This is a genomic window from Microcoleus sp. S13_B4, assembly GCF_036700885.1.
Taxonomy (GTDB): Bacteria; Cyanobacteriota; Cyanobacteriia; order Cyanobacteriales; family Microcoleaceae; genus Microcoleus.
This window is the reverse complement of the sequence record NZ_JAUBPU010000030.1, coordinates 1-57,671: the sequence shown is the minus strand read 5'-3', so window position 1 is coordinate 57,671 and position 57,671 is coordinate 1. Positions and strand designations below refer to the sequence as shown.

50 protein-coding genes and 2 tRNA genes (1 of these 52 running past the window's edge) are annotated in these 57,671 nt (G+C 46.7%); 32 read left to right on the top strand and 20 right to left on the bottom strand.

Annotated features, from left to right (window positions below; translation table 11 throughout):
- A protein-coding gene (locus QT994_RS16805) for an alpha/beta hydrolase (protein WP_333176299.1) crosses the window boundary here: on the top strand, window positions 1–528 show its 3' portion. The gene continues 180 nt to the left of window position 1, outside the view; 528 of the gene's 708 nt are visible here — the last part of the coding sequence; the start codon falls outside the window, past its left edge; the stop codon is at window positions 526–528.
- Window positions 529–671: 143 nt separating this feature from the next.
- Here the strand turns inward: QT994_RS16805 and QT994_RS16800 are convergent, their stop codons facing one another.
- From QT994_RS16800 to QT994_RS16790, 3 genes are all read right to left on the bottom strand, one after another.
- On the bottom strand, window positions 672–1,568 hold the full coding sequence (locus QT994_RS16800) for a CoA-binding protein (protein ID WP_333050082.1): 897 nt from the start codon (window positions 1,566–1,568) through the stop codon (window positions 672–674).
- 83 nt (window positions 1,569–1,651) lie between these two features.
- Window positions 1,652–2,881: an ATP-grasp domain-containing protein gene (locus QT994_RS16795; protein ID WP_333176297.1), complete on the bottom strand. Its 1,230-nt coding sequence runs from the start codon at window positions 2,879–2,881 to the stop codon at window positions 1,652–1,654.
- Between the two features lie 336 nt (window positions 2,882–3,217).
- On the bottom strand, window positions 3,218–4,735 hold the full coding sequence (locus QT994_RS16790; protein WP_333176295.1) for a glycosyltransferase family 2 protein: 1,518 nt from the start codon (window positions 4,733–4,735) through the stop codon (window positions 3,218–3,220).
- Window positions 4,736–4,981: 246 nt separating this feature from the next.
- On the opposite strand from QT994_RS16790, the gene ebsA reads away from it, so the two are divergent.
- The 5 genes from ebsA (at window position 4,982) to QT994_RS16765 (ending at window position 9,673) form a co-directional block, all read left to right on the top strand.
- A complete protein-coding gene (ebsA, locus tag QT994_RS16785; protein WP_333050085.1) occupies window positions 4,982–5,356 on the top strand; it encodes a type IV pilus biogenesis protein EbsA in 375 nt (124 codons plus the stop codon).
- A gap of 1,379 nt (window positions 5,357–6,735) precedes the next feature.
- Window positions 6,736–7,833 carry a phosphotransacetylase family protein gene (locus tag QT994_RS16780; RefSeq protein ID WP_333050088.1) on the top strand — a complete coding sequence of 366 codons (1,098 nt, stop codon included), beginning with the start codon at window positions 6,736–6,738 and terminating at the stop codon, window positions 7,831–7,833.
- A 278-nt stretch (window positions 7,834–8,111) separates the two neighbouring features.
- The gene (locus QT994_RS16775) at window positions 8,112–8,615 is read left to right on the top strand and encodes a hypothetical protein (protein WP_039887610.1); all 504 of its coding nucleotides are present in this window, start codon (window positions 8,112–8,114) and stop codon (window positions 8,613–8,615) included.
- A 15-nt stretch (window positions 8,616–8,630) separates the two neighbouring features.
- On the top strand, window positions 8,631–9,047 hold the full coding sequence (locus QT994_RS16770; protein WP_333050089.1) for an MAPEG family protein: 417 nt from the start codon (window positions 8,631–8,633) through the stop codon (window positions 9,045–9,047).
- 134 nt (window positions 9,048–9,181) lie between these two features.
- On the top strand, window positions 9,182–9,673 hold the full coding sequence (locus tag QT994_RS16765; protein WP_333050086.1) for a YajQ family cyclic di-GMP-binding protein: 492 nt from the start codon (window positions 9,182–9,184) through the stop codon (window positions 9,671–9,673).
- A gap of 90 nt (window positions 9,674–9,763) precedes the next feature.
- Here QT994_RS16765 and QT994_RS16760 read toward each other — a convergent pair whose 3' ends face one another.
- From QT994_RS16760 to QT994_RS16740, 5 genes are all read right to left on the bottom strand, one after another.
- Window positions 9,764–11,407, bottom strand: a complete 1,644-nt coding sequence (locus QT994_RS16760) for a mucoidy inhibitor MuiA family protein (protein ID WP_333176293.1) — start codon at window positions 11,405–11,407, stop codon at window positions 9,764–9,766.
- Between the two features lie 63 nt (window positions 11,408–11,470).
- Window positions 11,471–12,070 carry a Uma2 family endonuclease gene (locus tag QT994_RS16755; protein ID WP_333176291.1) on the bottom strand — a complete coding sequence of 200 codons (600 nt, stop codon included), beginning with the start codon at window positions 12,068–12,070 and terminating at the stop codon, window positions 11,471–11,473.
- Window positions 12,071–12,183: 113 nt separating this feature from the next.
- Window positions 12,184–13,074 carry a methylenetetrahydrofolate reductase gene (locus tag QT994_RS16750; protein ID WP_333048563.1) on the bottom strand — a complete coding sequence of 297 codons (891 nt, stop codon included), beginning with the start codon at window positions 13,072–13,074 and terminating at the stop codon, window positions 12,184–12,186.
- 145 nt (window positions 13,075–13,219) lie between these two features.
- Window positions 13,220–14,230 carry a tryptophan--tRNA ligase gene (trpS, locus tag QT994_RS16745; RefSeq protein WP_006634695.1) on the bottom strand — a complete coding sequence of 337 codons (1,011 nt, stop codon included), beginning with the start codon at window positions 14,228–14,230 and terminating at the stop codon, window positions 13,220–13,222.
- A gap of 141 nt (window positions 14,231–14,371) precedes the next feature.
- Window positions 14,372–15,487, bottom strand: a complete 1,116-nt coding sequence (locus QT994_RS16740; RefSeq protein WP_333176288.1) for an HlyD family efflux transporter periplasmic adaptor subunit — start codon at window positions 15,485–15,487, stop codon at window positions 14,372–14,374.
- 339 nt (window positions 15,488–15,826) lie between these two features.
- Here QT994_RS16740 and QT994_RS16735 point away from each other — a divergent pair, with 339 nt between their 5' ends.
- The 3 genes from QT994_RS16735 (at window position 15,827) to QT994_RS16725 (ending at window position 18,780) form a co-directional block, all read left to right on the top strand.
- A complete protein-coding gene (locus tag QT994_RS16735) occupies window positions 15,827–16,054 on the top strand; it encodes a secretion protein HlyD (RefSeq protein WP_333048561.1) in 228 nt (75 codons plus the stop codon).
- Between the two features lie 169 nt (window positions 16,055–16,223).
- The gene (locus tag QT994_RS16730) at window positions 16,224–16,412 is read left to right on the top strand and encodes a hypothetical protein (RefSeq protein ID WP_333176286.1); all 189 of its coding nucleotides are present in this window, start codon (window positions 16,224–16,226) and stop codon (window positions 16,410–16,412) included.
- Window positions 16,413–16,569: 157 nt separating this feature from the next.
- Window positions 16,570–18,780: a peptidase domain-containing ABC transporter gene (locus tag QT994_RS16725; protein WP_333176284.1), complete on the top strand. Its 2,211-nt coding sequence runs from the start codon at window positions 16,570–16,572 to the stop codon at window positions 18,778–18,780.
- A 323-nt stretch (window positions 18,781–19,103) separates the two neighbouring features.
- Here QT994_RS16725 and QT994_RS16720 read toward each other — a convergent pair whose 3' ends face one another.
- Window positions 19,104–19,496: a Fur family transcriptional regulator gene (locus tag QT994_RS16720; RefSeq protein ID WP_333048558.1), complete on the bottom strand. Its 393-nt coding sequence runs from the start codon at window positions 19,494–19,496 to the stop codon at window positions 19,104–19,106.
- Between the two features lie 143 nt (window positions 19,497–19,639).
- On the opposite strand from QT994_RS16720, the gene purS reads away from it, so the two are divergent.
- From purS to QT994_RS16700, 4 genes are all read left to right on the top strand, one after another.
- A complete protein-coding gene (gene purS / locus QT994_RS16715) occupies window positions 19,640–19,924 on the top strand; it encodes a phosphoribosylformylglycinamidine synthase subunit PurS (protein ID WP_333162017.1) in 285 nt (94 codons plus the stop codon).
- 288 nt (window positions 19,925–20,212) lie between these two features.
- Window positions 20,213–20,914, top strand: a complete 702-nt coding sequence (purQ, locus tag QT994_RS16710) for a phosphoribosylformylglycinamidine synthase subunit PurQ (protein ID WP_333176282.1) — start codon at window positions 20,213–20,215, stop codon at window positions 20,912–20,914.
- Between the two features lie 228 nt (window positions 20,915–21,142).
- Window positions 21,143–23,182, top strand: a complete 2,040-nt coding sequence (locus tag QT994_RS16705) for an ATP-binding protein (RefSeq protein WP_333176280.1) — start codon at window positions 21,143–21,145, stop codon at window positions 23,180–23,182.
- Window positions 23,179–25,494: a hypothetical protein gene (locus tag QT994_RS16700; protein WP_333176277.1), complete on the top strand. Its 2,316-nt coding sequence runs from the start codon at window positions 23,179–23,181 to the stop codon at window positions 25,492–25,494. The genes QT994_RS16705 and QT994_RS16700 overlap by 4 nt, the downstream gene beginning before the upstream one ends.
- Here QT994_RS16700 and QT994_RS16695 read toward each other — a convergent pair.
- A complete protein-coding gene (locus QT994_RS16695; protein ID WP_333176275.1) occupies window positions 25,478–25,780 on the bottom strand; it encodes a hypothetical protein in 303 nt (100 codons plus the stop codon). The two genes, QT994_RS16700 and QT994_RS16695, sit on opposite strands and share 17 nt — an antisense overlap.
- A gap of 60 nt (window positions 25,781–25,840) precedes the next feature.
- Window positions 25,841–28,399 carry a PhoD-like phosphatase gene (locus QT994_RS16690; RefSeq protein WP_333176273.1) on the bottom strand — a complete coding sequence of 853 codons (2,559 nt, stop codon included), beginning with the start codon at window positions 28,397–28,399 and terminating at the stop codon, window positions 25,841–25,843.
- Between the two features lie 145 nt (window positions 28,400–28,544).
- Here QT994_RS16690 and QT994_RS16685 point away from each other — a divergent pair, with 145 nt between their 5' ends.
- From QT994_RS16685 to QT994_RS16670, 4 genes are all read left to right on the top strand, one after another.
- Window positions 28,545–30,707, top strand: coding sequence for a CBS domain-containing protein (locus QT994_RS16685; protein ID WP_333176271.1), 2,163 nt, complete (start codon window positions 28,545–28,547; stop codon window positions 30,705–30,707).
- 972 nt (window positions 30,708–31,679) lie between these two features.
- Window positions 31,680–32,546, top strand: coding sequence for a ferredoxin:protochlorophyllide reductase (ATP-dependent) iron-sulfur ATP-binding protein (gene bchL, locus QT994_RS16680; RefSeq protein WP_006634709.1), 867 nt, complete (start codon window positions 31,680–31,682; stop codon window positions 32,544–32,546).
- A 34-nt stretch (window positions 32,547–32,580) separates the two neighbouring features.
- Window positions 32,581–33,879: a DUF5331 domain-containing protein gene (locus QT994_RS16675; protein ID WP_333176269.1), complete on the top strand. Its 1,299-nt coding sequence runs from the start codon at window positions 32,581–32,583 to the stop codon at window positions 33,877–33,879.
- A 477-nt stretch (window positions 33,880–34,356) separates the two neighbouring features.
- A complete protein-coding gene (locus QT994_RS16670) occupies window positions 34,357–35,766 on the top strand; it encodes a ferredoxin:protochlorophyllide reductase (ATP-dependent) subunit N (RefSeq protein WP_199292772.1) in 1,410 nt (469 codons plus the stop codon).
- Window positions 35,767–35,988: 222 nt separating this feature from the next.
- Here the strand turns inward: QT994_RS16670 and QT994_RS16665 are convergent, their stop codons facing one another.
- Entirely contained in the window at window positions 35,989–37,059 is a 1,071-nt protein-coding gene (locus QT994_RS16665) for a hypothetical protein (RefSeq protein ID WP_333176267.1), read from the bottom strand.
- Between QT994_RS16665 and QT994_RS16660 the strand changes: the two genes are divergently transcribed.
- The gene (locus tag QT994_RS16660) at window positions 37,051–38,112 is read left to right on the top strand and encodes a hypothetical protein (RefSeq protein WP_333176265.1); all 1,062 of its coding nucleotides are present in this window, start codon (window positions 37,051–37,053) and stop codon (window positions 38,110–38,112) included. The two genes, QT994_RS16665 and QT994_RS16660, sit on opposite strands and share 9 nt — an antisense overlap.
- An 81-nt stretch (window positions 38,113–38,193) precedes the next feature.
- On the opposite strand, the gene QT994_RS16655 is transcribed toward QT994_RS16660, so the two are convergent.
- Window positions 38,194–39,642, bottom strand: coding sequence for a DUF5009 domain-containing protein (locus QT994_RS16655; RefSeq protein ID WP_333176263.1), 1,449 nt, complete (start codon window positions 39,640–39,642; stop codon window positions 38,194–38,196).
- On the opposite strand from QT994_RS16655, the gene QT994_RS16650 reads away from it, so the two are divergent.
- Window positions 39,641–39,787 carry a hypothetical protein gene (locus QT994_RS16650; RefSeq protein ID WP_333176260.1) on the top strand — a complete coding sequence of 49 codons (147 nt, stop codon included), beginning with the start codon at window positions 39,641–39,643 and terminating at the stop codon, window positions 39,785–39,787. The genes QT994_RS16655 and QT994_RS16650 overlap by 2 nt on opposite strands.
- Before the next feature lie 61 nt (window positions 39,788–39,848).
- Here the strand turns inward: QT994_RS16650 and QT994_RS16645 are convergent, their stop codons facing one another.
- Complete coding sequence (locus QT994_RS16645) at window positions 39,849–40,772, bottom strand: polysaccharide deacetylase family protein (RefSeq protein WP_333176258.1); 924 nt, start codon at window positions 40,770–40,772, stop codon at window positions 39,849–39,851.
- Window positions 40,773–41,109: 337 nt separating this feature from the next.
- On the opposite strand from QT994_RS16645, the gene QT994_RS16640 reads away from it, so the two are divergent.
- The 5 genes from QT994_RS16640 (at window position 41,110) to QT994_RS16620 (ending at window position 46,544) form a co-directional block, all read left to right on the top strand.
- Window positions 41,110–41,892, top strand: a complete 783-nt coding sequence (locus QT994_RS16640) for a DUF2079 domain-containing protein (RefSeq protein ID WP_333176255.1) — start codon at window positions 41,110–41,112, stop codon at window positions 41,890–41,892.
- A 173-nt stretch (window positions 41,893–42,065) separates the two neighbouring features.
- Complete coding sequence (locus QT994_RS16635; protein WP_333048544.1) at window positions 42,066–42,734, top strand: DUF3318 domain-containing protein; 669 nt, start codon at window positions 42,066–42,068, stop codon at window positions 42,732–42,734.
- 396 nt (window positions 42,735–43,130) lie between these two features.
- Window positions 43,131–44,129 carry a sugar transferase gene (locus QT994_RS16630; protein WP_333176253.1) on the top strand — a complete coding sequence of 333 codons (999 nt, stop codon included), beginning with the start codon at window positions 43,131–43,133 and terminating at the stop codon, window positions 44,127–44,129.
- 547 nt (window positions 44,130–44,676) lie between these two features.
- Window positions 44,677–45,114, top strand: coding sequence for an ATP-binding protein (locus QT994_RS16625; protein ID WP_333048542.1), 438 nt, complete (start codon window positions 44,677–44,679; stop codon window positions 45,112–45,114).
- Window positions 45,115–45,275: 161 nt separating this feature from the next.
- Window positions 45,276–46,544 carry a WcaI family glycosyltransferase gene (locus QT994_RS16620; protein ID WP_333176251.1) on the top strand — a complete coding sequence of 423 codons (1,269 nt, stop codon included), beginning with the start codon at window positions 45,276–45,278 and terminating at the stop codon, window positions 46,542–46,544.
- On the opposite strand, the gene QT994_RS16615 is transcribed toward QT994_RS16620, so the two are convergent.
- Window positions 46,508–46,780 (bottom strand): hypothetical protein, encoded by a 273-nt coding sequence (locus QT994_RS16615; protein WP_333176249.1) that lies wholly within the window; start codon window positions 46,778–46,780, stop codon window positions 46,508–46,510. The genes QT994_RS16620 and QT994_RS16615 overlap by 37 nt on opposite strands.
- Window positions 46,781–47,117: 337 nt before the next feature.
- Between QT994_RS16615 and yqeK the strand changes: the two genes are divergently transcribed.
- The 6 genes from yqeK to QT994_RS16585 all read left to right on the top strand — a co-directional run bounded on the left by yqeK (window position 47,118) and on the right by QT994_RS16585 (window position 50,307).
- Complete coding sequence (yqeK, locus tag QT994_RS16610; protein ID WP_333176247.1) at window positions 47,118–47,756, top strand: bis(5'-nucleosyl)-tetraphosphatase (symmetrical) YqeK; 639 nt, start codon at window positions 47,118–47,120, stop codon at window positions 47,754–47,756.
- Between the two features lie 138 nt (window positions 47,757–47,894).
- Entirely contained in the window at window positions 47,895–48,314 is a 420-nt protein-coding gene (gene rsfS, locus QT994_RS16605; RefSeq protein WP_333176245.1) for a ribosome silencing factor, read from the top strand.
- A gap of 2 nt (window positions 48,315–48,316) precedes the next feature.
- The gene (locus QT994_RS16600; RefSeq protein WP_333176243.1) at window positions 48,317–48,826 is read left to right on the top strand and encodes a CGLD27 family protein; all 510 of its coding nucleotides are present in this window, start codon (window positions 48,317–48,319) and stop codon (window positions 48,824–48,826) included.
- Between the two features lie 180 nt (window positions 48,827–49,006).
- Window positions 49,007–49,960, top strand: a complete 954-nt coding sequence (locus tag QT994_RS16595; protein ID WP_333176241.1) for an asparaginase — start codon at window positions 49,007–49,009, stop codon at window positions 49,958–49,960.
- Between the two features lie 119 nt (window positions 49,961–50,079).
- Window positions 50,080–50,156, top strand: a tRNA-Met gene (locus QT994_RS16590).
- A 74-nt stretch (window positions 50,157–50,230) separates the two neighbouring features.
- Window positions 50,231–50,307 (top strand) — tRNA-Met (locus QT994_RS16585).
- A gap of 307 nt (window positions 50,308–50,614) precedes the next feature.
- Here the strand turns inward: QT994_RS16585 and QT994_RS16580 are convergent.
- The 3 genes from QT994_RS16580 to QT994_RS16570 all read right to left on the bottom strand — a co-directional run bounded on the left by QT994_RS16580 (window position 50,615) and on the right by QT994_RS16570 (window position 52,055).
- Window positions 50,615–50,803: a DUF2949 domain-containing protein gene (locus QT994_RS16580; RefSeq protein ID WP_333176239.1), complete on the bottom strand. Its 189-nt coding sequence runs from the start codon at window positions 50,801–50,803 to the stop codon at window positions 50,615–50,617.
- A gap of 234 nt (window positions 50,804–51,037) precedes the next feature.
- Window positions 51,038–51,421: a hypothetical protein gene (locus QT994_RS16575; RefSeq protein WP_333176237.1), complete on the bottom strand. Its 384-nt coding sequence runs from the start codon at window positions 51,419–51,421 to the stop codon at window positions 51,038–51,040.
- 439 nt (window positions 51,422–51,860) lie between these two features.
- Window positions 51,861–52,055, bottom strand: coding sequence for a hypothetical protein (locus tag QT994_RS16570; protein WP_333176235.1), 195 nt, complete (start codon window positions 52,053–52,055; stop codon window positions 51,861–51,863).
- Window positions 52,056–52,106: 51 nt separating this feature from the next.
- On the opposite strand from QT994_RS16570, the gene QT994_RS16565 reads away from it, so the two are divergent.
- A complete protein-coding gene (locus QT994_RS16565) occupies window positions 52,107–55,016 on the top strand; it encodes a PAS domain S-box protein (RefSeq protein WP_333176233.1) in 2,910 nt (969 codons plus the stop codon).
- 122 nt (window positions 55,017–55,138) lie between these two features.
- Here QT994_RS16565 and QT994_RS16560 read toward each other — a convergent pair whose 3' ends face one another.
- Window positions 55,139–55,729 (bottom strand): rhomboid family intramembrane serine protease, encoded by a 591-nt coding sequence (locus QT994_RS16560; protein ID WP_333176231.1) that lies wholly within the window; start codon window positions 55,727–55,729, stop codon window positions 55,139–55,141.
- Window positions 55,730–56,198: 469 nt separating this feature from the next.
- Here QT994_RS16560 and QT994_RS16555 point away from each other — a divergent pair, with 469 nt between their 5' ends.
- A complete protein-coding gene (locus QT994_RS16555; protein ID WP_333176229.1) occupies window positions 56,199–56,576 on the top strand; it encodes a Mo-dependent nitrogenase C-terminal domain-containing protein in 378 nt (125 codons plus the stop codon).
- 254 nt (window positions 56,577–56,830) lie between these two features.
- On the opposite strand, the gene QT994_RS16550 is transcribed toward QT994_RS16555, so the two are convergent.
- Complete coding sequence (locus QT994_RS16550) at window positions 56,831–57,289, bottom strand: hypothetical protein (protein ID WP_333048530.1); 459 nt, start codon at window positions 57,287–57,289, stop codon at window positions 56,831–56,833.
- Window positions 57,290–57,671 lie beyond the last annotated feature (382 nt).

The window sequence follows — 57,671 nt, the reverse complement described above, 5'->3', positions numbered from 1 at the left end:
CCAACCCTGCGACAAATTATCCGGTTCTCCAAAATGGACGCGCAAAGATTGCGGGGGTTCATGGGTCTAGAAATCGGTTTAAAGCCTGCTAATCTGGCCAGGGTAGTTTACAGCACCCCGGGAGAAAAAATCACTGACCAAATCGGTCAAGCAATTCGCACTCAGCGGCGCACAGAAAGCGGCAAAGCTCTGCGGGCGGCGCTGATCCTGGCAGCGGGGGACGACGGTAAGGTATCGCTGTTGGAAATCCTGAAAAAGTATCCTCTCAACGAGGTTTACGTAGATGTTGCCAGCCTTCGCACCGCTGTTGGGAAAGTTCAGAGTATAGCCGGAACTCTGCAAAGCCTGCTTCAAGATGTGATGCGATCGACAACTCGCACCACTGAAACAACTGGCACCGAAAGTCCGATCGAACCTCGCCGCAGCGTGCAGCCAACAACTCCGCCTCCCGCGCCCCGCCGCATCGCACCCGCCCCCTTGCCAGCACCCGCACCGCAGCCTGACAGACCGGTCAGAGGACTGTGGTAAAAAAATCCTAAATGTGTATTAGGGGCCGGTTTAACGTGCAGTTGTGGCCTTTTGCAGACAATTTTGAGACAAAACCCGCCCCCGCCCTACCCCTATCCCAACCGCCAAGAGGGTTAGGGCTATTGTGACACATCCCAAACCAATCAATTTTTCTTTAGCAATTTTTTTAGCAACTTAGGAACCTCCGAAGGCCGCGCCGCCACAGGTATGTCCGCCTCTTCAAAGGCAGCCATTTTGTTTGGGGCCGTAACTCCAAAGGCTTTCTGGGCAGCCGCCCGAGAACTGATCAGGATGCCGGCGTGGCCCAAAGACGGCCCCTTGGGAGCGTAGCGGCCGGCCAGATAAGCCACCACGGGTTTGTCGATCGCCGAAGCGATGTAAGAAGCAGCAGCTTGTTCACTCCATCCGCCAACTTCCCCCACCAAAACCATCGCCTCCGTACTGTCGTCTTCGTCCAAAATTTGCAGCCACTGCATAAAAGAAGAACCGACAATCGCGTCGCAGCCAATACAAACCGCCATCGACTGTCCCAACCCAGCCTCCGTTAGTTCTAGGGCAACTTCGTAAGTCAAAGTGCTGCTGCGGCTGATCACTCCCACCGGGCCGGGAGTGTAAAATTCCTTGGGGTGAGTTCCCAGCAGCAGTTTGTCGGGCACAATAATCCCCGGACTGTTGGGCCCGATTACCAAAGTTTCGGTGGCCTCTGCTTTTCTGACTAAGCGCACCATATCCAGAGGAGGCACACCCCCAGTGACGATCGCGATTTGCCGAATTCCTCCCGCGATCGCTTCTAGCGCCGCATCCAGCACCGAGTAAGCGTCTACAAAAATTACCGCAGTGTCAACGTGACCCACTGCCGCCACTGCTTGTTCTACCAAATCAAAAACCGGAATTCCCTCCACTTCCAGCCCCCCCCGACCGGGGCTGACACCGGCGACTACATTCGTGCCGTATGCTTTCATCATCAGGGCTGCGCGGGTTGACGCGGGAGATTCTGTAATGCCCTGTACTAGGACTTTGCTTTCAGGAGTTAAATTCATTTTTTCCCACTTGACACTCGATCTGTAAAAAGCAGAAGGCCTTCATCTGTACAGAAATCTCGTTTTTTGCCGATCGACTGCTGCTACTTGGCGGAGGATACAGAAGCGGCCGCAGCCTCATCCAAAGTGCTAGCTAGCTGCACCGGCAACTGTCCCAAACGCTTTTTAACAGCCTCAGCATCGATCTCTACCAGCCGCAGCACAACTTGGATATGGCGGTTAGCGCGAGCTTTTCGTTCCAAATAGCCGGCTACTGCGGCGATTATTTCCTCGGTCTTGGAGGCGCTGCCCAAAATATTTACAAGTATCACCTTAACGCTTTTATCCTGAGCGACTAACTCCAGACCCAACTCCGTGCGATCACGCAGCGCATTTGCTGCATCGTAGCGGTCTAGGGAACCAATATTCACAAAATTAGCTGGTTTTCCTCCTTGGTGGGTTACAGCATCCAGAGTTGCCATTGTCAGACCCACTCCGTTGCACAAAATCCCTATATTCCCGTCTAGTTCTATTAATTGCAGGGATTCGGAATTCGAGATTGAGGATTGAGATTTGGGGTCAAACTCCGGCGAGTGCGGAACCTTCGAGTGGGAATGGGGGCGATCGCCAGGGGCATGGGGACTTCTCCTTTCCCGTCCCAACCCGATGCTTTGCCTCTTGCCCGAGAGTGCGACCAAATCTGGATGCCGCCCCAAGGCATCGTCGTTGGCGGTTACTTTACCGTCTAAAGCCATTACCTCTCCCGTAGGACTGATGCCGAGAGGATTGATTTCTACTAGGTCTAAATCTTTTTCGACAAACAGCCGGTACATTTTTTCGACAATGGTGCTCACCGACTGAATCAAGTCTCCCTGCAATCCCATTTTCAGCGTGAGACGCCTCGCGTAGAATGGGGAAAATTGTTGATCTACGGCAACTTGCTGCATTTGGTCGATCGACCCTTCGACATCCATACCTCCTTGTCTCGATCCCAGAAGCACCGGGCGACGTGCTACGGGGTCTAGGAGTACCGCTAAGTACAATTCTTGGTCGGCGTTGTACTTTGCTTCTGCCAGCAGGACTTGGGGATATTCATCCTCAATGGGCAAATTAAAAATTGTTTGAGCGGCTGCTACTGCATCGATGGTATTTTCCACAAACTTGATACCGCCCGCCCTGCCCCGTCCCCCAGCCCGCACCTGCGATTTGAGTACAACGGGGTAGGGAATTTTCAGTCCTTTGAGGTCGGCGAGATTGTCAATCCGCTGCGACGGCAAAATCGGAATTGCCATCTGGCGAAATAAAGATTTAGCTTGGTACTCTAACAAATCCATTATCAATTACGGGTGACGGGTAGTTGGCAACAAGCAATTCGTCCTAATTGGCAATTCATAATTAATAGATAGTAATTGGTTTTTTGTCAAGTTAAAAGTCAAAAATTATTGCTTTTATCTTTTAATTTTAGACTTTTGTATTGCCGATTACTTATTCGCTATTACCGCTCGCTGATTACCTTTACCTAAGCTGTTTCAAAGTGTTTTTTTCTCGGAATTGCCAAATTTTACTCTTAGGCTCTGGCGGATACATATTTGGCGAGCGTTGGTGTTTTTTTGTCTCCGGAAATCTTCGGACTTTGAGCCATACTGTGCCGAGATATTTCTGCTAATTGTTTACTTGATGCTACTATCCGCGCCTTGATGGACGGTTTTGACCCATTTGAGCCGCTTGGGCCGCACCGCAATCCGAGCCGTTACAGTCCCTACCAGCAGCCAGTGGAACATATACACAGTACCCCGTAGAGTTTGCAGCAAGGTGACAAAAACTCGCCTTACGTCAAATTTGGTCTCTTTGCGAGTGCGGCGCAAACCGACAAACATTCCCACTACCGACAATGTAAGGGTCATAAAAGTTATGGGACTGGCGATCGGCATCCGGCGCAGCGCAATTGACATCACAAAATCGGGTAGCGCTACGGTGGGTAAGAAATATTGAGATACCCAAAATCCAAATAAATCCCAAGTTTTCCCAGTTCCCATGCGGTTCCGCAAAATTAGCCGCCAGTAGTCAAGATAACGCTGATAGCCACCTTCTGCCCAGCGATTGCGCTGGTGCCACAGAGCGCGAGGGTTAGTGACTCCTTCTTCTGACACGGCGGGGAAAGCGAGAAATTCAATGTCCCACCGGTTTAAGTGCAGCCTCACCGTCAAATCAAGGTCGTCGGTAATCGTCTCCTCGTTCCAGCCTCCGCAGCTTTCCAAGGCGGTGCGACGCATGAATTGGCCGTTACCGCGCAATTCTCCAATGCCGCCGATCGCAATCCGCTGCTGTTGGAAAAAACTGTCGAGAGCCATTTCTGCTTCTTGGCCACGAGTCCAAAAATTTACCGAAGCATTGGCGATGGCTTTTCTGACTTGCACAGCCCCTACCTTTTCTCCATGGAACACCGGCAGCACCCGGCGCAGCAAATCCGGCGTTACCGTCGCGTCGGCGTCAAATATTCCCACAAATTCCCCGCGAGTCAGCGGCAAAACTTGATTCAGGGCTCCCGACTTCCCGCCGCTGGCATTTGCTCCTCTGCGAAATACTTTGAGCTGGGGGTACTTTTTGGTTAGCTGTTCCAATACTAGCGGCGTGGTGTCGCTGCTGTGATCGTCGATCGCCCAAACTTCGTAGCGGTCGATCGGATAATCTAAATTGCAGATTGATTCTACGAAGCGGGCAATCACCGCTTCCTCATTTTTCGCCGCCACCAGCAGCGACACATAGGGCCAATCCTCTCGACTTTCATCGGCAAGAGGTGGCAGTGCAGGCTTGGGCGAAGCAAACAACACTCGAAATGCTTGCATCCACAGCAGTCCCGTCAACCCCCACACTACCCACGCACCCCAAGAAATCAAGTGCAGGGCTATCGTGCCGGCCCAAATCGCAGTCAGCACTGCTGCGGCTTTTCCACGGCGTCCCCGGTACAGATTTTGAGGAAAAGAGGGAGTTCCCGGCACAGACACCGCAACCGGGAGCTCTGCTTTTGTTTCCGCGTCAAACACCCTGTCGCCAATGTCTGGTATAGCAAATACTTTGCTGAGCTTCGAGTGCGAGGTCAAACTCTTGAGCTCTTCGTGAGCTAAATCAGAGATGTCCAAGTTAAGCTCGCTGCGAGCGTCGTTTTCTGGCCAAGAACTCTCCTGCATAGGTTACTTGATTCAACCACCAATAGTTTTTGATTTTAGAGATAAGCATCTACTGTATCAGTTTCTGGCATTTTGTCGAAAGCCGACAGGAGGACAAGCAGCGGGTTCGGTGCTTGTACTGCCCGGGTAAACAGGCGCTGGATAAAGTATTTAGGTTGACTTTTGCTTGCGATCGACCAGGAATATCTGCTAGTTTTTTCAGGGGATCTAAACTATCTGTTAGTAATAATTGTCTGAGGTGGAAATATGTCTATTCCTCAACTCAAGCCAGCCGATGACAAAGAAGTGAAAGTCTACGCGCCTTTCTGTCAAGAGCCCAGGCGCAAGTTTTTACCGCACGCTATTGGCCTCTACAAGCTCAAAAGCTTGGAGGGGACAAGAAAAATTGAGGGCGGGGAGAGCGTGCCCTTTGTCGCTAGTTGGAATATCTCGTCGCTGCCGATCGATTTAACCCGCTGTCGGGTGTTGTTTGACGGCAATGCTGAACTCAGCTACGAAGTGACTATGCAAAGCTCTGAGTTTGTTAGTTGCTTAATTGAGGTTCTCCTGACTTTTCAGCGAACTCGTACCGTAGATTTTTCTAAAACGTTTTACCGCAAGCTGATGCGAATGGATGAATAACTTTCACCGCAACCGCATTCCCGAAAGCCTGCAATTGACAATCAAGCAATTTAATCCGGGGCCCCCGGATTGATTCGTGGATCGAGAAAAAAGCTCCGAATCCCGATCGCCAGCCCCCGGATTTATCAGTGGGGTCGCTTTCTTCAATCTAAAATCTAAAATCTAAAATCTAAAATCGATTGACAGGCGCTATAACTGGCGCACCAATAGTGTAACTAACGCCTCGATGGCAACATTACATGATTGGTGCGCCAGCCCTATTTGAGAAGCGGAAATAGTAAGTGAGTTGTTGGATCATTCTCAATAATCTCTTTGGGGTCAGCACTTATCCCCACTGCTAAAGTAAATCTACCGCAGTTTTCAGTTGAGCGTGATACAGATTTCGCGTAGGGAATCAGGCTTTGCCTGATTCCCTACCTGTATTTCATACAATTGAAAACTACTGTACTTTGTTGTGGAACAAGCCCAAAAGCCTATTTCGGACATTGGTGCTGTGCGAGTGCGTGAAGCGAAGCTATCGCCGTTAGGCGAATCGCGCCGTCTGATTTCGTTCAAATGTTGCGACTCGGTAGCTGAGAGGAAAGCGCTGTAGATCCCCCCAAGGAAAATCAATCTACAGCGCTTGAACTGCGATCGGGCTAGCATCGCAATCAGCCTTTGGGCTGCCGAAATGCCAGCCCACGCCGCCCGACAATTTATGTGTTTAGAAGGTAGAAGCCCTATCCTAAACAGCTTATTGCTCGCAGTGCCACCGCTCAGTTTGAAGGCGGGCGACCGCACTAATAATTAATAACTAATAATACAACCTATCGATTTTCAATTATCTGCACGAATGATCAGCCAAGCACGGGACTTTATCCCTACAAAATACTTGTATGATAGCAATCATAAATGAGTCGTATTTTTTTTTACCCCACCCCTACCCTCGCCTTACGAAGGGGAGGAGGGAATAAATTCACAAATGATTTATGATTGCTATATACCACACAAAAACTGCACCAAGCCCTCTCAATAGGTGTTTCTAGTGAAATCACCACTTCTACCCTGTTAGTTTTATTTTATAAAAGTCAGTATTAATATCTAACCTCAGTAATAAAACTAGCTAAAAAATTTATAATTAAAATCGGTTTTTAAAGGAAGCAGCGGCGATAAATCATTATCAAAAACGGCTGGTAAAACAAACAATTCAAAAAGTGCTTTCCCAAAATCAAGTAAAAAGAATGGGAAGGAAAGGGTTGCGAACAGGTGAATAAAAGTTTTTGGCAAAAAAACAATCTGACCAAAAGCGACTAAATCGAGTATAATTGTATTGCAAAATTGAGTCGCAGTTCAGAAATACTGTACAAAAAACTAAATTTATTGAAATAGACAGGTGCAAATTGAGGATTGAAGGCGTACCCAAATTGACTAAATATTTGCTGATCGGTTCCACAAAAGCTTACAGCGGCAAGTCTGCCATCGCCCTGGGGATGGCACTCGGACTCCGGGCAAAAGGACTGGCCGTCGCCTACGGCAAACCTCTGGGAACCTGTTTCAGCTCCGACGGAGCGGGGATAGAGGACGAAGACGTGCGGTTCGCGGTAGAGACGCTGAAGCTTTCAGAAAGTCAGATGCCGTCAACACTGCTGTATTTGGACGAAGAAACGGTTCACAAGCGTTTGCGGGGAGAAGACAAGATAGATTACCGCCAGTCTTTAGCGCAATATTTGCAAGCTCCCAGCGGAGAGTTGGTGCTGTTAGAAGGCCCAGCTAATTTGGAGGAAGGCAGTCTGTTTGACTTGTCTTTGGCTCAAGTCGCTGAGGCAGTTGATGCTTCTGTGTTGTTGGTAGCCCGCCCGATCGATCTTTATATAGACGATTTGCTGTCGGCTAAACAGCGTTTGGGTTCGCGGTTGCTGGGCGTGGTACTCAACGACGTTCCCTCGGACAAACTCGAATCCGTAACGGCGACTGTGCGGCCTTTTCTGGAGGCTGCGGGTATTCCTGTTTTGGGAATGCTGCCGAGAAGTGCTTTGCTGCGAAGTGTCAGCGTCAAAGAATTGGTGCACCAATTGAAAGCTGATGTGCTGTGCCGTAGAGACCGTTTGGACTTGATGGTGGAAACCTTGACAATTGGCGCGATGAATGTTAGTTCGGCTCTGAAGTATTTCCGCAAAGCGAGAAATATGGCGGTGGTGACGGGGGGCGATCGCACTGACATTCAGCTAGCGGCTCTGGAAAGCTCGACTCAGTGCTTAATTTTGACAGGCCACTTGCCTCCTTCTCCCTTGGTTATCGGCAGGGCAGAAGAAATGGAAATTCCAGTTTTGTCTGTTGATTTGGATACCTTAACCACGGTGGAAATTATCGACAGCACCTTTGGCAGCGTGCGCCTACACGAACCGATCAAGGTGGAATGCGTTACTCAGCTAATGGCAGAACATTTTGACCTTGAGGGTCTAATGGCATCTTTGGGCCTAAGCGATCGAGTCCATTAATAAGAGAGCCGGATCTGAGGGAAGAAGGTATTCGGCAGAGAGAACTTTTTGTTTAAATAAATAAAAAGCCAAAATTCTTAAATTCTCAATTTTTCTTGAATTCTACCTTGAGCTGGGGCTGCCGAATGTCTTCAGACCTTCTGCCTTCTGGCTTCCTCAAATCTCCAGATCCTCTAGTCTGAGGCCGTCAATCAGCAATTCTTAACTTCTTTTTGGCGGCAATGGCTAGTGAGTCTGCTAAAATCCACAACGTAGTTTTATTTAATTTAATAAATTCTTTGAGTCAATCAATTGAGCTACCCAGAGTAGATGATTTTTTACAAGAACTTGCGGCGATCCAGCAAACCAGCTCCAAGCGGATTGCTCTTTTGGGTTCTCGCCACGTTCCTATTACCCACCAGCAGCTAATCGAGATGCTGAGCTATGCCATAGTTCTGGGAGGCAATCAGCTCATCACTTCTGGCGCTACAGGCACCAATTCAGCCGCAATTCGGGGGGCAATGCGAGCAGATCCTAATCTGCTGACGGTGATTTTGCCGCAAAGCATGAGTCGCCAGCCCCGGGAGTCTCGTGACCAACTCGAACAAGTGATACATTTGGTAGAAAATCCCAAAAATGATAGCTTGTCTCTTCCCGAAGCAAGCGCCATGTGCAATCAGGAGATTATTTCTCGCTGCCAGCAACTGATATGTTTTGCTTTTCACGAAAGCCACACTTTGCTGAAAACTTGCCAGGATGCGGAGGAACAGCGCAAGGTAGTTACTCTGTTCTATTTTGATTGAACTGCGAGGCGGATGATGCTGTTGGGATTACCTGTGTCGGTTATTCTGCTTGATTGTATTGCTGCTGCTGCTGCGCTGGTTTACGCACCGTTTTTGGTGGTTGCGTTCGCCCGCTTGCAGCTAGGCTACGACCAAGCAGCCCCCCGCGCTATGTTTGAGAGGTTGCCTGCTTACGCTCAGCGGGCAACTTGGGCTCACCAAAATTCGTTTGAGACGTTTATGCTGTTTTCAGCGGCGGCTTTGATGGCTTTTGTGACGGGGGTAGATTCGGAGGCGGCGGGTTGGGCTGCGATCGCTTTTACGATCGCCCGGTTGTTGTTTTCGGTTTTCTATATTCTGAATGTGCCGCTGGGGCGATCGCTCATGTTTGCGATTAGTTCTTCTTGCACAGCTACTTTATTCTATTTCAGTTTAATGGCTGTTAATGGCTAATTAATTATTATTAGTCAGTGGTCTGTAGTCATTAGTCATTAGTTAAGAGAAGGTTAATTAATGACTAATTACCAACTACTAACTACCAATTACCCATTAGCAACTACCAATTACCCATTACCAATTACTAATTTATGGCTGCTAGTTATTCCTTTGATATTGTCAGCGAGTTCGATCGGCAAGAATTAGTTAACGCTGTTGACCAAACAACGCGAGAAATTCAAAGCCGTTACGACTTGAAAGATACCAAAACCACTGTAGAATTGGGCGCCGAATCAATTACTGTCAATACGGACAGCGAATTTACTCTCGATGCAATTCACACTGTTTTGCAAACTAAAGCCGCCAAGCGCAATTTGTCTCTAAAAATTTTTGATTATGGGAAAATTGAAGCGGCTAGTGGTACTAGAGTACGCCAAGAAATCAAACTGAAAAAAGGGATTGACCAGGAAATTGCCAAGAAAATCACTAAATTAATTCGAGATGAGTTTAAAAAGATTCAAGGCTCGATTCAAGGTGATGCAGTGCGCGTTTCGGCTAAGGATAAGGATGATTTGCAGTTGGTAATTCAACGGTTGAAGCAAGAAGATTATCCGATGGCTTTGCAGTTTACAAATTACCGCTAGATTTGATAGTTTCTCAGGACTTCAGTCCTCATAGTTCTGGCTAATAAGGACTAAAGTCCTGATTAGAAACCACTTTTTACCTACTTAATATTAAATATCTAAACCCGTGACAGTTAAGTCGGGAGGATGTTCGACAACAAACTGGTAATATAACTCTTGTTTTGCTTGCGGCGGCAGAGACATTATCCATTCTAGCAGTCCCATTTCACCTGCTACTATCTTCGGATTAGTGAGAGTCGATCGCACTTTAATTTGTTCATTACGGCTGACTGGCAATTGCTCTTTTAGTGTCAGGTGTACCTGCACCTGATGCAAGTTTGTCACATTTAAGCGATAAGCGTAACTTGTGCGCCTCTGCTGACCGATCAGTTTTTTATCTACTTGTCTTTCCACTAATTCCCGCTCTATTTTTAGGCTTTCATCTATTCCTAAATTCAGTTTATATTCTTGCCCCGGGGAAACATTTTCTAACTGCACACTGCCGACAAAAGTGTTGTCGCGAAAGATATTTGCTTTACCGGGCAGAAGAGTTGCACCTGTCAGCGGATTCACAACAAGTGCTTGCAAATAGGCAAAACTGACTAATCGCGGGACGGCTATATATTCAGGTTTAAAGGGATAATTTTCGCTAAAAATCGTCACTTTGTGGGGCGTACCGTCGCTGGGAATCTTGGTATTTCCGCCTACTTGAAATGAGACGGTGCCACCTTCTTTAGATACTTGTGCGATCGCGGTTTGAGCTGCTATGGATTCGGGTGCGGCAGCAGCAGGTGCAGCACTTTCATAAAACTCTAAGTTTGTATAATCTAGTGGTATTTCTGGTTCCGCAGGCTGTCGGCTGCGTGGCATCATAAGTTCTCTGGTTTGAGTAGATCTGGGGTAAACAGTATCAATAAACCAGGGTTCGAGTTTTGGTGGCAAAGTTCCCATTCCCGGCTTGGCTGTGGATAAAGTCAGCCCTACTCCCGTCCAATCTTCCCCTGTATTTTGATTGACTTCGGCTAGGTAATTGAGATTAATTTGGTTGTTGGTAGTGTTGGTTCGCAAGTCGTAAAGGGGAGTCCAGTGGGCTCCCATGACTACATAGGAAATTTCTAGTTCAAAATTGCCGCTGCTGCTTGGTTCTATGGCAACAAGGATGTTAAAACTTTGCTGAGAATGGGGAGTGTGTACTTGCCGCAACTGCAGCAGCAAAGCTTCTATTTGCTTGTCTAATTCCCGCTGCTGTTTTTCGTGCTGGGCGATCGCACTTACATATTTTAGGTAGTTAGTTCCTAAAAAGTTGAGCAATTCGCCTGTTTCGTTTAAACCTACCTGCTGTTTGGCGATGCTGCTGGAAAAGAAACCGACGCTTTTTTCGCTCAAACCTTCCACAAATTTGAGCTGAATTTTTCGGGCGGTTATTTTGTCGTTAATCCCCCGTCTTTGGGTTTGTAATTCCTGAATTTGTTGGGTTAATTCGGCAGTGCGATCGCCCACTGGTTCGCTGCTAAACACTGTTTCGGTTCGCACTCCCAGCAATCGCACTGCAACTGTACCCGCACCCGTGGCCCTGACTGACTCTGTTTCGAGGGTTGCGGGTACAGAGGCGATCGCCAATTCTCGCTCGTTTCCCGTCAGAGATACCGTACCGCGGCGCGTCACCAAAGCGCGATCGGTGTAAACTGTAACTGCGGATATGCTAGTATTTAGTGTTTTAATCGTATCAGAATTAAGTATTTCTGAGTCAGTCATTGCCAGTTGCTCCTATTTAATAACCCTTTAGTCGATCAAGCAATTTCAAAAGTAGTTTATTGGTCAATTTTGCCGATCGCCCATTCCTCTAGCAAACTCCTCAAGCGCATCCAAAGGGGAAGCAAACAAAATGCAGCGTTTAAGCAAAGACAAGTCTAACTCAGGCAGCACTTCGCTGCTAGTAATGCGATCGTAACCTTCCTCTCGCAGATGGTAAAGCTCTAGAGTGCCATCTTCCCAAAACCAGACTTCCGGCACTCCCATCAGTCGGTATTTCTGAAGTTTAATCGGACTACCGCTAGTGATAACAATCTCAATACATAAATCTGGAACATCTTTAATAGTTCCGAAACAATAAGACAAATCTGCCTGATACTCGACTTGATTTTCGACAATCTGACTATAAGTACCGCTGGGAAAAAATACAATTTTTCTTTGCAGAAAATACTGGCCCATTAGCAAGCCCATCAAACACCTAATCGCTTCATGCAACCTTCCCGTGCCCACAATTTCTAAAACTCCCTCACAATAAAATAAGCGTACATTCGCCACCTCTTCAAAGCCAGCTTGAATAGCCTTGAATTGATGCCATGTCAAACCGCGCAAAGTGAAACGTTGTTCGGCTGCGGGAGAAGTGGTTAAATTGTCTACAGTTTGAAGCATGATTGTTTTATTGATGTTCAAAATGGTAGCGCAGGAGTGGGCGGGTTTACGACTTTACGAAATCCTTCGTTTTAGGCATTGATAGTTAGTAAAACCCGCCCCTACGTTTAATCTTAGCTTAGTGGCTCGATTCCTGCCAAATCCAAAATTTGAGGAATTAAATCTTCTCGTTTGACGGCCATCAAGTGAACTCCTTGACAAATCTGCCGCGCTAGCTTGACTTGTTCGGCAGCAATTTTTATGCCTTCCTGCAAGGGTTCGGGAGCTTTTGCTAAACGATCGATCGTCTCTTGTGGGATGTGAACTCCCGGCACGTATTTTTTAATAAATTCAGCATTTTTAGCTGATTTAAACAAAAATATTCCTGCTAAAACTGGCTTGTTGCAGCCCGCAGCAACGTGGTGCATAAACTTATCCAAAACTTCAAAATCTGTAATTAATTGACTCTGAAAAAACTGTGCTCCAGCCTCTACTTTTTTCTCAAATCGACTTTGCAAACCAGACCAACTGGGGGATTGCGGATCGACTGCTGCACCGACAAATAAATCGGTAACTCCGTCTGTTAAAGGTTTGTCATTCCAGTCTTGGCCGCCGTTCATTTTTTGAATAACTTGCAACAGCCGAACTGATTCCAAATCGAATACACTTTTTGCTTTAGGATGGTCGCCCGCTTTGACGGGATCGCCTGTAAGTGCCAAGATATTATGAATGCCTAAAGCGTGGGCTCCCATGAGATCAGCTTGCAGGCCAATTTGATTGCGATCGCGACAAGCAACTTGACAAATGGGCTCAATTCCGTGCTGCACTAAAATCGCCGAAACTGCTAGCGGGCACATTCGCAAAACTGCGCGACTCCCGTCTGTGACATTAATTGCGTGAACTCTGTTTTTGAGGCGTTCAGCCATTTGAATTGTGTGAGTTATGTCGCCACCTTTTGGCGGGGCAACTTCGGCGGTAATTATAAATTCTCCGGGGGTGGTGCAGGCTGTGCGAAAACGGTTCATGATTATTTGTCTGTTATTGGTTATTTGTTATTTTACTGTTGACTGTTGACTGTTGACTGTTGACTGCTGGCAGTTGTTAGTGGGCAGTTGGTAGTTGTCATTCTTAACAAGTAACCAAGAACAACTAACAACTAACAACTAACAACTAAACAGGTAAAGAATAACCGAAAGCGGTCTTAACCTTAGTTAGAGTTTGATTAGCAATAGCTTCTGCTTGTTCTCTTCCGCGACGTAGTACAGACTCTAAATATCCCGGATCGTCCATTATTTCTTTGTATTTATCCTGAATTGGCTTGAGGGCATTAATTGCCGTCTCTGTCAGCAGGGGTTTAAAATCTCCCCAACCCATGTTTTCACACTCGGTTGCTACTTCTTCCTTAGATTTGCCGGAAAGCAGGAGATAAAGTGTCAGCAAATTTCTAGCTTCGGGGCGATCGGGGTCGTCAAAAGTCAAACCCCGCACGGCATCTGTTTTGCAGCGCTTGATTTTTTTGGCGATCGTATCTGGCGAATCCAGTAAATTAATTCGACTTTGTTCGGAAGGGTCAGATTTCGACATTTTGCGCGTGCCATCTGTCAAACTCATTACCCTCGCACCGTCAGTCCGAATTAACGGTTCGGGAAGTTTCAATACTGGCTTTTCGGGTGTGCCGAATTGATGATTTAATCGGATGACAATATCGCGGGTGAGTTCCAAATGCTGTTTTTGGTCTTCTCCCACTGGCACTTTGTCGGCATCGTAAAGCAAAATGTCTGCTGCCATTAAGACGGGATAATTTAGCAAACCGGCGTTGACATTTTCACCTTGTTTAACTGCTTTTTCTTTAAACTGAATCATATCTTCGAGCCAGTTAATCGGCGTAATGCAGTTGAGCAGCCATGCTAGTTCTGTGTGCGCCGAGACGTGGGATTGCACGAAAATAGTAGAATATTCTAAATCGATCCCGCAAGCTAAATAGAGCGCGGCAATCGTGTAAGTGTCGGAGGCTAGAGTTGCTGGATTGTGCGGGGCGGTAATTGCGTGCAAATCAACTACGCAGAAGTAATTTTCGTACTGACTTTGACCTTCTACCCAGTTGCGAATGGCACCGAGATAATTGCCGAGGTGAAGATTGCCCGTTGGCTGAACTCCAGAAAGAACGCGCTGTTTGCCCATGAGGAAAGAATAGAATTGAACTCACAGTTCTATATTGACACGTTATTTCAATTTCAGAGCCTCTAATTTTCTGGCGCTTGACTGTTGACTGTTGACTGCTGACTGCTGACAACTGACAACTGACAACTGACAACTGACTAATTACCAATCTGTCAGCAACCTTGCTTTGCGTAGAACAAAGGTCAGAACTGTTTCTTCGCCGGTAATAATATCGGCTCTGCCTTCCATTCCCGATTGAATCGAATACTGGCGGGGGACATTAGCCTGGGAGTTTCCGAAGAATTGGCCGTTGGCGGATTTGAGTTTTGTTAAATAAGTTTGTTCAGGCTTAATTGCCACTTCGTAATAAGCTGTACCTAAATTATTAGTGGGATTTTGAGTGGCGATCGCATCTGGGGCGATTTCGCTGACAGTTCCTTTTAATGTGCCGTAATCGGGGAAAGGCAAAGCCGAAATTCTGATCTGTACGGGTTGGCCGATTTGGATGCGGGCGATGTCTTGGGATGTTACCTTGGCTTTGACTACCAGGGGTACGTCGCTGGGGACGATTTGGGCGATCGCGCTGCCGGCTTGTACGGTTTGACCAGTATTTTGTACTTCCAACCTGAGAATTGTACCATCAGCAGGCGCGCGGATAACGCTATTTTCGAGTTTTAAGTCAATTTGATTTAGTTCTTTTTTAGCTTGAATCAATTGTTGTTGAATGGACGATTGCTTGACGAGCAAAACCCGCCGACTTCGGCCGAGTCTTTCGGCGACATCCGGCAGCGATGTGGCGAATTTTACTAAAGCGGATTCGATTAATTCTTGTTGGGCGGAACTTTCACTTTGGATGCTTTTAAATTGGGCGCTGGCCAAAATTTGATTTTCTAAGTCGCGCAGTTGCTGGTTGATTTGCTGTGCTGCTGTTTGAGACTGATTAATTATTTCTTGTAACTGCTTTTTTTGAGCGCCCAAACGCGAAGCGTCTACAACTGCGATCGCATCTCCTTCTTTTACTGTCTGATTCTCGCTGACAGCAATGCTTTCGACGGTTCCTTCGGTGGCTGCTTGCACGACGCGCACTTCTCCCGCCGGACGGACGATCGCGTCTGCTTTGACTGTAGCGCTGTATTTGGTGACGCTAGCGAAGGCGATCGCCCCGCCAAAGGTGGCCACCATCAAAATTCCCCCCAAAGTTGTCCAGCGGCTGACAGGGGGCAAAAACTGGTCGTTATCAAAGGTTTCAGCGGGGGTGGGTTCGGGAGTGCGATACATAGCGGCAAGGGGGAGAGGGGAAGGCTTTGGAGTTTGGAGTTTTGAGTTGGGGGAGAGGGAGAGATCGATCGCTTATTTCTTTTGTCACCTTTACGATCCGCTTTCCGGAAACCAAGAATAGGTTTAGAAGTCTAAATCAAAATTCACAGGGTCAAGGTAAAAATCCGCACAGCTTTGCCGTTACCACCCACAAACTTCGCCAAACATCAAGACTGGTGAGGCCAACGGGCAACACTTATCAAAATATGGCCTTTCAGCAATGAGTTTTTGCGCTGTTACCGGGTTTTTCATGTATGCGTAGGTAGTAAGTAAGTACATAGGTATTAATAGGAGTTCTTTATGTCAGAAAATCAACAAAATTCACTCTTCACCGAAGTAACCGATCAAGAATCTGCTACTGTCAGCGGTGGCAGCATTAGCATGGGTATCAGCGGCGCTAACAGCAACAGCGAGACCGATAACAGCAGCAGCTATGGCGTCAATATGCTGTTTTTCCGGCCGCAACCTAGCCAGCTTTATCTGTACGATCCGAGCCGCGATCGCCCTTACCCAACCCTAGTGGTTTAGATAGCTGAGTCAGGTTGTGCGATCAAGTAAATTTTGAAAATTTCTCCGTAATATTCCGGAGATCCCACCGCACTACCAGAAGTATTAGTCAGTATTTACACGAAGCTCTAGAAATTAGATAAGATTTCTAGTTTCCCTTCAATTTTATTAAGTTAAACGGAGTCCAATCATGAAAGAAACAAAGGACAATTCACTGTTTTCTGAACTCACTTCTGAAGAATCAGCTAGCGTCAACGGCGCTTACTATTATTCCGAACGCTCCGATTCTTCGAGATACAACTGTTACCGTCCCACGCGTCACATTGTCTACCGCCGCAATTGTGATGGTACTTTCAGAGCAGTAACTCGCTACTGGTAAAGTTTAGTGCTACTGGTAAAGTTTAGTGCTGTCAATTGAGATCGCTCTATTGATATGAATTAATAAAGCACCCATAAACTTATGGGTGCTTTGTTCTGATTGGCTACTCGGTGAGGAGTAATGTTCATTAGGCTCTACTCATTATTCATTTTGCCAAATGTTAAAGAACATTCCTTTTATCCCAGAAATGCCTTTCTTCGGACAAGTAAACAGGTTGATGAAATATCAGGTTGTTCTCCAGCAGAGCGAAGAAGATTGCGGTGCAGCTTGTCTGGCTTCGATCGCTAAATTTTATGGACAGAATTTTACAATTAGCCGCTTGCGAGAATTTGTCGGTACTGGGCAACAAGGGACGAGCTTACTTGGCTTGAAACAAGGAGCTGAGGCGATCGGCTTTAATGCTCGATCGGTGCGAGCAGCCGCTGCAATTTTAGACAAGCTCGATGATGCCCCTCTACCGATGATTATTCACTGGAACGGCTATCACTGGGCTGTTTTGTACGGCAAACAGGGCAACAAATATGCGATCGGCGATCCGGCTGTCGGTATGCGCTATGTTTCTAAAGCAGAATTAGCAGCAGCTTGGACAGATTGGCTGTGCTTGCTAGTAGAACCCGATGCTGAGCGGTTTTTTGCGGCCACAGAGGGTCAACCGCCCGCCAATTCGTTACAAAAATGGATGCGCCGGATTGGGATTTATCGCCCGATTTTAATGGAAGCATTTTTGCTGAATGCAGTGTTGGGTTTGCTGTCAATTGCTTCGCCTTTTCTCGTTCAACTGCTCACCGACGACATTCTGGTGCGGGGCGACAGACAACTCCTGGCAAACGTGGCGATCGCAGTTATAGTTATGAACCTTTTTAGCAGCAGTTTAGGATTAGTACAGTCGAACTTAATTGCTCAGTTTTCCCAGCGTTTAGAATTGGGATTGGTGATGGAATTTGCGCGCAAATTCCTGCGATTGCCGTTGAGTTTTTACGAAACCAGACGCAGTGGCGAAATTGTCAGTAGATTACAAGATATCCAAGAAATAAATAAATTAGTTTCTCAAGTCGCTATCAGCTTGCCCAGTCAATTTTTTATAGCTGTAGTTTCTTTTATTTTTATGTTATTTTACAGCAAAGAACTGACGTTAGCAGCTACAGTGATTGCTCTGTTAATGACTGCCTCTACCGTGGTCTTTCTGCCCGCATTGCAGCAAAAAACGCGCAGTTTATTGGTGTTGGAAGCAGAAACTCAAGGCGTTTTAGTAGAAACTTTTAAAGGGGCGCTGACTGTTAAAACTACTAGCAGCGGTCAGCAACTTTGGGAAGAATTTCAAACCCGCTTCGGCCGGTTAGCAAAGCTCACTTTCCGCACTACACAAATTGGCATTGTCAACAATATATTTTCTGGTTTTGTTGCCTCGGCTGGCAGCATTACTCTGCTGTGGCTGGGTAGCGGTTTGGTAATTGACAAGGTATTGAGTATCGGTCAGTTGCTAGCGTTTATTAGTATGAATCAAAACGTTACTACTTGGGTGAATTCCTTAGTAGGATTTTCTGACGAAATGACTCGCGTCCAGACAGCAACTCAACGGCTATCAGAAGTTATCGACGCTGAACCGGAAACTAAAGACGATACGAAGAAACCTTTCGTAACAATTCAGAGTCAGGACAATATTATTTGTAAGGCAGTGAATTTTCATTATCCAGGCAGACTCGATTTGCTGGAGAACTTTTCTGTCACGTTTCCCGGCGGTCAAGCAATTGCTTTAATTGGCTATTCGGGATGCGGAAAAAGTACGCTAGCTAAAGTAATTTCTGGTCTGTATCCCCTGCAATCTGGTAATATTAGAATTGGTGGTTACAACTTGCAGGATTTGTCTCTCGACAGCCTCAGACAGCAGGTGGTTTTGGTTCCTCAAGAAGCGCATTTTTGGAGCCGATCGATTCTCGAAAATTTTCGTTTGGGTAGTCCAGATATTAGCTTTGAACAGATTGTTAAAGTTTGCAAAATTGCGGGTGCAGATGAATTTATCAGCCAATTGCCTGATAAATATCAAACTGTTTTAGGGGAGTTTGGAGCGAATATTTCTGGCGGACAAAGACAAAGATTGGCGATCGCCCGCGCCCTTCTCAACAACCCCCCTGTATTGATTTTAGACGAATCTACCGCAGGGCTTGACCCCGCAAGCGAAGCGGAAGTTTTAGAACAATTGTTGATGTATCGGCACGGGAAAACGACGATTTTTATCAGTCACAGACCGCGAGTGATCGATCGCGCCGATTGGATTATCATGTTAGAACGCGGTCGGTTGAAATTGCAAGGGTCTGCTGCAAAATTGCGATCGATTCCCGGAGATCATTTAGAGTTTTTGCATCCTTGAGCGAGTTAATAAAACAACAGGTTGAAATCTGTCGCTACAGAAACAAAACCCGCCTGCGTGGTTCGACACCGAGTCAATCGATTGTAGATTGTAGATTTTAGATTAAAGAATTGAAGCATTGACCCCACGGATAAATTCGGGGGCTCCTTTATCGGATACAGGTTTTTTATTTCTCCGTCCTGAGTCTGCGAAGGAATGAATCCGGGGGCTTGTATCCTGGATGCTTCCGGTCAACAGTCAACAGTCAACAGTCAACAGTCAACAGTCAACAATCATTTCGCTCGTGGAACCGGAATTGATATCAGTCATGACTAATAACTTCTCTAAGATTCTTGAGCCAAAGTACATCGATCGCACAATCCGAAAAACTCCAAAGTGTGATAATAAATCTTGAAAGAATGAGATTGTTGTAGTTGGCTTTCTAAGTGGTGAACGGGGCATTCGTCGATCGTAATGGAGGTGCCACATTCCAGACAAGTTAGGTGGTGTTGGTCTTGGTGGGCGGCACCGTAGAGAGACTCGCCACTAGCGAGGGTTCTGACGTGAACGAACCCCTCTCGCTTTAAACCGTCGAGGGAGCGGTAAACGGTTGCTAAGCCCATGCTGTGGTCGCTGTTACGCAGTTCTAAGTAGATATCTTGCGCTGAGAGCGATCGATTCAAGTGCTTGAGCAAGTGTAAAATACGCTCCTGACTGCGGGTGTGGTTGGTTCTCATAATTTTTTTCTCGAATCTGCTGGAATCACATCTGTCCCTATTTCTAGGCTATCTTACTTGGGCGAACCAAATGGCGATCGGCGCGCAGCTCGGTTGTAGAATACAATGGGGCTAACTTTCACATCACCTACCGCAACATTCCCGTGACTCAGAAATATCTTGCCCAAATCTATGTTACCCTCCGCCCTTCTGTTTTAGATCCCGCCGGCACAGCCGTACAGTCTGGTTTGCAACACATGGGATACGACAATGTTGAGGGCGTTCGCATCGGGAAGTATGTTGAATTGACGCTGACTGCTGCTGGTGAGTCGGAGGCGCGCGAACAACTCGATCGCGTTTGCGACCAACTTTTGGCCAATCCAGTGATTGAAAATTATCGCTTTGATTTGACGGAAATTCCTGTTGCTGTCGAGACAGCGGCGGCATAAATGCGATCGCCCCTAGGGTGTTTTTAAACCCGGAGATCCCCCCTAACCCCCCTTATTAAGGGGGGGACAAGAGCATTCAAAGTGTTTGTTAAAAACGCGGGGACAAGAGCATTCAAAGTCTTCGTTAAAAGCACAACAACTCGGAACACTCAAAGTCCCCCTTCTTAAGGGGGATTTAGGGGGATCTAGACTTCGATACAAGAGAGAAAAACATAAAATTTTAGTCTTATGTTGACACCTCTTCCTTCTTCCCTTTTCCTTCTTCCTTCTTCCTTCTTCCTTCAGCTTATGAAATTTGGAGTTATTGTTTTTCCGGGCTCAAATTGCGATCGCGATGTGGTGTGGGTGACTCAAGGGTTACTCCACCAACCAACTCGCATGATTTGGCACGAAGATACCGATATTTCGGATATTGATATCATTGTAATTCCCGGTGGTTTCAGTTACGGAGATTATTTGCGGTGCGGCGCGATCGCCCGTTTTTCTCCGGCGATGCGGGCTACTGCGGAACACGCGAAAAAAGGAAAGCTTGTATTAGGCATCTGCAACGGTTTTCAGGTGTTGACTGAAGCTGGTTTATTGCCCGGTGCTCTGGTGCGGAATGCGGGATTGAATTTTATTTGCGATCGCGCTTCTTTGAAAGTCGAACGCGGTAATACTCGTTGGACTGCCGCTTATACTTCGGGTGAAATCATCGATTTGCCGATCGCCCACGGTGAAGGTAACTATTATGCTGATGCGGATACATTAGCAGAACTAGAAGATCACAATCAAGTGTTGTTTCGCTACTGCACTCCGGCGGGCAAAATTAGCGATGCTGGGAATCCCAACGGTTCGTTAAATAATATTGCCGGTATTTGCAATCACCAAGGCAATGTGTTAGGAATGATGCCGCATCCAGAACGCGCATCCGATCCGATGCTGGGCGAAACTGATGGGGTGAAATTGTTTCAAAGCTTACTGATGGCAAGTGTTGCTGCTGTTTTGTAGTTGCAATATTTGAGTTATTGCATTTGCAATAACCGCCACGGTTTAAAGCCTCTGTCTCATAGCGCAAGTCCTCGCAATGAGGACTAAAAACCTTTTGATATCAACTAACTTTTCAGTCGGTTCAAACCGACTTTCGCTATGAGGCGGGGGTTTCAACCCCCGACGGACTAAACGCAAGCGTGCAAGATATAATTACTACCAACTATTTAAAAGAGGAATGTTTATTTTATGCCGTTAATTGATTTAGCTAATACTAAAATTAGGGTAATTGGATACAGTGCGGTGATGGCTGTTGGTCAACTTATTTCAAGCGCGATCGCCAATCCGGCAACTCAAGCAGCAGCGGGTATTATCGGCGGCCCGATCGCACTTGGGGGAGTTTCTATTTTAGCAGCGATTGCTGGTAGTATCGCTGAGACTATGGCCGCTGATGAACTGGCAAATCGGATGACGGAAGGGTTGAGCAAAAATCCGAGGATTCTCGATAATCACGATTTGATTAAGGCGGCGGGTGAGGCGATCGGCTATATTTTGAGAGAGGTTGCGAAGTCCGATCGCTTAATTGCGGTCGCCGAAACCAAAAATTTGCCTTCTCCTAAAACAGCACTCAGTCAATTAGCGCAGAAAACTCCTGAATACTGGCTGGATATTAACACGAATACAGCCGACTTGTCAAGGTGTTTAAATATTTCCGAAGACCAGCTAACCAAGATTTTTTCTGCGGATGCCGAGGAGTTTGATCGAGTTACCGGATTGACAACGGCAGATTGGGCAAGTTTCGTCAACGAATTCGCCCGGCGCGAGGGGAAATCCTTCGATGCGGAAATTGTGGAATTTGTCGCGGACAAACTGTACGCAACATTCCCGAAAGCATACCGCGAAGTGCTGAAACTGGATGCGGCGAATGGAGGAGAAAAGTTTGCCGCGATGCTGTTGAACCTGCACCAAATTGCTTTGGTGGAACTCAAAAAATTGGGGCTGAAAAATGGGGAAATTCTGGACAAATTGGAGGCGGTGGCGACTGGGCAGCAGATTTGTCAAGTGATGGGGAAATTGGAAGCCCTAGAAATTGGCATCCGCGACGATTTGGCGCAACTTAAAACATCACTGGAACGATTTATCGATACTTCCGCGCCCAGATTGCCGCCTCCCTACGAGTGCGAAACGATTATTGCAGACCGGACTCAAGACTTTACCGGCCGCCAATTTGTGTTGGCAGCAATTGCCGAATTTTTGCAGAACAATCGCAAAGGCTATTTTGTTTTAGAAGCAGATCCGGGAGTCGGGAAAAGTTCAATTATGGCCAAGTTAGTGCTGCTGCTGAAGCGGCGCTGCGTTGCCCATTTTAACTCGCAATCTCAAGGCATTGTCCGCACCGAACAATTTCTGGAAAATGCCTGCACTCAGTTAATTCGAGGCTATCAACTAAATTATCCGCAACTGCCGGAAAATGCGACCAGAGATGGCAACTTTCTCAGTCGGTTGTTGGGGGAAGTCAGCACTAAATTGGGCGGCAAAAAGTTGATTGTGGTGGTGGATGCCCTGGATGAAGTGGATTCGAGTTTGCAGGGGCGCGGCAGCAATGTCCTGTATTTGCCAGATGCTTTGCCGGATAATGTTTATTTTATTGTCTCGAAGCGACCGGAATCTCTGCCTTTGCCAAATCATCAGGTTTTTGATTTGATGCAGTACAGTGCAGAAAGTTTGGCGGATGTCAAGCTTTATATTGACAAACGCACCAGCAACAGCGCGTCAATTCAGAGTTGGATTAACCGTCAAAATTTGCAGCGAGAACAGTTTGTGGCGGCGGTAGCTGAAAAAAGCCAGAATAACTTTATGTACCTGCGCTATGTGCTGAATGATATCGATAGCGGCAAGTACAGCGATGTGAATTTGCAAGATTTGCCGAGGGAGTTGGAAGGATATTATGACAAGCATTGGATGCAAATGATGGGGCGGGAAGACGATCCGCTGCTGGAGATGAGGGTTAAGATTATCTATGTGCTCTCGAAAGCGCGGGAAGCTGTTTCTCGCGGCTGGATTGCGAAATCGGTAGGGGAAACGGATTTTAAAGTGCAGCAGGTGTTGAAGAAATGGGAGTCGTTTTTGCGGCAGCAGCAAGTTGATGGCGAAATTCGCTACAGCATCTATCACAACAGTTTTCGCGACTTTTTGGCAAAAAATGAAACGGTGCAATCTGCGGGGGTTGACGTTGAAAAGCTCAACCGCCAAGGTATGGATAACAGGTTAAAAGGAGCGCCGATATGAGCGATTTGGGTGTGTGGTTGTCGCAGCAAAGTCGATCGGATCGAGAATATTTTTTGAAGTATCAACCCAGGGATTTTGTGGAAACTTCGGGAGAGTTCGATCGTTATTATCGTTGGGTGACGGATTTTGGTTTTATTGAGGCGAAGTTGGAATTGTTGGGGGTACAAGCGTTAATTGAGGATTACGATTTGGCAAGAGTTTCTGATGTTTTGCTGTCGGAGGGGCAAACTGAGATTTTGAATTTGATTCAAGGGGCAATTCGGAAGTCGGCGCACGTTTTGGAGAGGGATAAAACGCAATTGACAGGTCATTTGTTGGGGAGGTTGCTGGATTTTGAAATAACAAAGATTGTAGATGAATCTAAGTATTTTTGGGAGTATTGGCCATTGATTTCTAGGTTTACCCCCCGTAAACCTGTCAAAAAAGTGACGGAAAAAATCTCGTCTCCTGATGACATTCAAACCATGCTAGAACAAGCAAAGCAGTCGAAAAATGCTCCTTGGCTGCGACCTTTGAGGGCTAATCTGGAAAGGGCAAATGAGGGTGCGCTTCAGACGCTTGCCGGTCATACTGACGGGATAAAAGCAGTCGCGATCGCACCAGATGGCAAGCGAGTGATTTCGGCTTCAGGCGATGAAACCCTCAAAATCTGGGACATCAAGAGTGGCACCGAACTCAGAACTCTCATCGGTCATACTGGCGAGGTATGGGGAGTAGCGATCGCACCAGACGGTAAAACAGCGATTTCCGCTTCAGGGGATAAACTTAAAATCTGGGACACCGAGACAGGCACCGAACTTAGAACTCTCACGGGTCATACTAACTCGGTACTAGCAGTGGCGATCGCACCAGACGGCAAAACCGCGATTTCCGCTTCGTCAGATAACACCATGAAAATCTGGGACACCGAGACAGGCACCGAACTTAGAACTCTCACGGGTCATACTGAGTTGGTAAGTGCAGTGGCGATCGCACCAGACGGCAAAACCGCGATTTCCGCTTCATGGGATAACACCTTGAAAATCTGGGACACCGAGACAGGCACCGAACTTAGAACTCTCACGGGTCATACTGAGTTGGTAAGTGCAGTGGCGATCGCACCAGACGGCAAAACCGCGATTTCCGCTTCATGGGATAACACCCTGAAAATCTGGGACACCGAGACAGGCACTGAACTTAGAACTCTCACGGGTCATACTGAGTTGGTAAGTGCAGTGGCGATCGCACCAGACGGCAAAACCGCGATTTCCGCTTCATGGGATAACACCCTGAAAATCTGGGACACCGAGACAGGCACCGAACTTAGAACTCTCACGGGTCATACTAACTGGGTAATGGCAGTGGCGATCGCGTCCGACGGCCTCACAGCGATTTCTGCTTCAAAGGATAAAACCCTGAAAATCTGGGACACAGACAGCCGGAAGCTGAAAACTCTCATCGGTCATACTGACTATGTAACGGCAGTAGCAATCGCGCCTGATGGCCTCACAGCGATTTCCGCTTCATGGGATAAAACCATGAAAATGTGGGATACATATAGCAGGCGCGAACTGAAAACTTTCACCGAAAGCACTCACAGGTTTACAGCAGTGGCGATCGCACCTGACGGCAAAACAGTAATTTCCGCTTCATGGGATCGCACCCTGAAAATCTGGGACACAGACAGCGGGATCGAACTGAAAACTCTCATCGGTCATACTGACAGGATAAATTCAGTGGCGATCTCACCTGACGGCAAAACAGTAATTTCCGCTTCATGGGATCGCACCCTGAAAATCTGGGACACATACAGTGGTCGGATATTGAAAACTCTCATCGGTCATACTGACAGGGTAAATGCAGTGGTGATCGCACCCGATGGCAAAACCGCGATTTCCACTTCATCAGACAATACCCTGAAAATCTGGGATACATACAGCGGTCGAATACTGAAAACTCTCATCGGTCATACTGACAGGGTAAATGCAGTAGCAATCGCACCCGATGGCAAAACCGCGATTTCTGCTTCGTCAGATAATACCTTGAAAATCTGGGATACATACGGTGGCACGGAACTTTTAACTCTCATCAGTCATACTGACAGAATATGGAAAGTAGCGATCGCACCCGATGGTTTCACAGCGATTTCCGCTTCATCAGATAACACCCTGAAAATCTGGGATTTGCTAAGTGGCAAAGAAATTGCTAGTTTCATCGGAGATTATGGATTTGGTTGCTGTGCAATGTTACCTGATGGAGTGACAGTTGTGGCGGGGGATGGTTCGGGCCGGGTGCATTTCCTGCGATTGGAGGGAGTTAGCGGCGGGCGATAATCCAAGAAACCGGGTTTTTGCCCGAATCTGTGGGTTGTAACAAGGTATTTCGGAAAAAACCCGGTTTCTGGGGCCCCGCGATCGGGTTTTTGGGTGGATGGGTTGATCGGGCGATCGGATTTGAGAGAAATGTACGATTGGGTTTTTTGTTGATCGGGCGATCGAATTTGAGAGAAATGTGCGATCGAATTCGATTTATTAGTCCGTTAGTTTGTCCGCGCAGGGAAGGCCAGTTGGTTGGCCCGCGAGTCCGCCAGGGGTTGAAACCCCCGGCGGACACTGCCACAAACTCATCACAATATTGTACCCATATCGAAATCCCCGACTTCTTCAAGAAATCAGTAATCTAATCATCCTCCTCCAATCCCAGCGGCACAAAATATTGACTGTAAACCACACTATCCGATGCCCAAAGCGGCCGCCAATAAATATTTTGGATCACCGCCTTCTCCCCATCACTATCCGCAGGCCACTGAAAACTGACGATCGCAATATTGCTATATCCCACAATCTCATCACCCTCTTGCAGCCAGCGATTGCGCCACAACAGCGATATAAAATTCCACAACCTACGCCGCACAGACAATTCTTTATTTTTATGCGATCTATTTGACGGAGTTCCCTTTTCTAGCAGCAAAAACATCCGAGCTCTTTGCCGTTTCATCCAGTCAATCCTATAGCCCCAATCAGGCAGAGATTGTCTATTCCTGACAGCAGCAGCCATAGCTTTCTTTCTGCTACTCCTGGGAATTTTCATTAATTCCAGCGGCTCATTCCATCCCAAACATTCGTGCGATCGCTCAGGAAACAGCGACTTAATCTTAGTATGAATTAAATGCGTTTTCCACTCCTCATTGATAAAAGCACTAGCAGTCAACTGCGCCAACACAGAATATTGACAATTTGATTGATAATTGGTCATATTCAAAGGCTCAATATTCGGCCTAGAATCGCCAAAATGACAATCCGACCAATAACTCAGTCGCACAGCAGCAGCATAATGAATATCCCCGCTCAACACAATTACCCGATCGCGCTGCTGAAAAAACTCCGACAACAGCTTCACAAAAGCCAACTCATGAAAATTCCAAGCATCCCCCGCATCACTATTAAAAACCTTCCCCTGTTCCACATCCCGCTTTTGAACCGCATCAATAATCCACAAACCCACCAAATTTGTCGGCACAACCACCAGCGTCGCCTCAATCTCAAACTCCCCAGTTTTATTCAGCAAATTAGTTTCATGCAAAGGCTGCTGAATTTGCTCCTCAAAACCTTTGTGAGTCAAAAGCATGGGCGGATCGATCGCGCTTTTCACCGGATACCCCCGCCAACTCCGCGTATCCAGCACAATCACCTCGTGCTTAAAACTTCTCACAGTAAAATGCCAATTCAAAACCTCACTTACACCCTCGCCATCCCGATCCAAAATAAAAACATCTTCATCTAATTTCAACTTAGGCAAATGAGTTTTCGGATCGAGCCCTGGAATTCCCAAATACGAAGCCGCATCCTCCCAAGCAGAAACATCAGTTCCCCCCGAATCCGACCATTTTTCAGCAGCCTTTAATAATTTATCTCCCGGTTTTTCGCGATCGAACTGTGCGGGCGTATTTCCCCAAGCCTGAAACACAGCGTAAGCCAGCAAAGCATTCTGCACCACCCGCCGGCCCAGCGGCTTTCCCAGCACCCGGTAACACCACTCTCGATTCAAATACAAATCGTCGCTAACATCATGGTCATCGCAAATCATATAACTAGGAATATTTGCTAGCGCCCTCCTCACCCTCCACAAATTGCGAGCAAAACCGTCAAGTTCAACAACTTCTCTATCCCAAACTTTTGCCTGCTTAGAATTTGGACAAATATCCTTACCCTTCGGAAAACGCTCGCACCAAAGTACAGGCGACCAAACTAACAAATACATCGCATAATATTCGCCCAAGCTAAACAAGTGACTTTTAGCCTTGTCCGGTTTATTCACCAACATCCCCGTAAAGCCGCCAAAATCTCTGGCAATATCGCTGCGAGTCCCCGGTTTTAACTCAATTGGTTTTTTGGACTGATATTCAGCATCAGACGGTTTCTGAATTGGCGACTCTCTAAAAATTTCCCTTTCTTGGGCAACTACATTTTCGTTTTCCGAATTTTTAGGTATACTGATACACAAATTCTTTTTAATTTGGGCATCATCCATCAGGGGTAGACTCTCTTCCCAGCCCAACAGTGTATCGCCAGCATCAGTCAAAGCCCACAGCATCGCATCGGCAACGTCGTCGCCGTAAATTTGGTCGCCGGTTAAAAACAGTTGGTGGGGCCTGCTATTTGCCGTACCTGCAAACTGTTCGATCGAATTATCCAAGATTGGCAGCGCATCTCTGCCGTCTCCGTGGGGCTTGCGACAAGAACCGTGAACGATACGCAAATAGTTTAAATCCTTCGGCGGCAGGGCAAACGTCGGCAACTGGTGAGCGAAATAACTAATCGTCTCCGGCCCCAAAGCCGACAAATTAGGGGAGGCAGGCCACAGGCAAGAAATGAGATTTTCTTTCTCATTTTCTGGGACTTCTACCCCCGACGGTGACGCGCGACTCCCAGCAAACTCTATGTCATAAGCATAAATTTGCCCGTATGTCAAGACCTTGTTGTTAATTGGTTTAGCAGTCACCGCCACTACGTGCAGGTATTTGCCGAGCTGCACGGTAGAGTTCGCACCTTGGAGTAAGGGCCGATCGACAATTTCGCCGATTCCGCCCTCTGTCGAATAAACCTTAAGTTCGACTTGGCGGGGGGCTTTCAGAGCTAGCCAAACTGTCACTGCCTGAGTTTCAGTCCGGCGCAAAATCGGGCCCGCCAGGATCAGCGGCAAGTGATGAATTCGATGACTTAAGGGAGTCCACGACATAGGATTTAAAACATAAAAATTAAATAAGGGCGCTCTATCAATCAGATTTTAGGCGATCGAGCATCTGTCACCCGGTTAATTAATGCTAAGTCTGCCAACCCAAGTCTCCAAAATTGTAACAATTCATTAAGTAAAATTAATAATCATGCTACAAGAAGAAAAATTACAGCATTTCGTCAATTCAGCCCCTCAGTTGCCAGCAATTAAATCATCAGAAACCGCTGGACGGCCCAACAGCCGACCCCTCTACTCCTCACCTTTAGATCAGGCGATCGACCGCCACCCCCTCACCGTGGCTCCAGAAACCCCGATCGCCCAAGTGTTGGCTCTCATGAACCCGATGCGCGTCTCCTGTCAGCTTTGTGGGGAAAAACAAAACGCTGTTGCTAGCGCAGCCAAGCGCAGTTGCGTCATAGTCGTGGAAGATAATCGACCGATCGGCATTTTTACAGAACGAGATATCGTCAAGCTAACTACCGTCGCAGCTTGTGCGGTAGGACTGACAATTGCTGACGTAATGACTCGATCGCCCATTACCCTCAAACAATCCGAGTCTCAAGATATTTTCACAGCTATATTCACCTTGCGCCAGCATCAGATTCGGCATTTGCCCGTAGTGGACGAGGACTCGCGACTTCTGGGCATCATCACCCGCGAAGCCATTCACGAAGCCCTGCAACCGGTTAACTTGCTAACCAATTTGCGCTGTGCAGCAGATGTCATGACCAAAGAAGTCATTTCGGCCCCAAAAACTGCCTCAGCCCTCGATTTAGCCGAACTCATGGTCAAGCATCGAGTTAGTTGCGTCGTCATTGTCCAAGAGCAAATTCAGCATCCCGAGCTGGCGATCGCGCCAATAGAAAATTACCAAATTCCGATCGGCATTGTCACCGAGCGCGATATTGTGCAGTTTCACGCCCTCGAATTAAACCTATCCCAAATATCGGCAACAGAGGCCATGAGTGCGCCTTTATTTTGCATATCTCCCGCCGATTCCCTCTGGAGTGCCCACCAGTCCATGCAGGGGCACTGTGTCCGCCGTTTGGTAGTAGTTGGCAGTTACGGAGAACTTTTGGGCATTGTCTCTGTGACAAGTTTGCCGCAAGTTTTTAACCAATCAGAAATGTACGGGACGATCGAGCTTTTGCAGCAAGCAGTTGACGATCGAGCCGCCCAATTGCAGAAAGCCAACGAACTTTTGCAGCAAGAAATTTTAGAGAGGCAGCGAGCCCAAGAAGCCCTGCGCCAAGCTCATGACGACTTAAAAAAACAAGTTGAAGAACGCACCGCTCAACTTTTAGAATCAAATGAATTGTTGAGACGGGATATTATCAAGCGCCAGCGAGTCGAAGAAGCGCTGCGGCGAAAGCAAGCTTGCTTGAAAAATCAAGCACAGCAATTAGAGCAAACGGTGCGAAAGTTGCAGCAAACTCAAACTCAATTAGTGCAAACCGAAAAAATGTCTTCTTTGGGACAAATGATTGCCGGTATCGCTCACGAAATTAACAATCCTGTTAATTTTATCTACGGCAACCTTTCCCACGCCAGCCACTACATCAAAGAATTGCTCCAACTTTTGGAACTTTACCAGCAGCACTATCCCGAACCAGTCTCGGAAATTCGGAAAGCAGCAGCAGATATCGAAGTCGAGTTTTTGGTCGAAGACTTATCTAAGATCCTGTCTTCTATGCAAGTAGGAACCGAGCGCATCCGCCAAATAGTTGTGTCGATGCGTAATTTTTCGCGATCGGATCAATCTAACATCAAGCTCGTTGACATTCATGAGGGACTCGAAACCACTTTGTTGATTTTGCAGCATCGGCTCAAAGCTCACGGCGCACATCAAGCTATTGACATTATTAAAAAATACGGTAATTTGCCCCTGATCCAGTGCTGTGGCGGTCAGATCAATCAGGTGTTTATGAATATTATCGGCAATGCTATTGATGCTTTGGATGAAGAAATCCAGAAAGGGGAATGGGCGACGAGAGAGGGGAAAAATTCACCTCCGTCAAATCCTAGTTCTCCATTGACTGTTCCCACAATTACAATTCGTACTGAAGTTGTTGATGGCGATTTTGTGGCGATCCGCATTTCCGACAACGGGCGGGGCATACCGGAGGAGATTCGCCGCCAATTATTTGACCCGTTTTTTACTACCAAACCAGTCGGCAAGGGCACTGGGTTGGGACTGTCGATTTCTTACCATTTAGTCGTCGAACAGCACGGGGGGCGGCTCAACTGCGTTTCGGAAGCTGGACGGGGCACTGAGTTTGCGATCGAAATTCCGATCGTCAGTTGTCATTAGTCAGCAGTCAGAGGATTTTAGATTTTAGATTTTAGATTTTAGATTGAACAATTTAAGGATGGGAAATGACTCATGAAGCCCGGGGTTTGGATCACGGGTCTACAGTTGCATTCTTTTTTTCAACTGGTATCAGTAGTCAGGGGAAGACATCATATTCTCCCAATTCCCCACTCTCCCCATCCACTCTCCTCCTCCACTCTCCGTCTTCCCGACTCACTCCCCCACTCTGCAACTCCCCCCCACTTCCTAAAAATTTACAATTTTTTACAAAACACCAGAAGCCCAAGCAAAGTCAATCTTTCCCAATCTAAAATCTAAAATCTAAAATCTAAAATCCCATAACTTTGCCCTCCCCTGACCCAACTGATCCGAACTCCCTTCGAGTTGGCCTCATCCACTAGCGCCTTTATGACCGTTCCAGTTACCCGCACAAGCCATCAACTGCCTGCATCCTAGCCCCAAAGCCAAAAGCCCTGATTGTTTGAGAAGTTAATTTTTGTTTTATTTTTGTACCTCTTTATATTAAGAAAGTATTCTAAAATTGATTAAAAATCTAAAAAAATTCTAAAAATAGATTTTTAGCTTAAAAAACGAGTTAAGATTCCGAGAGGTGCAAAATAAACAAATTTACTAGCATTTTCATTTATAGGCCCCCTTTCTTTTCATCGCAAGTTAGCTAATAATGCTTTCAACGAGGTGACTAAGGGCGGACTCCAAAATTGGCCTAGCCCAAAGAAGGATACAAGCCCCAAACAAAAGTCGTCGAGATCGAAAAATTTTAGCCATTAGAGAGAACTTGCAGATTCATCTGTTGAGTAAATCTAAAATCTCAAATCTGAAATCTCACAGCGACTGACAGTAAGGGCATTGCAATTGGGCTATTGCAATTGGGCTATTGCAGTTGGGCGATCGAAAAACAACATGAAACCCCAGCCCTCATCGTTTTGATAGAAACCTATAGGAGAACAAAGAGTGAAACTCGCAGTTTACGGAAAAGGTGGAATTGGCAAATCGACAACAAGCTGCAACATCTCCGTTGCCCTAGCCAAGCGCGGCAAGAAAGTTTTGCAAATCGGTTGCGATCCAAAGCACGACAGCACATTTACCCTCACTGGCTTCTTAATCCCCACAATTATTGACACCCTTCAGCAAAAGGACTATCACTACGAAGACGTTTGGCCCGAAGATGTCATCTACAAAGGCTACGGCGGCGTTGACTGCGTAGAAGCGGGTGGCCCTCCCGCAGGAGCTGGCTGCGGCGGCTATGTAGTCGGTGAAACCGTCAAACTGCTCAAAGAACTCAATGCCTTCGACGAATACGACATCATCCTGTTCGACGTGCTCGGCGACGTAGTTTGCGGCGGTTTTGCAGCCCCCTTGAATTACGCCGATTACTGCATGATTGTTACCGACAACGGTTTCGACGCTTTATTTGCAGCCAACCGCATCGCCGCCTCAGTCCGCGAAAAAGCTCGCACTCACCCGTTGCGGCTCGCCGGTTTAATTGGCAACCGCACCTCAAAGCGCGATTTGATCGACAAGTACATTGACTCTGTACCGATGCCGGTGCTGGAAGTGCTCCCCCTGATTGAAGACATCCGAGTTTCTCGCGTCAAAGGCAAAACATTGTTTGAGATGGCCGAAAGCGATCCTTCCCTCAACTACGTCTGCGATTACTACCTCAACATCGCTGACCAGATTTTGGCAATGCCCGAAGGAGTAGTGCCCAACGACACGCCCGATCGCGAATTATTCGCCTTACTTTCAGATTTTTATCTAAATCCAGTGCAACCGGTGGTCAAGAAGGAGGAAGATGAGCTAGACCTGATGATGGTTTAATAGGTCTAGCGATCAGGATGAGGATAAAGAGGTTATGGCTTTTTTTGATACTTTTTCAGTTGCTCTCAAACAGAAGTGGTTGGACTACTACCAGGTAAATCGGGCTTGGCTGCTCCTGCACATGACGGCTGAGAACACGGTCGCCACACCCGACGGCGGGAAAAGGCCTGTTTCTTACCTCATCCTGGGAATTGCGGCTGCCCTGGAGCCGGAACTCCAGCAATTAATGCTGCCCTTCTCAAAACTTAAGCCGGATGCAGACAGCCTGATCGAAGTGTTGGGGCTAAATTTTGACCCGGACATCGCGCTGGGTATGCCCTCAAATATCGCGCCGCAGACGGCCGGCAAATCTCCAACACCCGCAGCCACTCAAACTGCAACTACTGCACCCGCAGCAGCTCCAACTGCCACTGCTGCACCCGCAGCAGCTCCAACTGCCACTGCTGCACCCGCAGCAGCTCCAACTGCCACTGCTGCACCCGCAGCCAAATCTAATAAATTGGGCGGTGCTGCCTTAGCAGCAGCCGGAGTAGTCGCCGGAGCCGCTGGTATGGCAGCAGCAGCGTCAGCACTGAGCACCGAGGATGAATCCTTCGATGAGTTTGAGGAAGAAGCGGTCTCCGATTTCGACATGGACGATGACGAGGAAGAAGCGGTCTCCGATTTCGACATGGACGATGACGAGGAAGAAGCCTCGGCTTTGGACGGTCTAGGTATCGAGGACGATGAGGAAGACGCCGTATCGGACTTCGATCTGGGCGACGATGAGGAAGACGCCGTATCGGACTTTGATCTGGGCGACGATGAGGAAGACGCCGTATCGGACTTTGATCTGGGTGATGACGAGGAAGAAGAAGCCTTAGCTTTGGGCGGTCTCGACCTCGGCGATGATGACGAAGAAGCCTCGGCTTTGGGCGGTCTCGACCTCGGCGATGATGACGAAGAAGCCTCGGCTTTGGGCGGTCTTGACCTCGGCGATGATGACGAAGAAGCCTCACAATTTGGGACTTTGACCTCTGGGGATCTCGAATCGGGAATATCCGATCCGTTTGGGGAAGAAGATGCAGAGTTTGTCGCCGAAGAAATACCCGATCCTTTTGGGACAGCGACCTCAGATGACCTAGATATGGATCTGGGCGACTTGGACGATGACGGTATTGACGATTTCTCTGTATCTGATGACGATGACCTCGACGATCTCGGACTCGACGATCTGGGGGAAGCAACTACCGGAGATCCGGATGAAGATGATTTAGATGCTCTAGGTCTCGGTGATTTGGATTCCGACGATGAGGATGAAGAAATTTCCGGCTTTTTATCTGATTTTAAGTGAGGTTGTTGCGATCGCCCGCATCTGTTCTAGTCTTGAAGTTGGCCGCTCTATTGGTGAGTTGTGAGTTGCGAGTTGTTAATTTTTAATTAGCTCCAACTCACAACTGCCAAAAGGCTTTTTGCCGCGAGCGAGTTGAAGAAAACTAAATCCCTGCTGTGAGGGATTATAAGCCCTCGCGCAGAATTTTTTAGCCCAAATTTTGGATGCTGCGGCTGCGGAAATATTGAGTTTGTTGCATCTATTTTTCAGAGGAATTAGCTCAAAATCAGGTATTTCTATTTATTGTTCGCTGCGAAAGCGCGATCGCAAAAAACAGATTTTTTTTCGCTCATGTGCCTGTTCGCGTTTGAGAGGAAAAACAACCTATTTCTCTCGTCCGCGATCGCAGCCAGGCGCTCGCAAAATCCAGGTGTTTCCTCGCTCCGCCGCAAGTCCTGTTTCAGACTAAAAACAATTTAAAGGGAGAAGATTTGAGATATGACTGCTATTACTACTAATGAACCGGAAGCTTTAAACTTTGAATGCGAAACAGGCAATTATCACACATTTTGTCCGATTAGCTGCGTAGCTTGGCTTTATCAAAAAATTGAAGATAGCTTTTTCTTGGTCATCGGTACCAAGACTTGCGGCTATTTCTTGCAAAACGCAATGGGCGTGATGATTTTTGCTGAGCCTCGCTATGCGATGGCTGAGTTGGAAGAGGGCGATATTTCCGCTCAGTTAAACGATTATGATGAGTTGAAGCGGCTGTGCTTGCAAATTAAGCGCGATCGTAACCCCAGTGTAATTGTTTGGATCGGCACTTGCACCACCGAAATCATCAAAATGGATTTGGAAGGGTTAGCACCGAAGCTGGAAGCCGAAATTGGCATTCCCATCGTCACAGCGCGCGCTAACGGCTTGGATTACGCCTTTACTCAAGGAGAAGATACCGTTTTAGCAGCGATGGCTGCTAAATGCCCTGAGAAAGCGCCCGTGATGGAATCTCAGAAACAAGAACGAAATGCTATCTCTCAACTGCTGAATTTCGGCAAGAAAAAAGAGGAAGTTGCAGCAGATGAATCGGAATATGTCAAGCACACACCGCTGGTACTTTTCGGTTCTTTGCCCGACCCGGTTGTTACTCAGCTAACCTTAGAATTGAAGAAGCAAGGAATCAAAGTGTCCGGTTGGCTTCCTTCCAAGCGATACACAGAATTGCCAGTATTGGAAGAAGGCTATTATGTATCGGGCATGAATCCCTTCTTGTCGCGGACTGCTTCTACGTTGATGCGCCGCCGCAAGTGTAAGTTAATTGGTGCTCCATTCCCGATCGGCCCTGACGGAACTCGCGCTTGGATTGAAAAGATTTGCTCGGTGTTGGGAATTGAACCAAAAGGTTTGGACGAACGGGAAGCGCAAATTTGGGCTGGTTTGGAAGATTACCTGCAAATAATTCGCGGTAAATCTGTCTTCTTTATGGGCGATAATTTGCTGGAGATTTCTTTAGCACGTTTCTTGATTCGCTGCGGCATGACTTGCCCGGAAATCGGCATTCCTTACATGGACAAGCGCTATCAAGCAGCCGAGTTGGCGTTGTTAGAAAAGACTTGTCACGAGATGGGAGTTCCTACTCCTCGGATTGTGGAAAAACCCGACAATTACAATCAGCTTCAGCGGATTTACGAGCAGAATATTGACTTGGTGATTACTGGTATGGCTCACGCTAATCCTTTGGAAGCGCGGGGAATTAATACTAAGTGGTCTGTTGAGTTTACTTTTGCTCAGATTCACGGCTTTGGTAATGCGCGGGATATTTTGGAGTTGGTGACTCGTCCGTTGCGCCGGAATAATTCGCTGAAGGATTTGGGTTGGGGTAATTTGGTGAAGAATGAAGCGAAGGTTTAATCGTTTTTAGTAAGAGAGTAAGGTGGGCGTTGCTCACCTTATTTTTTTTGGAACCGCTAATGTAGGCGGATTCACGCAGATGAACGCGGATGAAGAGAAAGATAATGAGATAAGGACGATCGAGTTTAAAGGAGGGTTAAAGGGCGATCGCTCTTTTATTTTTTTATGAACCGCTGATACAGGCAGATTAACGCGGATGAAGAGTGCGATCGTACTTTTCAATCAATTTACAATTACGCCAAATGTTAATAACATTCTAGGCAAATAATCATCCAAGTTCTTGATGTGTTCATCTGTTAACTCAATCAGGTTTAGTTCGTACTTCTGATATAGTTCTTGCTTCACTTTCTTACGCGCCACATACTCCGGGTTGTTCTCATATCCCCAGTATTCAATATACACTTTCCCCCCAGGAATATAAAAGTCACAGTAAGCTTCTTCCTCTATGGGTAGTCGGCGTTCATAGGCGTGAACTAGCTCCGCCATATAGAGCCAATTATCAATCAAAACTTCAGCTTTAGACCGCACAAAATGACCGTCGGTTGTTCGATGCTGTGCACTCGCTCGGAACTTCTCGCGGAACCCTAGCTTTGTGTTTACTTCTGTTTTGCTCTGTTCTGAATTGTCACCTTTAAGACTCTCAATAGTCGCTAGAAAAACTTGATTTGTCAGTATAGATTCCGGCCAAAGTACATAAGGAGTGTTATCTTGAGGGTAGGTTTTTTGCACCGCCCCAAAACCTATTCCCCGCTTAGTGGCTACCCAGCCGTTGCGCTCTTTGTTTACCAATCCTAACTCTGCTAAAATTGGGTTGACTTTGTGCTTTGATATTTCTAGTTTCTCGCTGATGCTGGTAGCGGACAGAAGTGAGGGGGAAGAGGATTGTTGGGGTTTAGGTTTGGGCGCTGACACGGGTTGAGCGTTGTTAGCTTTCCAATGTTCGTAGCATAATTTGTGACCTGGTTTTGAAACAGCTTGATTGCATCCGGCCGCCGTGCAGGTTTCTGCTGAAAGGGCAGATAAAGCTTGATTTATGGCTGCTAGCTTGTGGAGCAAAGGATCTAAGGTCATATTAACAGCTTGAGATATATTCAAAAATAGTACCACTTTAATTTCTATGCAGTCAAGAATTAAAAACTCGCGATTCCCTTTGGGGTAGCCTCCCTCGCGCGCACTTTTCCCCAACTTTTCCAGAATCTCAGGCCGCACGCCCGTAACACGATCGCACAAAACGCCGCCTATAATCAAAACTAGCCAGAAATTCTCATCTATTGAGGAACCGCCATGAGTCAAGACAAAGAAAAAATTAGCTACTCAGAGAAAACAGAACGTCTCAGAGTTATCGGTCACTTTATCAAAACTGTGACACCGATGATTTGGACGATCGTAATTCTAGTAGTCATCATTCCCCTATTAGGTAACTTTCTAATTTCCCAGTCACTAACAAATACCGGAACCACAGCAGTTGTAGTCTCGCCACCGCACGATTTTAGCAAAGTCAACCAAGACATTAAAAACGCTATCCAACAATCCCATATAACTGCCGAAACTTTCGCGTCAAAAGAATTGGACAAATGGGAAACCGAAGTAATTGCAAGAGTTGATAACAGTTTTCTAGATTGGTACTTTGATTACTTCAATCAAAAAAAGATGGAGTTTACCGTACCTTTTAATTTCGTGAAATCTGCCGTACTCAACAGATTTGATATGACAGCAGCTTCTCAAACTGTTTCCGAAAAATTAACCGAAGACTTTCAAAGAGAATTTGCTAACCGCGTTCTGGTTCCCAAAAACGCCCAACTGCGATTTCAATTAATCACTCAAGATACTGCTAACTTGTACATAGCCGAAGTTAGCAAGAATGTGAAAGTAGTTCAAAACAATTATAATATACCGCAAGTACACTGGGACAAATATCTGAACGATATTGCCACCACAATTAGCGACAAAGGAAACGTCTCTAATTTATCATTAAAAGTATTAGTTGGGGGCAGTGGCTACTTAATTGCTAAACCCTTAATTTTGGGAGTAGCAGCTAAAGTTGGTAGTAAAGTTACCGCAAAAGTTGCCAGCAAAGCCGCCGCCAAGGTAGCTACAAAAACAGGCGGTACAGTGGCTAGTCAGTTGGGAGTAAGTTTAATCGACCCTATTGTCGGCATCGGGATTATCATTTGGGATTTGTGGGATTACAATCACACAGTCAAAGTAGAAAGACCGATTTTGCGGGAACATATTTTAGAATACTTAAAAGATGTCAAAAAGTCCCTACTCACAAATCCTGAAAGCGGGATTATGGCTGCCATTTATCAGTTGGAAAGCGGTATTTTGAAGTCGCTCCAATCTTAATAAGTTCGTAGAGAGGACGGAAGTCCTCTCCCTTAGTTTTGAATCAATAAGCACTAAAATTCTTACTACAAACCTCAAAATTTATGTCCTCAAAAACAGTTTAAACCTCGTAAACACTACCACCATTAACGCCAGAATAGTCGTATATCCCAACCCCCTCAAAAACCCCATAAACGGATTGGTTGAAGTCATCTCAATAATCACCGGTTCCAATTTACTTAAAACCAGAATGGGCCAGATAACATTCGCAAATCCTGCATAGCCAATCATCGGATTTACCCCGTTATCAATAAACAACTGCAAAAACCATTTTCTTTGAAACACATCGATAATTATAGTCAACCCAATCAACAGCAAAATCGCCATTCCCGCCGTTAAAAACAAGTAACTTATCGTCGCTGAATCTTTCTTGATGCCACCTTCATAAGGTTCAAACAGCAAACCCAAAACCAGCCAATAAAACCCCCATTTGTAAAGGCGGTTCAAGAAATTTTCCGTGACATTCCCTGGCTTTCTCAACAAAACCAAAGCGCACAAACACAGCATCACCGTCACTAATGCAGTCTGCCACACCCATCTAGCTTGCAGTCCAATTAACAATACTAAATTGACAGCTAACATCAAAACCATAAGGCTAAAATAGCGCCAACTCTTCCAGCTAGCATAACTCGCCTCTTCCGGCGAACAATACTCTATCCACCGACCCAGCAAATCGCCCACAATCGTACCGGGAATCACCACAAACAAATACTTTAAATAATCAAATTGAAACAGCCAAGGTGCAGGAGAGTACAGCGAAACTAAATTAATCCAACCGTCAGTATGAGAAGACAGCCGCGCCGCCAACAGCAAGCCCAAAAATCCCACTCGCAACCACGTATTTGAACGAGTAAACAGCCAAATTAGCGAGCCGAAAACGGCCATATTTGCTAGTACAATCAAGATAATATCGCTACGGTTAACTAAAAATCCTATACCGTTGGGATATTTGATGTGAGATACGAAGCCAATCCCCGCACTCCAAGCAGCAAGGGTTAAAGATCTCCGCCGCCACACAGACCATCTAGACGGCCAGCGAACATACATCAAAAATAATATTAAAAATCCCAACAATGCCATCCACCACTTCTGCGGGATGGATGCGTCTGGGTTAATTATAGTCGGGCGAATGTGCTGGAGAAATATCGCAAATGACGCTAACAAAAAGCCTCTTTGCAAAATAGATAAAATCACTTTTTTTGTATCCCATCCCTTGGCGATGCGGCGCGACAAAGCTAGCGGTATCGCAGCCCCCATTGCAAACAAAAAGAAGGGGAAAACTAAATCAACCCAGGTTAATCCCGGCAGTTTGTTATTAAAAATGTGGTCGGGCGGTGGCAGTTGGGCGTGATACATCCACGCCGGCAATGTTTTCCGGGCTATTGTACCGGATAAAACCATTGCTAAAACTGCTAGTCCGCGCAGGGCATCCAGCGCGTCTGCGCGTTGGGAAACCGCAGCAACTGCTAAACTATTTTCTGGTTTTACCATGTCTTTTACCTCTGATGTTTGGGATTCTAATTTATATCAAGTACGGTTGGTTGACCGCAAGATATCGGCCGGGGCGGGTTTATGGGAGTTTTTGCGCTTTGTGATAGATAATTACGAACCTAACCCCCACCGGAATAACGGTTAATTTACGGCACAGGATATTACTACACATCTTTTTTGTTCACACATAATAGAATATCTCCGGCTTATTTGCCAATTAATTTGTGGAGCCAGCTTCCTGAAGCTAAGTTGCTGAGTCTTTTTGCGGAGTGTTTTTTATTGACTGTTAACCTCGAAATTCGGTATTTATTTGGTGGAAAAAACCGCAGTTTTAATTTTAAACTGTCGTACAAGTATCCTGATGAGAAATATTTGGCAACGTATTTGTCAACTTGTTTGTTGACAGCGCCAAACGGGTAGGCTATGTGTGAGGCGACTGTTCGATTTTGGTCTAAATCTTGGGTGCATTTCCTCAGTCTAATTTGATCTTCAGATAATTCTCGGTCTAATGCTGTCAGAGAAATTTTTGTTAAATTTTCATGATTCAGTCCGTGGGATTGAATATCATAAAAACCTTTTTGCATTCCGTCTCTCAAGTCTTGACAAGTTACCTTTTTTATGAGGGAGTCCTGATGACCCAAGAAGCCGGAGTTGATAAATACAACTACTTTGGTTTTTTTGCCGTATTTATTTTCGAGAGTTTCTAAAATCGGCAGTAAGTGCGTATAAATGCTTTTATTTCCGTCGTCAAAAGTAATCATGACTTTTGGGCGATCGCGATATTCACTCGGCACCAGTTTTTTGGGATTTGCTATGAAATACTCGTAAAGCTCTTGGGATGACAAAAACCAATAGTTATGGCTAACTAAATAATCTAAAAAAGGTTCCAAATTTTGCTGGCTGTAGTCGCCAGGAAATTCTTTTCGCGGCGGTATTTCCTGGGGATTCCGAAGGTCAACAATATCGTGAAAGCCGAAAATTGGAATTTCTACTGTGAGGATTTCTAGGATTACTTGATAAGTGATGAAAGTTAGGAGGAAGGCGAGTATAAAGCTAATAATGCGTTTTTTTCTGGGCGTCATACCGGGTTTAAAATACTCCGGCCATTTGTTCACTAAATAATTTACCATTGACAATTACAACCTCATGAAGTAAAAAGTTCGGGTGGGAGTAAGAGGGTTTTTCTGGCTGATCTGCTGGGAGAATCTAGATTGTCGATCGCCCGCGTTTTCCCTCAAGATAAGCTGGCTCAAATTTAGCATGATAAAATTTTCTCGATCGCACTTATCCCGCAACCCCCGTTGACACGACAGAAGTGGTGGAGGAGTGGCGATCGTCCGCTGGCTAAAAAATCATCATTTGAGATAGATTAGGCAGTATGGGCGATCGACAGCAGCAATTCCGACAGCACCCTCCAACCTCTAAACTGCCCCCTGTTCAAAGGTTCCAAAAAGTCCAACTTCATCTTTGCACTTTCAAGGCGAAGTTGAAGTCAATTTTCTCAGCAGCAGTGAACAATACCTCTCCCCGCCAGAAATTTTTGTGATCGCTCCTAGCGCCTGGTTAATGACTGTTTTTCCTTTACTGCTCCTGTTGCTGCAAGTTGTTAATCAAGCCGCTACTTCTATCAACACCCGCTACACATTTGCTGTAATTCCGGGGTTATTTTACGGTACAATCCTGTGGTGGTCGCAACATCAAGATAAATTCAAACCCAGGTTCCACCGCTTCGGGATTGGGTGTAGCGGTCTGTCAATACTGCTTACGTACACTTCCAATCCGAATCGAGCTTTGTATTTCATCTCTCCTTATTCTTTTCAACCTTGGGTTTATCAATCTTTGCCGGCTCAACTCGGACACGCAGCTAATGTCAAAAAAGTCTTAAGTTGGATTCCCCGAGATGCTAGCATTTCTACCAGCGGTTATATCGTTTCCCACCTTTCGGGCCGCCGGAACATCATCCGTTTAGAAGTGATACAGATGAAAGACGAAGAGGGAAAAGTAGTCGATGTCGATTATGCGTTGTTAGATTTGTGGCAGTTGCAGCAAAACAATTTAAAAGTTCCCGTTGACAGAGGTAGAGTTCGGGCGGGAGTGCGTTTTACTGATGAAGCTCTACGGCGAGGTTTGTACGGAATTGCTGAAGTATTGGACGGAGTTGTTTTAGTTCAAAAAGGCATAACTTCTAAGCCGGAAGTTTTGTCGGCTTGGTCGAAATTGCCACAAGAAATCGAACCGTTGATGAAATAGTCGAAAGTCAATGATCGAGTCGGCAGTTGCGATCGCCCCCAGAGAGTAAAATCAAGTAAATTTGCCAGTATTGGTCAATCAACCCCCGTTACTCGACTAGATTTTGATTAAAGGTTTGCTATACTCCAGAAATAGACACATATTAACCTTTGGAAAATCAATAGGCCGGAGCTATGACATCCTATGCAACCTCTACAGCAAGAGCCGAGATGAGTGAGATCCGGCGCTTGAAAAACATACTGCCCCCTGAACTCCAAAGTTGGGTAACAGTAGAAAAAACAATAGAAGTTAATCCTACCCTGATCCGCAGCGAAGAAATAGGCAAAGACCAGGTAGAAATCCAAATAGACCTGATCCGCTGGGAACAGCTAGCAATGGATCAGCGGAACCTCCTATTTTGGCACGAAGTCGCCAGAATCCAAAACGACACCATCGCCAGAGACGGTTGGGAAATGGCAGCCCTCGCCATTGGTTTAGGTGGCGCCGTCGGTGAACTTTGGGTGCAAGACGGCTTGCTGCTGTTACTAGCCCTATCCCTGTGCGGCGTCTCCGGCTGGAGACTTTACCAAAAAAACAACGGAGAGAAAAGTCTAAAAGAAGCAGTAGACGCCGACGAAAAAGCCCTCGCCCTGGCAACCCGCTTCGGCTACACTCTCCCAAACGCCTACAAAAGCCTCGGCAGCGCCTTAAAAACCTTAATCGAGCAAACCTCCAAAAAACAGCAGCGGGCTAAATACGAAGCTCGTCTCCAGGCCCTCAAACGCAACGCAGCCAAAGCCAAAGCCAAAGTCCAACCTATCACCCGCGAAACCTCCCAGTCAGAAAACGTGTACAATTCTTAATCTCATCCCCCGACGCTAGTTACGGGGGTTTTCCAGTTAACCGTTAACTGTTGACTTGTGTGTTAGCTGTTAACTGTTAACTGCGATGGCTAGCGGGTGCAAGACAGGCACGAAAATTATTAACGACAAGATTAATCGGCCTGAATCCACAAAAATCTTGATTCCTATGTCAAAGTTTGCCAGCGACTGCGTTCAAAAATCTGTGGGCCAAAACTGGCACTGGTAGACTTAAGTCTATTTTTGCCTTTGATATCATTCTCGGCGGGCGAGTTTGAAAGCGTTTTTGTAAAGTTTGTATAAAGCTAGCCTTTTGTTAACCATAATATTTGGTAAAGGTGGAGCTGCTAGGACAGAATAGGCTAAAGACATCAGCTTGAAATTTGAAACCAGGACTTCATGGTCAGTCACACCCCAGAGGCAGATTTTCGGGTAACGTACTCGGACGAAATTCCCTCAGTTCACATACCCGTGCGCTTGAGCGTACTTGAAGCCGTAAACTTCAAGACAACCTGCCAGCAACTTTTTTCGGGCAGCACCGTTCCCAGCAAGATTGTCCTAGACTTCAGTCAGACGACATTCATCGACAGTAGCGGGATCGGTGCTTTAGTCAGCAATCTGAAATTTGCCAAACAGCGGGATAGCGACTTGGTGCTCCGGAGCCTCAAGCCACAGGTGATGGCAGTATTTGCTCTCACCAGCCTAGATCAAGTGCTGACGATCGAGCCGCCCTCTGCAACCTCAACTCCCATAGAGGCCAACCCCTCGGACAATCAGCTACCGATGACCCACCCCTCAGTGCAATCGTGGGTGAAGCGGCTGATAGATGTCGTTGGAGCAATCGTCGGTTTGATGATTACAGGAATTTTGCTCGTACCCATAGCTGCAGCAATCACTATCAACGATCCAGGCCCGATATTTTTCGGTCAAACCCGCTGTGGCTGGATGGGCAGACAATTTAGGATTTGGAAATTTCGATCGATGTGTACCAACGCCGAAGCAATGAAAGCCCAAATCCAAAACCAGGCTTCTGGCGCATTTTTCAAAAATGACAACGACCCGCGGATTACCAAAGTCGGGCGCATCTTACGCAAAACCAGTCTCGACGAACTGCCGCAGTTTTGGAACGTGCTCAAAGGCGAAATGAGTCTAGTCGGCACTAGACCGCCTACCCCAGACGAAGTTGAGCGCTACGAAGTCCCTCAGTGGCAGCGTTTGGATGTCAAACCAGGGATGACAGGAGAATGGCAAGTCAACGGTCGCTCTCAAGTCCGCGATTTTGAAGATGTCATCCGTTTAGATTTAAAATACCAACAAAACTGGAGCCTGGTGTATGACCTCAAACTAATTGTCAAAACTGTAACAGTCCTGTTTAACAAAAATAGTGGCGCTGTGTAGGAACCCTCAACAACCCACCGCTGAACTTTGAGGTGCTGTTGCCGACGGGGGACGGAAACTCGAACTCGATACTTAGTCAAGCAGACGATCGCTAGCGATACCTACGTTAGCATTAAGTGTTAAAATTCACACGCCCAGAAAATGCACAGCTAGTTGCCAGCTCTGCAATCAGAGCATTAATAATGAGCAATTGGCGAGTTCGAGGTCATACTCGAATGATCCCAGCAGGATTTTCGAGGACGAGAAGAACTCACCTGTGTTTAGAAAAGTACCGACTGCTAAAACGATCGAAGCTTAAATCACTTCCTCGCAAGCTGACTCGGGAATTTTCCCTATTTAAACGCCCTACCGAGGCGGGTTACAGTATCAAAAGTCTCTCATTTGCTGTGCGAGTAAATGGTGCGAAAGGAATGCTCACCTTGAGGCAAAACGGGCTTCTTCAACTCAAGCTTGACTTAACTAATATGTTGCCAAGACCTTGCCCTCCTTTTTCTCTCCCTCCGGCGCTGAGTACAGCGGTGGTGGGGGCCGACCAGGGGGAAGAAAGATGAAAGACAAGCAACCAAAGGCCGAGCCGCACCTTCAGGTTGAAACAGACCTGAATGCTTTAACATCCGTTTTGGAATGGTTGGAGAATATCGTTTTGCCCCTGCTGCCAGCGGATTTCTGGTGGCAGTGCCGGCTGATAATCAACGAAGGCTTTACAAACGCTGTCCGCCACGCTCACCAAAACTTGCCCCCCACGACGCCCATAGACATTGAGGTAAAAGTGTTTGCCGATTACTTAGAAATTAGGATTTGGGACAGGGGTCAACCCTTCAACCTGGAAGCAAAGCTGCACTCGATCATGCAAGAGCAGCGCGATCCTTTGGACAGAGAAGGAGAAAGGGGACTGGTGTTCATGTACAAGCTCACAGACGATCTTCGCTATATCCGTACCGACGATCGCCGCAACTGCCTGGTAATGCGAAAAAACATTACATGAGGGCGCGATACCCGCCCGGTAAGGGCGGCTTCTTTCCCAAGGAGTGGAAGAACCCCTCGCCCCCTATTGTCCTACCCGGAATCCAACCACATCCTCTGCAATTCTGCGGGTGCAGGCTCGATGCACGCGGCTGCAGGACAATTTGCTTCAAAATAAATATTATGCGTATTCTAATTTATTCCTATAACTATTATCCAGAGCCGATCGGCATTGCCCCCCTGATGACAGAACTAGCGCAAGGCCTAGTCAAGCGCGGCCACCAAGTCCGAGTCGTCACAGGAATGCCCAACTATCCCCAGCGCCGGATTTATCCGCAATATCAGGGCAAATTTTACCTCACCGAAGAACACAACGGCGTCACAATTCAGCGCAGCTATCTGCGCGTCAACGGCCCCCACCCCACCCTCCTAGACCGACTTTTGCTAGACGGCAGTTTTGTCCTCTCCAGCGCCGTCCAAGCCTTCAGAGGCTGGCGTCCCGACGTGATTTTCTCGACAATGCCCCCTTTACCGATTTGCGTCCCAGTCGCCTTTTACGGCCGGATTCGCGCTTGCCCGATCGTCCTCAACGTTCAGGATATCGTCTCAGAAGCAGCCGTGCGCGTCGGCTTGGTCAAAAAAAACGGACTGCTAGTTCGCATTGCTGACGCTTTGGAAAAATTGGCCTACTGCACAGCCAGCCAAGTAAGCGTCATCGACAGCGGTTTTATCAAAAAATTGCACTCTCAGGGAGTACCCCCCGAAAAAATAGTTTGCGTTCCCAATTGGGTTGATGTCAATTTCATTCGCCCCTTACCCAAGGAAAATAACTCATTTCGAGCAACTCACAAACTCAAGGGCAAATTTGTCGTTCTCTATGCTGGCAATATTGCCCTCACTCAAGGGTTGCAAACAGTTGTCCAAGCAGCAGCTCGTTTGAAACACATAACCGAAATCGCTTTTGTAATTGTGGGGGAATCAACAGCACTAGCGCGCTTGCAACAAGATTGCGAAACTTACAAAGCTAATAATGTAATGCTGCTACCATTTGAACCGCGAGAAAAATTGCCCGAATTGTTAGCTGCTGCTGATGTTAGTTTAGTCGTACAAAAGCGCCGCGTTACTAACTTCAATATGCCTTCAAAAATTCAAGTAATTCTCGCCAGCGGTCGGGCAATTTTGGCGTCGGTTCCAGAAACTGGTACGGCCCAGAAAGCAGTGCAGCAAAGCGGTGGCGGGGTGGTGGTAGCGCCGGAAGATTCGCAGGCTTTGGCTGATGCTGTTGAGGATTTGTACTTGCACCCTGCTAAGGTGGATGCGTTGGGCGAGCAAGGCAGAAATTATGCTGTGGAGAATTACGGATTTGAGGAAGCTTTGAATCATTATGAAGCTTTATTTGCGACGGTTGCAGCGAGTCATTCTGAGAAAATCTTAGCACCTTTGCCAAAATAATATAAGCGCTGGAAACCACCCGTGCTTACAGTGCCAAAAGATGTTCCGAGCACTACAGAACGAACGCTCGTTAAGATAAACGCCCAAAAAATGAAATACTGAGGAGTGATTGATTTAATTGCCCAATATACCACCACCGGAACTTTGCCCCCAGCCATCCAGACAGCCATGACTGCCCCGATTAAAAGTAAAATATTGATTACTGAAAAAGAGTTTTGACTGTTAGTTATAGTCATTTTGATTAATATTTTTAGGGAAATCCTCTGTTCAACAAAAGGATCATAAAAATTCCCATAGAAGGTAGCAGCGGCTCCAGGAGAAAATAACCTTTCAGGGCATTAGCTAAAAAGAGAAAAAATGAAATAATTACCAAAAATAGCAAGTCCATTAGACTAATTGTTCAGGTAGCTACTGTTTTAAATATTCAAGCAGTTATCAGAAAAGATAACCTATCTCCCAAACAGTCGATCGCCCGGAAGCACCGGAGATGTCACGACACCGCCGTTACGCGACACAGCAGTCCATTAAAAGAAAACGCTAAAATAGTAGCTCCTACAATTTTGGAGTTAATATTTGACACTTGCACCGCCCCAGCGCGAAAACGTCCTAGCTTGGCTCTCTGAGCGCGTTCCTGCTGCCCGCATCAAACATATCCTCGGAGTCGAACAGACAGCAGGTGACTTGGCTCGCCATTACGGCCTCGATGAAGCAAAAGCTCGATCGGCCGGTTTGTTGCACGATTTGGCAAAATACTTCAAACCTCCACTGCTCCTGCAAATGGCAAGGGCGGAAGGTTTAGAGTTAGACTCAGTGTTGGAAGCAAACCCGCATTTGCTGCACGCAGACGCAAGCGCGATCGTCGCCAGAGACGAATTCGGGGTGGTCGATCGAGAAATTTTGGACGCCATCGCCAATCACACCCTCGGCCGACCAAACATGAGTCAGCTCAGTTGTACTGTATTTGTAGCAGATAGCATAGAGCCGAGCCGCGGCAACACAGCCCAACTAGAAGCACTGCGCGAGGCAAGCTTGCAAAATCTTTATGCAGCCGTGTGGCAAAGTAGCGATTATTCTCTTAAATATTTGCTAGAAACTCGCTGCTACATCCACCCCCGCACCGTACTTACGCGGAATTGGGCGCTGCAAATGGCCCGCGAATCGCCGGAAACAGGAAATTCGACGGAGAAGTCGATCGAACAAATCACAAGTTAAAAGTAAAATTTACCAGAAATTCTGTCCTTACTTTTGGCTTCAAGCTAATTCCTATTTCCAGCCTCAAACTGCCAACAATTGATCGCGAAAGCGCACCCATTCTCCAGAACCCGTATCAATTAGGAAATTAAACACTTAATGTCAGATCTAACCCAACTCCAATACTCCAGGGCCCAATCTACAGCAACGGACGGCACATCCCAAGACGAAGCCCGTGGCCTGATCATGACCGTTGCCCAAGCAGCCGATGACCGCAAAGCAGTAGATATTGTATTGCTCCGGGTGGCAGAAGTCTGCTATTTGGCAGACTACTTTGCGATCATCACCGGATTTTCCAACGTGCAGGTACGAGCCATCTCCCAAGCAATAGCAGACCAAGTGGAAGAAGAGTGGCAACGCTTGCCACTTCGTACACAAGGCCTATCAGACGCTAGTTGGGTCGTCATGGACTACGGCGACGCCATCATTCACATTTTGAAGCCTCAAGAGCGGGAGTTCTACAATTTAGAAGCGTTCTGGGGACACGCCGAACGCATTGACTTTTCCCCCACGCCGTGAGGATGGCTAATGTGAAAGACGTTTCTGCTTCTATTTGTCCCGTTCCGCAAGAACAGCGACCGATCAATGAATACCAAGAACTTAAAGAATCCTGGTTTTTTAGCTGGGTAACACTCAATTGGCCCGGATACCTGGCAAAACTAGCTTGGGTGTGGGCTTGGAGTTGCTTGGTATCGGTGCCGATAGCTGCTTCTAGCTTTGCTCCTGTCAAGTATCCCGCTCAGTTTGTCCTTAGCGGTGCCGCAGGTGCCGGTTTTATTCTAGGATTAGCTTTGCTGCGGCTCTACTTGGGTTGGTTCTACGTGCGATCGCGCCTTTCAAATCCCACGGTCGTCTACGAAGAGTCTGGCTGGTACGATTGTCAATCATGGCCTAAAACTCCCGAAGTTTTGCTTCAAGATCAGTTGATTGTCAACTACCAACTAGAACCAATTCTCAGGCGTCTGCGGCAGACATTTTATGGTTTGACAGTGTTGCTGGTTGCCGGGGGACTAACTTGGAGTTGTTTGTAATCGGGAATGGAAGGGAGTTTTGAGTTTTGAGATTGTCGCGCACAGCCAACAACGCACACGGAGTGCATGAGTGAGAAACGATCGTAGAAAGATTAACTTTATAACTCTTAACTGGCAGCTCGCAACTCATAACTTCCTCAACCCCAATCTAAAATCTAAAATCTAAAATCTAAAATTGATATGACAAGGGGAAAACGAACCCAAGCTCCCGAATTGGAAGTCACATTGCTGCGCGAAGGTATTGTGGAATCGAGGCACCGCGCCCAGGCCGCTGTCTGCGACAACCGCGGGCGCGTTCTGTCTGTTGCTGGTAACTCGGAAACGGCCTCATTTGTCCGTTCTTCACTCAAGCCTTTTCAAGCTTTGGCGGTGACGGGGACTGGCACTTTAGAACGCTACGAATTGACCGATCGAGATTTAGCGATTATTTGCAGTTCGCATCAAGGTACGATCGAGCAATCGCGCCAGGTATTTAACGTCCTGTGGCGCTGCGACATTGACCCCTCTAAACTTCAATGCCCCATTCCCGAAGGCAAAAAGAGCGCCCTGCAATACAATTGCTCCGGCAAACACGCCGGAATGCTGGCTGTCTGTCAGCAACTGCACTGGCCTCTGGACACTTATTTGCGCCGCAAACATCCTGTCCAGCAGCTTATTTTGGGCAAAGTGGCTGACTTGCTGGCAATGCCTGCGGAAGAGTTTATCAGCGCTCGCGACGACTGCGGCGCTCCTACCTATCTGTTGCAGTTGGGGCAAATGGCGTCTTTGTACGCTAAGTTGGCCTCTGGCGACAATGTGGAGATGGAACGGATTGTCCGCGCTATGACTCATCACCCAATGATGGTTGCCGGTGAGGGCAAATTTGACACGGAACTGATGCGGTTGACTCAAGGGGAATTGGTGAGCAAGTCGGGGGCCGAAGGGGTGCAGTGCATTGGCCGGGTTGGCGAAGGCATGGGCTTGGCAATTAAGGTGACGGATGGGGGAAAGCGTGCTCAATTTGCTGTGGCGATTCACTTGCTCAAGCAGTTGGGGTGGATTACTCCGACGATCGCCGAAACTCTTTCGGAAACTTACCTGACTCTCAGCGATTTTAAGCGCTTGGAGGTAATCGGGGAAGTTTCGATGCTTTAGGGCGATCGAGACTCTGAGCCGATTTCAGCAACCCCTCCCACAATCTAAAAAGTTTTTTTGATTTAGGGGTTGCAACTTTCAGAAAGATATGGTTATATTAGTAGAGAGACAAAAAGCGACGCGGGATAGAGCAGCCTGGTAGCTCGTCGGGCTCATAACCCGAAGGTCAGTGGTTCAAATCCACTTCCCGCCACCAAATTCAAGCAAACCCTGTAATCTTTAAGGTTTCAGGGTTTTGTTTTTGGCAACCACTAGAGAGAGACAAAGCGACGCGGGATAGAGCAGCCTGGTAGCTCGTCGGGCTCATAACCCGAAGGTCAGTGGTTCAAATCCACTTCCCGCCACCAAATTAAATAAGACAAGCCCCGGCACCCTAAAAGTTGCTGGGGTTTGTTTTATACCGTCTGTTTGATGTCGAGTGCGATCGTCTCTGCGATAGATTGAAAGCAGTTTATTTTAGGCGGCAACAAAAATGAGGACACAGCAGTGCTATGTCCCTACTGTATATTTGTATTTTTCTAATTGGGACAAAATAAGACCCACCCTCAACCTAAACACTCAACCCTATACTTTTCGACGACCGTTTGTGCAAGCTTTCTTTGTCAAAAAATTGCAATCCGATATCCATATTTTTTAACTCAGGATTTTAAATTGCTAAGTCGGCTGAGCTTGCATCCAATCAAAAATCAGGTTTAATTGTTCCAGCGTAACTAACCCGTACTGCCACAAAACCATCGGCAGTTCGCTGGCATCTTGTTCACCGTGTCGGAGAGCAACGGCGATGGCAGAATTCGATATTGCCAACTCTCCCCGCAAATAATCGATCAGTTGAGTTTTTCCCATCACCTTAACCGCCAGTTTTATGCGCTATTGTAAAGATATGTAGCTAATCGGTCTGTATCGGAAGTTTAATTGGTCTAATCTTATGTTCACAATAAAGAACCAGGTGTGATGGAAACCGCACAAAACTTGTGATAAAACTCTGATAAAAAAGCGATCGCAGTCACAATAACTCCGAGAATCAAAAAGTGGATTCCGCGATCGCTCGTTTGCTTCAAATGAATTCATTTAAAAGTGCTAAAGTCCTAGCTGAAGCTGAACTCCCGCTTCTGTACCGCTGTCGGTTTGTTTTGGAGGTAAAGGATTTCCTTGACGCTGGGCGTCCGAAGGAGTAGTAATAAATTCCAATGGGCCATCGATTTTGAGGCGAAATGTGTCGCCCAAGCTGCTTTCCCTTCTAGCAGAATTAGGCGCCGTTTCTGGTTGACCAATCAAGTTTTGGTAGTCCGAGTCTAAGGTTCTGTCCTCCACAGTCCTCAACGAGTCCCCAGATAAAGTCGTTTCCGAATATTGGGGCGCTGGTTGCAGTCTTTGTTGGGCGAGAACCGCCGGGGTCAAACCGATAAAAATGGAGCTCAGTCCGAGAGCAGTGCCAAGAGTAGCCATAACTGCGTTCATCATCCATGCCTCCGCTAGTTGCATCCTACTATGCTTATTTTACCTAGCTGGAATTAAGTTGCACTCTATCAAAAGTAGCTGCTTGTGGAGATATCAATTAAAGTTCCTGTTAAAACTTATAACTTTCGATCGCGCTATCGGTCAAAGAGAACTGACGTTGCAACCGGGTTGAAACGCCAGAATACGTCATTTCAGGCTTGAGTCAACCCAAAACTCGATTGGTTTGATTAGCAGGCGTCAGGAGTGGAAAAATAGTTAGTGCTGGACGCAGGGGTGGCTATCCATCGGTTTTTTTTCACGAAAATAGTTCGTTGCAGACCGCCGAAACGCTAAAAACACCCAGTTTCAGATACCAGTCTAAAAAAAGAATGCAACAGCAGGCAAGTTCTCAACCCTTACAGAATCTCTTTTTCCCAATTATTTAATTCTTTAATCTCAAAATCTATAATAATATGAGCGTGTAGATTAAGTCCAAGATTGATACTGCATTCATCTCGCTCGCCAATGTTCCCAAAGCTCGCGATCGCGCTAAGATGACGGTGACCGTCGTTAAAAACTCAGTTGCCAGCGGCAGATTCCGAGTTATTAACAGCACTTTGCCTACTAAAACCATCTCTACTTCAAAACCTGCGCTCATCAAGTTGTACTTGACCGGAATGTTGTAGGTTCATAATAGTTCTGCTTTACCATGCCAATCAAATATCTGACCGACCCGATTTTAAAAATGTCGGGAAAAGTGCCAATTCGCATCGTCCTTGTTGTGCCTTTTGCCCTCCAGACTTTCGCTGCGGTAGGGTTGACGGGGTGGCTGTCACTCCGGAATGGGCGCATAGCCGTCAACGATGTTGCCGCACAACTGCGGGCAGAAGTCACATCGCGTATCCAGCAACATATTAATAGTTATATTGAAACGCCACACCAAATCAATCAGCTCAATCTCGATGCCATCCGTCTCGGCATTGTGAACGAGCAGGATAGTGATAGTTTGCAACGCTACTTCTACAAACAAATCAAAATTTTTGATAAAATTAGCTACATTCAATTCGCATCCGAAAAAAAAGATTTTATTGGAGTTGAACGCCTCGACGACGGCAAGTTGCAAATTCAGATTTCCAATCAATCTACTGGCTATAATTTGCATAGCTACGCGCTGTCACAGTTCGAGAAACCAACCAAGCTATTAAAAACTACTCTCAACTACGACCCCCGCGTCCGACCTTGGTACATAGCTCCGGTGCGCGCAGGCAAACCGACTTGGAGTAAAATCTATAATTATTTTGACGCTCCCAAACTAGCGATTACGGCTGCTCAACCAGTTTATGGCGAGGATGGTAAACTGATTGGCATCCTGGGTTCTGACTTGGCACTTGCCCAGCTCAATCAATTCTTGGAAACTCTAAAAATTGGCAAATCAGGACAGACTTTTATTGTAGAAAGGTCGGGACAATTGGTGGCAAATTCTACTCGGGAACCGCCATTTATTGTTAGCAACGGTGTTGCAAAACGGATTGTGGCAGCCAGCAGCAAGAATGTTCTAATTCGATCGACCGCCCGCTATTTGACAGAACGCTTCGGGGATTTGCACAAAATTGACAGATCTCGCCAGTTAGATTTTACGATCGATGGTCAACGGCAATTTCTACAGGTGACGCCGCTTTTAGACAGCAGGGGCCTCGATTGGTTGATTGTGGTGACGGTTCCTGAAGCCGATTTTATGGAAAGGATTCATGCCAACACTCGGTATACTGTGGTGATGTGTCTGGGTGCTTTGGTGCTGGCAACGGCGATTGGCGCTCTGACTTCTAGGTGGATTGTGGTACCGATTCGGCGTCTGAGCAAGGCTGCGGATGCTTTGTCGCGGGGAGAATGGGACGGGATGGCAGTAGATCCCGGCTTGATGGCGTCTGTAGAGCGGGAGGATGAGGTGGGTGTCCTGGCTCGCTCTTTTAATGTGATGGCCGGTCAATTGGAAGAGTCGTTTACTACTCTCGAAGATCGGGTAGAATCTGCGATCGCCGACAAAAATCAATTAATTATTTCTCTGAAAAACTCGCAGCAAAAACTGGCTCTGCATCTTCACCAAACTCCTTTGGGAGCAATTGAATGGGATCTAAACTTTGAAGTAGCGGAATGGAATTTGTCAGCGGAAAGAATTTTTGGATACAACCGCTTGGAAGCTATGGGACGCCACGGAGTCGATCTCATAGTTCCTGAAAGTGCTAAGGAGTATGTCACGCAACTATCTATAACTTTGCTCACTAATCAAGGAGGAGTTAGTAGCATTAACGAGAACATCAGAAAAGACGGCAAAATTATTCTTTGCGAGTGGTACAATACGACTTTGGTTGATGCTGACGGCAGCATTATCGGGGTGGCATCGCTGATTCAGGATGTGACTGAATTTCACAGTGCTGTCGAGAAGTTGCGGGCTAGCGAGGAGCGGTTTCGCCAGTTGGCAGAAAATATTCATGAGGTATTTTGGATTAGAGAACCCAATCAAAAGCAGCTAGTTTATGTGAGCCCTGCTTGCGAGAAAATATGGAATTTGAGCTGTCAGAGTTTGCAGTCAGAACCGGAGGCTTTTTGGGATGCTATTCACCCGGAGGATCTCGATCGCGTCAAGGCTGCTTTTGAGAAACAGGTGCGGGGCGATTATGATGAAGAGTATCGGGTAGTGCGATCCCCTACGGGGGCTAAGCGAACGGAGGGTTCAGTTTGCTGGGTGCGCGATCGGGCTTTTCCAGTCCGCAACCAAACGGGAGAAATTTACCGCATCGTCGGTATTGCCGAAGATATTACCCAGCGCAAATTAGCAGAAGAATTCCAAAAAGTCGCTCAAACCGCTCAAGCTGCAAACCAAGCCAAAAGCGCCTTTTTAGCTAATATGAGCCACGAATTGCGAACTCCCCTCAACGCGATTATTGGTTACAGCGATATTCTCAAAGAAGACGCCGAGGATTTAGGCTGCGAAGATTTTATCCCCGACTTGCAAAAAATTCAAACAGCGGGCAAACACTTGCTATCTTTAATTAGCGACATTCTAGATATTTCTAAGATTGAAGCGGGGCGGATGGAACTTTACTTAGAAACTTTCAACCCGGTTAATTTAATTGACGAGGTAGTTTCTACTGTCAAAGCCTTGGTAGATAAAAATTCTAATAAGTTTGAAGTTGATTGTGCTGACGACTTGGGAATGATGTATGCGGACATTACCAAAACTCGTCAAATATTGCTCAACCTGCTGAGCAATGCAGCCAAATTTACGGAACATGGCACTATTAGCCTCTGTATTGAAAGAGTTAAACATGACAGCTTAACCACTCAAGAAATAGCCGAACCTTCCGACTCAATAATTTTTCGCGTAGCTGATACGGGCATTGGGATTGCCCCCGAACAATTGCAGCATTTATTTCAAGCATTTATGCAGGGCGACGCATCAACTACGCGCAAGTATGGCGGCACGGGTTTGGGATTGACTATTAGTCGTCACTTTTGCGTGATGATGGGTGGCGATATGCACGTTGAAAGCGAGTTAGGTTGCGGTTCGGTTTTTACTGTGTGCTTGCCGGCCCGCGTTGAATTATTGGTCAGCAGTTAGTCTTGCTATCCGGGACACAATTGTTACACAAGAAACCAGGATTATTGACAAAAAACCTACGCTTTTAGATAATTTATGAGCAATAAATCAAGGTGATGATAGGATGCAGCCTCAGTCTTATTCTAGTTAATTCGCCGTTTCTGCCGCCCCAAAAGTTGAGCTGTTAATACCCCGCCGACGAAGCCAAAGAAATGCCCTTGCCAGGAAACTTCCGGCTGCGAGGGCAAAACTCCCCAAATTAAACTACCGTAGAAGAAACCGACAATTAAAGATACCAAAATAGATGTAAAGCTGCGTTCAAAATAGCCCCGCAGCAGCAAAAAGCCGAAGTAACCAAAGATTAATCCGCTAGCACCAATGTGAACGGAATTAGGCGCGCCGGTCAGCCAAACTCCCAATCCGCTGACTAGCATAGTGACAGCACTCACGATAAAAAAGTCGCTAATTTCTCGTAGCATTATCAACCAACCCAATGTCACAAAAGGGAGGGTATTGGCAGCTAAGTGAGCAAAACTGCCGTGCAGAAAAGGCATCAACAGGATTCCTTGAATTCCGTCGAGGCTGCGGGGGCGGACTCCGTAGTCATTCAGCCTGCCTCGGAACAGGAATACATCGACAATTTCGATAATCCAGAGGAGGGAGACGCAGCCGCCGAGAATGGCGGCGTGGCTTTGCAATTCGCGGGTGATAGTTTTGGTTTCTGGGTTACTCATGGGTGGTGAGGGCGGTGATACCGATTATTTCTAATTGTAGGAGTTTATGAGCGATCGCGAGCAAAGATAGTTGGGGCGAGGTTTCAGGGTTTTTTGCAGCAGAGCTTATTTAAAAACATTATAACTTTCATTAAAAGTTCCGCATTTACACGTATAGGATAATTCACCTCAATGCGTCACAATTGTAATTGAACTACAAAAGGAGAGTCAACCGAAAGTTGAAGCTAGAACGTAGAAGACAGAATTTTTACCTTATCAATCAATCGTTGGGCTTGAAATGAGGACACTTTTTAGACCGCACACCGTCTTAAAAAAAATCAGGAACTACTTTTCTCGCCCTAAGTCATTAATTTAAGAAGTTCAATCCGGTAAAGCAAAACGAGATGCTGTAGATACTGATTGTAGATAATATCGCACAAGCTCTACAGAGAGTTCTTGGCACCTCGTTATAAAAGAGGAACAGAGCAAAATGAACGTATTTGAGCATCCAGTCTCCTACCGAACTCTGCCAAATTGGGTAGGATTTGGCAAACAAGAAACAGCCGTTAATGTCGCTACAAATTCTCAACCTTACGGTCAAAAGCCACACTTTGACCCCTTGCATCCGCTAAAAGAATGGCTTGATAACACTGCAATTAAAAGTCAAAAGTTGGCTCGGTTGCTGTGTAAGTTTATCCCCAGCCAGTGTCCATTTGAGCGAGAAGTCAAAATTGGCGATCGCACTTTATTATCCATTCCGCCGCTGTGCAAGTTAAATCCGCTTTACGAGCAAGTGGTGGGGCTGCGCTTTCGAGCTTTGTGTTATTTGGCTGACGAGTGCGGCGAAGATGTAACTCCTTATTGTTAATTCTGCAAAAACTTAAAATTTTCACTGTCTTTTCACCCTCCCTTATCCTTGTTGGGGAGGTTTTTTTTATTTTTAGATTATTCGGCGGTGGAAACCTGTTAACCTCAAACTCAAAGGTGGCCAAGCGCCGGTCATTTGAGTTCGAGGTTAAATTACACAAACTTTCATCTGCCTCAGCAGAAAAGCCAGATATTCTGTTAGATCCCCGGCTTTTTGAAGAAGTCGGGGCTTGAAAGGGCGATCGCATTTAAATACTAAAGGGAGCGAATCACTCGTTGTTCGAGAATGCGTTTGCCTTTGTTATAAATACTAAGGCTAGCTCCTGTAACAATGTAATCGTAGGCACCATTTTTGGCCACGTAACCAGTCCCCTCTTCAGTTCGAGCACGCAGGGCGATCGTGCTGCCGTTACTCTTTTTAACGCCGTAGTAATATAGTTGATGAGCGTGGTTGTAGCACAGATATATCCGAAAGTTGCTGGTCTCGAAATAGTTTGCCAGTGTCTGTCTTTGGCGAACACAAAAATCTCTCACCTGTTTTTGGGGAGTGGATACATGAGCTATTTGTATGGTTTCAATCGGAGACTGAGTGCGAGACGCTGTTGATGCAGTGCTTGTGTTCGATTGTCCTAGAGCAAAGGTTGCCGCTGGATTGCTGGCAAATAGCATTAAACCAAGTAAGCTGGTTTGTGTGAGTCTTGCTGTGAAGTTCATAAGTCATTCCTTTAAAATATGTTGATGCGTCTAATCTAGGTAAGTTGGATTGATTAGGGCGATCGAACAGTACAGTTTTCCCAATCGGCCTCAAGGAGGAAATCCTTGGATGCAATTTCCGTTTCCCCTGAGAGCGGGTACTATTCTCAATAAGCTTTTAGGGGCAGGCTAGAAGCCCGCCTCACAAGAGGATTGAATGTATAGTCGAAAGCTCGTTACTGAGAATGATATTTTTTGTGAGTTTCCCTGCAACTGACTAGCCGATGGACAATTAAAAAACTGGCACTTTGGATTGCGGAGAGGACTTATGTAGGGCTTGCTGAATATATCGATCGCATATTACGTGGCCTGGGTTAAGAACTGGTGCGTTCGAGAGTCATCG

Excerpts from the sequence above, each read along its gene's own strand:
- purQ (WP_333176282.1), top strand. The coding sequence starts at position 20,213 with ATGAAATTTGGAGTTATTGTTTTTCCGGGCTCAAATTGCGATCGCGAT.
- trpS (WP_006634695.1), bottom strand. The coding sequence starts at position 14,230 with ATGGGCAAACAGCGCGTTCTTTCTGGAGTTCAGCCAACGGGCAATCTT.
- QT994_RS16620 (WP_333176251.1), top strand. The coding sequence starts at position 45,276 with ATGCGTATTCTAATTTATTCCTATAACTATTATCCAGAGCCGATCGGC.
- QT994_RS16550 (WP_333048530.1), bottom strand. The coding sequence starts at position 57,289 with ATGAACTTCACAGCAAGACTCACACAAACCAGCTTACTTGGTTTAATG.
- QT994_RS16630 (WP_333176253.1), top strand. The coding sequence starts at position 43,131 with ATGGTCAGTCACACCCCAGAGGCAGATTTTCGGGTAACGTACTCGGAC.
- QT994_RS16750 (WP_333048563.1), bottom strand. The coding sequence starts at position 13,074 with ATGAACCGTTTTCGCACAGCCTGCACCACCCCCGGAGAATTTATAATT.
- QT994_RS16675 (WP_333176269.1), top strand. The coding sequence starts at position 32,581 with ATGGCTTTTTTTGATACTTTTTCAGTTGCTCTCAAACAGAAGTGGTTG.
- QT994_RS16645 (WP_333176258.1), bottom strand. The coding sequence starts at position 40,772 with ATGGTAAATTATTTAGTGAACAAATGGCCGGAGTATTTTAAACCCGGT.
- QT994_RS16800 (WP_333050082.1), bottom strand. The coding sequence starts at position 1,568 with ATGAATTTAACTCCTGAAAGCAAAGTCCTAGTACAGGGCATTACAGAA.
- QT994_RS16655 (WP_333176263.1), bottom strand. The coding sequence starts at position 39,642 with ATGGTAAAACCAGAAAATAGTTTAGCAGTTGCTGCGGTTTCCCAACGC.
- QT994_RS16580 (WP_333176239.1), bottom strand. The coding sequence starts at position 50,803 with ATGGGAAAAACTCAACTGATCGATTATTTGCGGGGAGAGTTGGCAATA.
- QT994_RS16625 (WP_333048542.1), top strand. The coding sequence starts at position 44,677 with ATGAAAGACAAGCAACCAAAGGCCGAGCCGCACCTTCAGGTTGAAACA.
- QT994_RS16720 (WP_333048558.1), bottom strand. The coding sequence starts at position 19,496 with ATGAGAACCAACCACACCCGCAGTCAGGAGCGTATTTTACACTTGCTC.
- QT994_RS16765 (WP_333050086.1), top strand. The coding sequence starts at position 9,182 with ATGGCTGCTAGTTATTCCTTTGATATTGTCAGCGAGTTCGATCGGCAA.
- QT994_RS16700 (WP_333176277.1), top strand. The coding sequence starts at position 23,179 with ATGAGCGATTTGGGTGTGTGGTTGTCGCAGCAAAGTCGATCGGATCGA.
- ebsA (WP_333050085.1), top strand. The coding sequence starts at position 4,982 with ATGTCTATTCCTCAACTCAAGCCAGCCGATGACAAAGAAGTGAAAGTC.
- QT994_RS16670 (WP_199292772.1), top strand. The coding sequence starts at position 34,357 with ATGACTGCTATTACTACTAATGAACCGGAAGCTTTAAACTTTGAATGC.
- QT994_RS16795 (WP_333176297.1), bottom strand. The coding sequence starts at position 2,881 with ATGGATTTGTTAGAGTACCAAGCTAAATCTTTATTTCGCCAGATGGCA.
- QT994_RS16600 (WP_333176243.1), top strand. The coding sequence starts at position 48,317 with ATGGCTAATGTGAAAGACGTTTCTGCTTCTATTTGTCCCGTTCCGCAA.
- QT994_RS16770 (WP_333050089.1), top strand. The coding sequence starts at position 8,631 with ATGCTGTTGGGATTACCTGTGTCGGTTATTCTGCTTGATTGTATTGCT.
- QT994_RS16560 (WP_333176231.1), bottom strand. The coding sequence starts at position 55,729 with ATGAGTAACCCAGAAACCAAAACTATCACCCGCGAATTGCAAAGCCAC.
- QT994_RS16790 (WP_333176295.1), bottom strand. The coding sequence starts at position 4,735 with ATGCAGGAGAGTTCTTGGCCAGAAAACGACGCTCGCAGCGAGCTTAAC.
- QT994_RS16690 (WP_333176273.1), bottom strand. The coding sequence starts at position 28,399 with ATGTCGTGGACTCCCTTAAGTCATCGAATTCATCACTTGCCGCTGATC.
- QT994_RS16565 (WP_333176233.1), top strand. The coding sequence starts at position 52,107 with ATGCCAATCAAATATCTGACCGACCCGATTTTAAAAATGTCGGGAAAA.
- QT994_RS16615 (WP_333176249.1), bottom strand. The coding sequence starts at position 46,780 with ATGACTATAACTAACAGTCAAAACTCTTTTTCAGTAATCAATATTTTA.
- QT994_RS16730 (WP_333176286.1), top strand. The coding sequence starts at position 16,224 with ATGAAAGAAACAAAGGACAATTCACTGTTTTCTGAACTCACTTCTGAA.
- QT994_RS16725 (WP_333176284.1), top strand. The coding sequence starts at position 16,570 with ATGTTAAAGAACATTCCTTTTATCCCAGAAATGCCTTTCTTCGGACAA.
- QT994_RS16735 (WP_333048561.1), top strand. The coding sequence starts at position 15,827 with ATGTCAGAAAATCAACAAAATTCACTCTTCACCGAAGTAACCGATCAA.
- QT994_RS16705 (WP_333176280.1), top strand. The coding sequence starts at position 21,143 with ATGCCGTTAATTGATTTAGCTAATACTAAAATTAGGGTAATTGGATAC.
- QT994_RS16685 (WP_333176271.1), top strand. The coding sequence starts at position 28,545 with ATGCTACAAGAAGAAAAATTACAGCATTTCGTCAATTCAGCCCCTCAG.
- rsfS (WP_333176245.1), top strand. The coding sequence starts at position 47,895 with ATGTCAGATCTAACCCAACTCCAATACTCCAGGGCCCAATCTACAGCA.
- QT994_RS16740 (WP_333176288.1), bottom strand. The coding sequence starts at position 15,487 with ATGTATCGCACTCCCGAACCCACCCCCGCTGAAACCTTTGATAACGAC.
- QT994_RS16760 (WP_333176293.1), bottom strand. The coding sequence starts at position 11,407 with ATGACTGACTCAGAAATACTTAATTCTGATACGATTAAAACACTAAAT.
- QT994_RS16570 (WP_333176235.1), bottom strand. The coding sequence starts at position 52,055 with ATGAGCGCAGGTTTTGAAGTAGAGATGGTTTTAGTAGGCAAAGTGCTG.
- QT994_RS16575 (WP_333176237.1), bottom strand. The coding sequence starts at position 51,421 with ATGATGAACGCAGTTATGGCTACTCTTGGCACTGCTCTCGGACTGAGC.
- QT994_RS16555 (WP_333176229.1), top strand. The coding sequence starts at position 56,199 with ATGAACGTATTTGAGCATCCAGTCTCCTACCGAACTCTGCCAAATTGG.
- QT994_RS16660 (WP_333176265.1), top strand. The coding sequence starts at position 37,051 with ATGAGTCAAGACAAAGAAAAAATTAGCTACTCAGAGAAAACAGAACGT.
- QT994_RS16635 (WP_333048544.1), top strand. The coding sequence starts at position 42,066 with ATGACATCCTATGCAACCTCTACAGCAAGAGCCGAGATGAGTGAGATC.
- QT994_RS16755 (WP_333176291.1), bottom strand. The coding sequence starts at position 12,070 with ATGCTTCAAACTGTAGACAATTTAACCACTTCTCCCGCAGCCGAACAA.
- QT994_RS16595 (WP_333176241.1), top strand. The coding sequence starts at position 49,007 with ATGACAAGGGGAAAACGAACCCAAGCTCCCGAATTGGAAGTCACATTG.
- QT994_RS16650 (WP_333176260.1), top strand. The coding sequence starts at position 39,641 with ATGTCTTTTACCTCTGATGTTTGGGATTCTAATTTATATCAAGTACGG.